Source organism: Metabacillus sp. Hm71, assembly GCF_051842955.2.
In the GTDB taxonomy this organism is placed as follows: domain Bacteria; phylum Bacillota; class Bacilli; order Bacillales; family Bacillaceae; genus Metabacillus.
The window spans coordinates 400,001-457,671 of sequence record NZ_CM200278.1 but is presented as its reverse complement, the minus strand read 5'-3'; the positions used below and the strand labels follow the sequence as shown (position 1 = coordinate 457,671).

The 57,671-nt window shown below is 38.4% G+C and carries 44 protein-coding genes, 24 tRNA genes and 2 rRNA genes (2 of these 70 running past the window's edge); 13 read left to right on the top strand and 57 right to left on the bottom strand.

The genetic code is table 11. The features are described 5' to 3' along the window. The 7 genes from ACSVDH_RS02390 to ACSVDH_RS02360 form a co-directional block, all read right to left on the bottom strand. Positions 1–105: the start of a sensor histidine kinase gene (locus ACSVDH_RS02390; RefSeq protein ID WP_439253188.1), read on the bottom strand. The gene continues 1,695 nt to the left of window position 1, outside the view; the window shows 105 of its 1,800 coding nt (coding positions 1–105); it begins with the start codon at positions 103–105; the stop codon falls past the left edge of the window. A gap of 18 nt (positions 106–123) precedes the next feature. Continuing rightward, positions 124–1,131 carry a BMP family ABC transporter substrate-binding protein gene (locus ACSVDH_RS02385; RefSeq protein ID WP_439253021.1) on the bottom strand — a complete coding sequence of 336 codons (1,008 nt, stop codon included), beginning with the start codon at positions 1,129–1,131 and terminating at the stop codon, positions 124–126. A 206-nt stretch (positions 1,132–1,337) separates the two neighbouring features. Then, positions 1,338–2,306 carry an alpha/beta hydrolase gene (locus ACSVDH_RS02380; protein WP_439253020.1) on the bottom strand — a complete coding sequence of 323 codons (969 nt, stop codon included), beginning with the start codon at positions 2,304–2,306 and terminating at the stop codon, positions 1,338–1,340. A 151-nt stretch (positions 2,307–2,457) separates the two neighbouring features. Continuing rightward, positions 2,458–2,688 carry an excisionase family DNA-binding protein gene (locus ACSVDH_RS02375; protein ID WP_299088856.1) on the bottom strand — a complete coding sequence of 77 codons (231 nt, stop codon included), beginning with the start codon at positions 2,686–2,688 and terminating at the stop codon, positions 2,458–2,460. Positions 2,689–2,761: 73 nt separating this feature from the next. After that, positions 2,762–4,708: a fructose-specific PTS transporter subunit EIIC gene (locus tag ACSVDH_RS02370; RefSeq protein WP_439253019.1), complete on the bottom strand. Its 1,947-nt coding sequence runs from the start codon at positions 4,706–4,708 to the stop codon at positions 2,762–2,764. 362 nt (positions 4,709–5,070) lie between these two features. Then, positions 5,071–5,913 (bottom strand): glyoxal/methylglyoxal reductase, encoded by an 843-nt coding sequence (gene pgoN, locus ACSVDH_RS02365; protein WP_439253018.1) that lies wholly within the window; start codon positions 5,911–5,913, stop codon positions 5,071–5,073. 151 nt (positions 5,914–6,064) lie between these two features. Continuing rightward, a complete protein-coding gene (locus ACSVDH_RS02360; protein ID WP_439253017.1) occupies positions 6,065–7,258 on the bottom strand; it encodes an MFS transporter in 1,194 nt (397 codons plus the stop codon). A 223-nt stretch (positions 7,259–7,481) separates the two neighbouring features. Here ACSVDH_RS02360 and ACSVDH_RS02355 point away from each other — a divergent pair, with 223 nt between their 5' ends. After that, the gene (locus ACSVDH_RS02355; protein ID WP_046589677.1) at positions 7,482–7,847 is read left to right on the top strand and encodes a winged helix-turn-helix transcriptional regulator; all 366 of its coding nucleotides are present in this window, start codon (positions 7,482–7,484) and stop codon (positions 7,845–7,847) included. A 247-nt stretch (positions 7,848–8,094) separates the two neighbouring features. On the opposite strand, the gene ACSVDH_RS02350 is transcribed toward ACSVDH_RS02355, so the two are convergent. After that, positions 8,095–10,029 (bottom strand): BglG family transcription antiterminator, encoded by a 1,935-nt coding sequence (locus ACSVDH_RS02350; RefSeq protein WP_439253016.1) that lies wholly within the window; start codon positions 10,027–10,029, stop codon positions 8,095–8,097. 186 nt (positions 10,030–10,215) lie between these two features. Between ACSVDH_RS02350 and ACSVDH_RS02345 the strand changes: the two genes are divergently transcribed. Beyond that, positions 10,216–10,974, top strand: a complete 759-nt coding sequence (locus ACSVDH_RS02345) for a DeoR/GlpR family DNA-binding transcription regulator (protein ID WP_299088849.1) — start codon at positions 10,216–10,218, stop codon at positions 10,972–10,974. Between the two features lie 28 nt (positions 10,975–11,002). Further along, positions 11,003–11,881, top strand: coding sequence for a Cof-type HAD-IIB family hydrolase (locus ACSVDH_RS02340; protein ID WP_439253015.1), 879 nt, complete (start codon positions 11,003–11,005; stop codon positions 11,879–11,881). A gap of 67 nt (positions 11,882–11,948) precedes the next feature. Here the strand turns inward: ACSVDH_RS02340 and ACSVDH_RS02335 are convergent, their stop codons facing one another. Genes ACSVDH_RS02335 through ACSVDH_RS02325 form a run of 3 tightly spaced genes read right to left on the bottom strand, consistent with a single transcriptional unit; the run spans position 11,949 to position 14,889 of the window. Next, positions 11,949–12,113, bottom strand: coding sequence for a hypothetical protein (locus ACSVDH_RS02335; RefSeq protein ID WP_299088847.1), 165 nt, complete (start codon positions 12,111–12,113; stop codon positions 11,949–11,951). A 31-nt stretch (positions 12,114–12,144) separates the two neighbouring features. Continuing rightward, positions 12,145–13,296 carry a Ger(x)C family spore germination protein gene (locus tag ACSVDH_RS02330; protein ID WP_439253014.1) on the bottom strand — a complete coding sequence of 384 codons (1,152 nt, stop codon included), beginning with the start codon at positions 13,294–13,296 and terminating at the stop codon, positions 12,145–12,147. Between the two features lie 33 nt (positions 13,297–13,329). Next, on the bottom strand, positions 13,330–14,889 hold the full coding sequence (locus tag ACSVDH_RS02325; RefSeq protein WP_439253012.1) for a spore germination protein: 1,560 nt from the start codon (positions 14,887–14,889) through the stop codon (positions 13,330–13,332). A 403-nt stretch (positions 14,890–15,292) separates the two neighbouring features. On the opposite strand from ACSVDH_RS02325, the gene ACSVDH_RS02320 reads away from it, so the two are divergent. The 6 genes from ACSVDH_RS02320 (at position 15,293) to ACSVDH_RS02295 (ending at position 19,631) form a co-directional block, all read left to right on the top strand. Continuing rightward, positions 15,293–15,511: an aspartyl-phosphate phosphatase Spo0E family protein gene (locus tag ACSVDH_RS02320; protein WP_439253011.1), complete on the top strand. Its 219-nt coding sequence runs from the start codon at positions 15,293–15,295 to the stop codon at positions 15,509–15,511. Positions 15,512–15,636: 125 nt separating this feature from the next. After that, positions 15,637–16,527, top strand: a complete 891-nt coding sequence (cidR, locus tag ACSVDH_RS02315; RefSeq protein WP_439253187.1) for a cidABC operon transcriptional activator CidR — start codon at positions 15,637–15,639, stop codon at positions 16,525–16,527. 273 nt (positions 16,528–16,800) lie between these two features. Then, positions 16,801–17,319, top strand: a complete 519-nt coding sequence (locus ACSVDH_RS02310; protein ID WP_439253010.1) for an acyl-CoA thioesterase — start codon at positions 16,801–16,803, stop codon at positions 17,317–17,319. 13 nt (positions 17,320–17,332) lie between these two features. Continuing rightward, a complete protein-coding gene (locus ACSVDH_RS02305; RefSeq protein ID WP_439253009.1) occupies positions 17,333–17,704 on the top strand; it encodes a hypothetical protein in 372 nt (123 codons plus the stop codon). A 179-nt stretch (positions 17,705–17,883) separates the two neighbouring features. Beyond that, positions 17,884–18,189 (top strand): DUF5634 family protein, encoded by a 306-nt coding sequence (locus tag ACSVDH_RS02300; RefSeq protein ID WP_439253008.1) that lies wholly within the window; start codon positions 17,884–17,886, stop codon positions 18,187–18,189. An 87-nt stretch (positions 18,190–18,276) separates the two neighbouring features. Then, a protein-coding gene (locus tag ACSVDH_RS02295; protein WP_518617456.1) for an IS3 family transposase occupies positions 18,277–19,631 on the top strand; the annotation gives its coding sequence in 2 pieces (ribosomal slippage) (positions 18,277–18,730 and positions 18,730–19,631; 1,356 coding nt in all). Between the two features lie 90 nt (positions 19,632–19,721). On the opposite strand, the gene ACSVDH_RS02290 is transcribed toward ACSVDH_RS02295, so the two are convergent. The 6 genes from ACSVDH_RS02290 to ACSVDH_RS02265 all read right to left on the bottom strand — a co-directional run bounded on the left by ACSVDH_RS02290 (position 19,722) and on the right by ACSVDH_RS02265 (position 26,781). Continuing rightward, positions 19,722–21,140, bottom strand: coding sequence for an alanine/glycine:cation symporter family protein (locus ACSVDH_RS02290; RefSeq protein WP_299094078.1), 1,419 nt, complete (start codon positions 21,138–21,140; stop codon positions 19,722–19,724). 256 nt (positions 21,141–21,396) lie between these two features. Further along, positions 21,397–22,584 (bottom strand): methionine gamma-lyase, encoded by a 1,188-nt coding sequence (gene megL, locus ACSVDH_RS02285; protein WP_439253687.1) that lies wholly within the window; start codon positions 22,582–22,584, stop codon positions 21,397–21,399. Between the two features lie 113 nt (positions 22,585–22,697). Continuing rightward, positions 22,698–23,075 carry a DUF5367 domain-containing protein gene (locus ACSVDH_RS02280; RefSeq protein WP_439253689.1) on the bottom strand — a complete coding sequence of 126 codons (378 nt, stop codon included), beginning with the start codon at positions 23,073–23,075 and terminating at the stop codon, positions 22,698–22,700. Positions 23,076–23,319: 244 nt separating this feature from the next. Continuing rightward, on the bottom strand, positions 23,320–24,705 hold the full coding sequence (gene hemG / locus ACSVDH_RS02275; protein ID WP_439253690.1) for a protoporphyrinogen oxidase: 1,386 nt from the start codon (positions 24,703–24,705) through the stop codon (positions 23,320–23,322). A gap of 95 nt (positions 24,706–24,800) precedes the next feature. Continuing rightward, complete coding sequence (locus tag ACSVDH_RS02270; protein ID WP_439253692.1) at positions 24,801–26,144, bottom strand: sodium-dependent transporter; 1,344 nt, start codon at positions 26,142–26,144, stop codon at positions 24,801–24,803. A 28-nt stretch (positions 26,145–26,172) separates the two neighbouring features. Then, complete coding sequence (locus tag ACSVDH_RS02265) at positions 26,173–26,781, bottom strand: methyltransferase domain-containing protein (protein ID WP_439253693.1); 609 nt, start codon at positions 26,779–26,781, stop codon at positions 26,173–26,175. 119 nt (positions 26,782–26,900) lie between these two features. On the opposite strand from ACSVDH_RS02265, the gene ACSVDH_RS02260 reads away from it, so the two are divergent. From ACSVDH_RS02260 to ACSVDH_RS02250, 3 genes are all read left to right on the top strand, one after another. Continuing rightward, a complete protein-coding gene (locus ACSVDH_RS02260) occupies positions 26,901–27,425 on the top strand; it encodes a YpiB family protein (protein ID WP_299094069.1) in 525 nt (174 codons plus the stop codon). A gap of 211 nt (positions 27,426–27,636) precedes the next feature. Beyond that, positions 27,637–30,423, top strand: a complete 2,787-nt coding sequence (locus ACSVDH_RS02255; RefSeq protein WP_439253694.1) for a hypothetical protein — start codon at positions 27,637–27,639, stop codon at positions 30,421–30,423. A gap of 69 nt (positions 30,424–30,492) precedes the next feature. Then, positions 30,493–31,131, top strand: a complete 639-nt coding sequence (locus tag ACSVDH_RS02250; RefSeq protein WP_439253695.1) for a hypothetical protein — start codon at positions 30,493–30,495, stop codon at positions 31,129–31,131. Positions 31,132–31,202: 71 nt separating this feature from the next. On the opposite strand, the gene levB is transcribed toward ACSVDH_RS02250, so the two are convergent. The 7 genes from levB to sstT all read right to left on the bottom strand — a co-directional run bounded on the left by levB (position 31,203) and on the right by sstT (position 42,037). Next, positions 31,203–32,684, bottom strand: a complete 1,482-nt coding sequence (gene levB / locus ACSVDH_RS02245; RefSeq protein WP_439253709.1) for a 2,6-beta-fructan 6-levanbiohydrolase — start codon at positions 32,682–32,684, stop codon at positions 31,203–31,205. Between the two features lie 233 nt (positions 32,685–32,917). Then, positions 32,918–34,384: a levansucrase gene (gene sacB, locus ACSVDH_RS02240; protein ID WP_299094060.1), complete on the bottom strand. Its 1,467-nt coding sequence runs from the start codon at positions 34,382–34,384 to the stop codon at positions 32,918–32,920. Between the two features lie 233 nt (positions 34,385–34,617). Next, positions 34,618–35,898 (bottom strand): ABC transporter substrate-binding protein, encoded by a 1,281-nt coding sequence (locus ACSVDH_RS02235; protein WP_439253697.1) that lies wholly within the window; start codon positions 35,896–35,898, stop codon positions 34,618–34,620. A gap of 36 nt (positions 35,899–35,934) precedes the next feature. Next, a complete protein-coding gene (locus ACSVDH_RS02230) occupies positions 35,935–37,107 on the bottom strand; it encodes a response regulator (RefSeq protein ID WP_439253698.1) in 1,173 nt (390 codons plus the stop codon). After that, complete coding sequence (locus tag ACSVDH_RS02225) at positions 37,088–38,896, bottom strand: cache domain-containing sensor histidine kinase (RefSeq protein WP_439253700.1); 1,809 nt, start codon at positions 38,894–38,896, stop codon at positions 37,088–37,090. Before ACSVDH_RS02225 ends, ACSVDH_RS02230 begins: the two co-directional genes overlap by 20 nt. A gap of 720 nt (positions 38,897–39,616) precedes the next feature. Next, on the bottom strand, positions 39,617–40,489 hold the full coding sequence (locus tag ACSVDH_RS02220) for a YitT family protein (RefSeq protein ID WP_439253701.1): 873 nt from the start codon (positions 40,487–40,489) through the stop codon (positions 39,617–39,619). Positions 40,490–40,813: 324 nt separating this feature from the next. Beyond that, positions 40,814–42,037, bottom strand: coding sequence for a serine/threonine transporter SstT (sstT, locus tag ACSVDH_RS02215; RefSeq protein WP_439253702.1), 1,224 nt, complete (start codon positions 42,035–42,037; stop codon positions 40,814–40,816). Between the two features lie 431 nt (positions 42,038–42,468). Here sstT and ACSVDH_RS02210 point away from each other — a divergent pair, with 431 nt between their 5' ends. Next, complete coding sequence (locus ACSVDH_RS02210) at positions 42,469–43,671, top strand: CynX/NimT family MFS transporter (protein ID WP_439253703.1); 1,203 nt, start codon at positions 42,469–42,471, stop codon at positions 43,669–43,671. A 244-nt stretch (positions 43,672–43,915) separates the two neighbouring features. Here the strand turns inward: ACSVDH_RS02210 and ACSVDH_RS02205 are convergent, their stop codons facing one another. The 33 genes from ACSVDH_RS02205 to ACSVDH_RS02045 form a co-directional block, all read right to left on the bottom strand. Beyond that, positions 43,916–44,317, bottom strand: a complete 402-nt coding sequence (locus tag ACSVDH_RS02205; protein ID WP_439253704.1) for a DUF6157 family protein — start codon at positions 44,315–44,317, stop codon at positions 43,916–43,918. An 807-nt stretch (positions 44,318–45,124) separates the two neighbouring features. Continuing rightward, the gene (locus tag ACSVDH_RS02200; protein WP_439253705.1) at positions 45,125–46,087 is read right to left on the bottom strand and encodes a tRNA dihydrouridine synthase; all 963 of its coding nucleotides are present in this window, start codon (positions 46,085–46,087) and stop codon (positions 45,125–45,127) included. A gap of 378 nt (positions 46,088–46,465) precedes the next feature. Then, complete coding sequence (gene rlmD / locus ACSVDH_RS02195) at positions 46,466–47,845, bottom strand: 23S rRNA (uracil(1939)-C(5))-methyltransferase RlmD (RefSeq protein ID WP_439253706.1); 1,380 nt, start codon at positions 47,843–47,845, stop codon at positions 46,466–46,468. Between the two features lie 91 nt (positions 47,846–47,936). Then, positions 47,937–48,848, bottom strand: a complete 912-nt coding sequence (locus ACSVDH_RS02190) for a diacylglycerol kinase (RefSeq protein ID WP_439253707.1) — start codon at positions 48,846–48,848, stop codon at positions 47,937–47,939. 295 nt (positions 48,849–49,143) lie between these two features. Next, positions 49,144–50,142 carry an inorganic phosphate transporter gene (locus ACSVDH_RS02185; protein WP_299095044.1) on the bottom strand — a complete coding sequence of 333 codons (999 nt, stop codon included), beginning with the start codon at positions 50,140–50,142 and terminating at the stop codon, positions 49,144–49,146. 18 nt (positions 50,143–50,160) lie between these two features. After that, positions 50,161–50,781, bottom strand: a complete 621-nt coding sequence (locus tag ACSVDH_RS02180; protein ID WP_299095041.1) for a DUF47 domain-containing protein — start codon at positions 50,779–50,781, stop codon at positions 50,161–50,163. Positions 50,782–50,970: 189 nt separating this feature from the next. After that, positions 50,971–52,107, bottom strand: coding sequence for an AI-2E family transporter (locus ACSVDH_RS02175; protein ID WP_299095039.1), 1,137 nt, complete (start codon positions 52,105–52,107; stop codon positions 50,971–50,973). 379 nt (positions 52,108–52,486) lie between these two features. Next, positions 52,487–52,563: transfer RNA gene (locus ACSVDH_RS02170), tRNA-Arg, on the bottom strand. Positions 52,564–52,730: 167 nt separating this feature from the next. Further along, positions 52,731–52,805, bottom strand: a tRNA-Asn gene (locus ACSVDH_RS02165). Between the two features lie 21 nt (positions 52,806–52,826). After that, a tRNA-Ile gene (locus ACSVDH_RS02160) sits at positions 52,827–52,900 on the bottom strand. A gap of 5 nt (positions 52,901–52,905) precedes the next feature. Continuing rightward, positions 52,906–52,979: transfer RNA gene (locus tag ACSVDH_RS02155), tRNA-Gly, on the bottom strand. A 14-nt stretch (positions 52,980–52,993) separates the two neighbouring features. Then, positions 52,994–53,067 (bottom strand) — tRNA-Cys (locus ACSVDH_RS02150). Positions 53,068–53,075: 8 nt separating this feature from the next. Next, positions 53,076–53,150, bottom strand: a tRNA-Gln gene (locus ACSVDH_RS02145). Positions 53,151–53,395: 245 nt separating this feature from the next. Next, positions 53,396–53,471, bottom strand: a tRNA-His gene (locus tag ACSVDH_RS02140). A gap of 11 nt (positions 53,472–53,482) precedes the next feature. Then, positions 53,483–53,556, bottom strand: a tRNA-Trp gene (locus tag ACSVDH_RS02135). A gap of 6 nt (positions 53,557–53,562) precedes the next feature. Beyond that, positions 53,563–53,646: transfer RNA gene (locus ACSVDH_RS02130), tRNA-Tyr, on the bottom strand. 31 nt (positions 53,647–53,677) lie between these two features. Further along, positions 53,678–53,753: transfer RNA gene (locus tag ACSVDH_RS02125), tRNA-Phe, on the bottom strand. 362 nt (positions 53,754–54,115) lie between these two features. Further along, a tRNA-Asp gene (locus ACSVDH_RS02120) sits at positions 54,116–54,192 on the bottom strand. A gap of 4 nt (positions 54,193–54,196) precedes the next feature. After that, positions 54,197–54,273 (bottom strand) — tRNA-Met (locus tag ACSVDH_RS02115). 163 nt (positions 54,274–54,436) lie between these two features. Continuing rightward, positions 54,437–54,529 (bottom strand) — tRNA-Ser (locus tag ACSVDH_RS02110). A gap of 9 nt (positions 54,530–54,538) precedes the next feature. Further along, positions 54,539–54,612 (bottom strand) — tRNA-Ile (locus ACSVDH_RS02105). A 59-nt stretch (positions 54,613–54,671) separates the two neighbouring features. Continuing rightward, a tRNA-Met gene (locus tag ACSVDH_RS02100) sits at positions 54,672–54,745 on the bottom strand. Between the two features lie 16 nt (positions 54,746–54,761). Further along, a tRNA-Ala gene (locus ACSVDH_RS02095) sits at positions 54,762–54,834 on the bottom strand. A gap of 17 nt (positions 54,835–54,851) precedes the next feature. After that, a tRNA-Pro gene (locus tag ACSVDH_RS02090) sits at positions 54,852–54,928 on the bottom strand. 106 nt (positions 54,929–55,034) lie between these two features. Next, positions 55,035–55,111, bottom strand: a tRNA-Arg gene (locus tag ACSVDH_RS02085). A 22-nt stretch (positions 55,112–55,133) separates the two neighbouring features. Continuing rightward, positions 55,134–55,222 (bottom strand) — tRNA-Leu (locus ACSVDH_RS02080). A 10-nt stretch (positions 55,223–55,232) separates the two neighbouring features. Further along, a tRNA-Gly gene (locus ACSVDH_RS02075) sits at positions 55,233–55,304 on the bottom strand. A gap of 10 nt (positions 55,305–55,314) precedes the next feature. Further along, positions 55,315–55,400: transfer RNA gene (locus ACSVDH_RS02070), tRNA-Leu, on the bottom strand. Positions 55,401–55,413: 13 nt separating this feature from the next. Next, a tRNA-Lys gene (locus ACSVDH_RS02065) sits at positions 55,414–55,489 on the bottom strand. Positions 55,490–55,699: 210 nt separating this feature from the next. Beyond that, positions 55,700–55,775 (bottom strand) — tRNA-Val (locus tag ACSVDH_RS02060). 9 nt (positions 55,776–55,784) lie between these two features. Continuing rightward, positions 55,785–55,859 (bottom strand) — tRNA-Glu (locus tag ACSVDH_RS02055). A gap of 53 nt (positions 55,860–55,912) precedes the next feature. Beyond that, a 5S ribosomal RNA gene (rrf, locus tag ACSVDH_RS02050) occupies positions 55,913–56,028 on the bottom strand. Between the two features lie 279 nt (positions 56,029–56,307). Continuing rightward, positions 56,308–57,671 (bottom strand): 23S ribosomal RNA (locus tag ACSVDH_RS02045); it runs 1,568 nt beyond the window's last position.

Below are 57,671 nucleotides of genomic sequence, written 5' to 3'. Positions count from 1 at the left end.
CGATTGGACTAAGACTAGCGAAAAACCGCTTAATACAACGGTTAGTAAAAGGAGAATTGTGAGAATCTTCGTTCGAAAAGACATATTTCTACTTAATTTCTTCATCACAATTCCTTTCCTCCCCTAAGGAAACGTCAATTCCCCTTGTTCATACTTCTTCATCTCATTTTTCATAAATTGAATCTCTTTTTCCGTAAACATTGGTCCAAATGGAGCTAAACTGTAGACTCCATGACTTGCATTTAATATAACTTTACCAGAATTCAAACCCTTTTCGCTAAAAAAATCATTCATAATTGCAACATATGTTTGTGAAACATCATTCATCACACTTGTTAAAACGTGTTCCTTCCCCATATAAGATTGATCATCAAGATAACCGATTACATATACATCCTCTTTTTTTGCCAAATCAATCACATCGCGATTATAGGAATTGCCTTTGCTATAAATAACATCAACACCTTCAGAAAGTAACTCCTTCATAAGCTGAATAGCCTTTTTGCCATTATCTCTGCTTCCTACAACCTTCGTATAAATACTGGCTTCTGGTTTATAATAGGCCAAGCCTGCTTCAAATTCAGGATACTCATCACCAGATTCAGTTGGGTTAAGAACACCGATCTTATTTGTCTTCGTTTTAAGCGCTGCAGCTAACCCGGCAAAATATTCAATTTCACCTTGATCAAACGTATACACCGTTTGGTTAGGATGTTTTGCTGTCCCATGAATGGTCACAAATCGCACATCCGGATTAATGAGGGCAGCTTTTGTAAAGACATCTGAAAACTCCCGACCATGGCCAATAATCAGTTTTGATCCATCTTGAATAGCTGTATTAACCGTTTGTACCATTAATTTATCCGTATTAATTTCACTATAAAGTGTAACATCTACTGGAAACTGCTCTTCTATTTTAAGCTGACCTTTATAGGCAAGGCTTCCCCAGCTTTGATCAGCTACTACGTCTGAGGTAATAATCGTCACCTTTGTTTTTTCTAATGTTCCGCTAGAGCTAGTCTCGGCTTCTAGCATAATCCCTTTCGTTTTCAACACAATTGTTCCTACTAGAGCAATAGCAACAATCAGCGTGATAAACCCTATTATTCTAAGTTGTTTCGATTGCTGCAACTTTTTTCTCCCCTTATCATAGTACCTTTCTCCTTAAACATTATAACGAACATAACTTTATCAATCTACAAATATCTAAAAATATCTACACAATTCGACAAAATCTTCATAATTGAAACATTCTAATCAAAACAAAAGGCTCTGATCCTCCAAAATAAGAGATCATCTCTTTATTTGGATTGATCAGAGCTTTCAAGTCAACAGTCTTATTTTTCTAAATAGTGTTTTGTTAACCAGTCCCTCAGTTCATCCTTTAATAGATTGTGAATTGGAGCAGTTGCTTCTTTTTTATATTGCTTCAATAAATTAAGAACCGTTTTTTCTCTTTTAAATTCTTTCAGCATATGGTCCATGTTTTTAATGACGACTGTCTTCGCATTGGATTTTTCCATGACGTCAATTCGTTTTAAATCCTCGTAGTTTGCCTGAACATCCTTATCACCTGTTATGGCAAGGATCGGACAGTTTGCCTGTTTCAAAGCATTAAGAACATCCTCAGAACGATAGCGAAGATGCTCCCTAAACCACTTTGCCGGCATCTTTTTCATCTTGATCCTAATTGTATCACCAGTCGAGCTTTCCATTTTGCTAAAAAGCTCTTCAGTCTGCTTTGCGATCTTATGTTCTTTAACAAGCAGCCTTAACAACGTTCCTTTTATCCCTTTAAGTTTTTTTATTTCTTCGATTGTTTGCCGATTTTGATAAATAATTGGCTCTTTTAAATTTGTGCCCGCTCCCGCAAGCAAAATTAAACCAGCTACAGGAAGAGTTTCATTTACTTTTGTTGCCAAAACACACCCTTCACTATGTCCAAGTAAAATGATTTGATCGTTATTAACTTTAGGATGATTTTTCAAAAAAATGATAGCACTTTTTATGTCATTTACTAAGTCAAGCATTCCGCTTGTTATTGGATTCCCTTCACTTTCACCGACTGCTCGCTTATCATATCGCAATGTGACAAAGCCTAAATCTGTTAAAAAGTGAGCAAGCTCTTTATACAAATTTGTTACAAGAGCGGGCTTCTTCATATTACCGTCCCGATCTGCCCCACCTGAACCGTTTATCATGATAATCGCTGGGTACTGATCATTGTCAGTGTTAGGACATGCAAGTGTACCTTTTAGTGTGACATCACTTTTGAAACTGACCAATTCTTCTACGATAGAGTTCATCCATGACTCTCCTCTTTTATTATTATTATTATTATTATTATTATCAATAATGATAACATTAATCATAAAAAAAGAACAGTACATTTTATGGTTTACTTAGGAAAAGAAAAACTGGGCAATAGCACTACAACACCCAGTTCTCCTTGCTTCATTAATCCTCATCCTTGACATCTATATCCTCTGGAATCGGTTCTTTCATATATTCATCATATAATGTCTTATATTTTTCTAACTGCTCAAAGTGAGTTTGAAATTGATCCTTGTAAATTAGATACTGCTCACCATCGTATAAAGCCCTAATTTTCTTTTGCAGCACTAAGCTAGTTACAACTTCCTCTGACAGTGATAAAAATTCAGCTGTTTCAGAAATGGTTAAATACATATTTTTTCACCCTTTAAAAATAGCCTTCCCTAATTAGACTATTAGGAAAGGCTGAAAATGTAAAGATGAAATCTTACTCAATTTCATTTAACAGGGCAAAAGCTTCTTCTTTAGATTTGGCTGCTAATAATTGATCTCTAAAAGCATCATCCATTAATTTTCGAGATAACATTTGCAGGATTTTCAAATGTGCATCACCTTGGCCCGTTTTTGGTACGGCAATCATAAAGATCAATTTTGCTTCCGTTCCATCAAGACTTTTCCAGTCAACACCATCCTGCTTAATGCCAAATACCACTCTCGGCTTTGTGACTGCATCTGATTTACCATGAGGAATCGCAATGTTCATGCCAATTCCGGTTGAGCTTTCATTTTCACGGTTTATAATGGCTTGTTTAAACTCTTCTTTTGAGGTTAATACGCCTTCAGCGTCTAGCTTTGCAATCATTTCGTCGATGATATCTTCTCGAGTTTGCCCGTTTAGATTTGGATCAATTAACGCCATACTTGTAAGATCTGTTAATTTCTTAACCTCTTCATTTTCTGCTTGTACATCTTTTTCCGGCTGTTCCTCTTTGGCAGGAACCTCAATATGATCTGGCTGCTCCTCGTCTAAATCGTCGATTACCTCAACATCTCTTTTTAAAATGTTTACTAGTATCGCAGTAACAAATGCACCAGCTATAATGGCGACAAAGAACATAATCACATTATCTACCGCACCAAGCACGGCAACAATTGGACCGCCATGGGCAACGCGATCGCCGACATTGCCAATCATTGCAATAACAGAGGCTGCCATAGAACCTGCCATGATACTTGGAATAACACGGAATGGATCTTGGGCTGCAAATGGGATAGCCCCTTCAGTTATTCCGAATAGCCCCATTGTAAACGAAGCTTTTCCTGCTTCTCTTTCTGATGGCTGATATTTCTTTTTGTTTAAAAATGTTGCAATACCCATTCCGATTGGAGGGATACAGATTGCAGCTGCGATCGGACCCATAATTTCATAGTTCCCCTCACCTATCATTGCCGATCCGAATAAAAAGGCAACCTTATTGACTGGACCACCCATATCAAACGAAATCATTGCGCCAAGAATAAGCGCTAATAAAATGGAGCTTGAGCCTTGCATTCCCGCTAACCAAGCTGTTAATGATTCAAATACTTGGGCTACCGGAGCACCGATTACATAAATGAATGCCAGTCCAATAATTAATGATGCCAGCACAGGAATGATAATAATTGGCATAATCGGTTGAATCGCTCTTGGTACCTTCATTTTCTTAATGGCCAATGCTACATAACCAGCTAAAAATCCAGCGATAATTCCTCCAATAAAGCCTGCACCTGCTTCACTTCCATAAAACGAACCATTTGCTGCAATATAGCCGCCAACCATACCAGGAGCCAATCCCGGTCTGTCAGCAATACTATATGCGATAAATCCTGATAAAATCGGCACCATGAATGTAAACGAGGCAGCACCAAGCTTTTCAATTGATTTCCAGAAAGAGTCCTCTGGGATCACCAATCCGCCAGGAGTTTTTTCTCCTCCAAGTGTTAAAGCAACCGCAATTAATAAACCGCCAATAACAATGAATGGAATCATATAGGAAACACCATTCATTAAGTGACGATAGATCGGATTTTGTTTATCCTTCTTCGCCCCTTTGTCATCACCGGTTTTTTTGGCTTCCCCTTTAAAAACCGGCACTTCACCCTTCAAATGTTTTTGGATCAGTTCTTCAGGTTTGCGAATCCCCTCTTGAACACCAACAACTAATACCTTTTTTCCTGCAAAACGATCCTTACTTACTGTTTTATCAGCAGCGATAATAATGCCATCAGCTTCCATGATATCCTTTTCAGTAAATTCGTTTTCTACTCCAATGGAGCCTTGGGTTTCAACCTTCATTGAAACACCCAATTTATCAGCTGCTTTTTGTAGATTTTCCGCAGCCATATACGTATGTGCAATCCCATTTGGGCATGATGTAATCGCTAATAGCTTCATGTTGTAACCTCCTATTGTGCAATCTCTAATCGCTTACATTTACTATACGGCAAGAATTCGACAAAAAAAGATCATTTTTTTACCGTTGCTGCGGAAAAAAGGAAAGAAATGAATTTACTTATGGTAGTTTATATCACAAAAACATAATTATTCTTTTTAATGAAGGCTCTATTTTAAGATAATGTCGTATTTAACTAGGTTCTTGATGAAATCTGTATATGTTGATTCTTGGTAAATAGCAACAAAGTTTGCGAAAATGCATTAGAATATTGAAACACTAAAACTAAAAAAACTGCCTCAGGCAGGGTCAATGCGACCTTTTCTTGAGACAGTTTCTTCTTTATATTTAACTTATCTTTTCATTAAAAATCAATATTATCAGGATCTGGTCCAACTCTCTTGTCCTGATTTAAGCTATCGATTCTTTCCATTTCTGCATTTGATAAAGCAAAATCAAATATTGAGGCATTTTCAATAATTCGCTGTTCTCTTATTGATTTTGGTATTGTCACAACACCATGTTGCAGATCCCACCGTAAAATAATCTGGGCAATGAATTTATTATGCTTTTCGGCAATTTCCTTTAGTACTTCGTTATCTAACAAGTGACCTTGCATAAGTGGTGACCATGCCCCCATTTGAATACCATGTTTTTGACAAAACGCTTGAAGCTCTTTTTGTGTCAAACGCGGATGGTATTCTACCTGATTTACCATCGGTTTTATTTCTGATTCCTTCATCAGGTCCTCTAGGTGGTGAATTTGGAAATTACTTACGCCAATTGCCTTAACCTTCCCGTCTTTATATAGAGTCTCTAATGCTTTCCATGACGGTTTATATTTTCCTTCAACCGGCCAATGAATGAGATATAAGTCTAAGTAGTCCAGGCCAAGCTTCTTTAAACTTTCCTCAAATGCAGCAATGGTAGATTCATATCCTAAATCTGAATTCCAAACCTTTGACGTTATAAATAATTCTTCTCTAGCTATGCCTGTTTCTTCCATAACTTCACGAATCGCTTGTCCAACACCTGCTTCATTCTCATAAATAGCTGCTGTATCAATGCTGCGATAGCCATACTTTATCGCAGATTTTACCGCATTGATTAGTTCGGGTCCTTCCTCTACTTTAAATACCCCAAGACCAAACCAAGGCATTTTTACTCCATTATGCAAAGTTGTAGTATCTTGTAAATTTTTAAGCATTTTATATAACCTCCGTAATGTTTAATCGCTTTATACTTTTCAAGACCTGTTACTTGCCTGTTGATTGGATTTTCCAGCGCTATCTGCCTTCTGCTCCAATCAACATAGGGCAAACTCAGCTACGAGCTTTACGTTGCTATTAATAATATATTTAAGCTTTTACAACCTGATCCTTCCGTTCAAGCGCCCGGCTCAATCCTGTTAAAATGACAGCTGCTACAACCATTAACGAGCCGATCCATGAGGTATGGATAAGCCCAATGGAATCTGTAATCATACCGCCTAAATAAGAACCAATTGCAATACCAGCGTTAAATGCGGCAATATTGATTGCTGACGCAACATCTACCGCTTTTGGAACAAAGCGCTCTGCTAGAATGACGACATATACTTGCAGTCCCGGCACGTTCATGAATGCTAGTAAACCCATTAAAATAATCGTAATGAGACCTGCGATTTTAAATGGTGCAGTAAACATGAGAACTAAAAGGACAATTGCTTGGACAATAAACATATAAAACAGTGAACCAAGTGGATTTTGATTGGATAACTTCCCGCCAATCATATTCCCAATCGCAATTGAAACTCCGTAAACAAGTAATATAACCGCAACTGTACTTTCCTCAAAGCCAGTTATATCCTGAAGCAATGGAGATAAATACGTAAATACAACAAATGTTCCTCCATAGCCTAAAGCCGTAATAATGAATAATAGTAATAACCGGCCATTTGTTATCAGCTTGAACTGGTCACGAAAAGTTGTTCGGTTTCCTTTACGCAAATTTGGTGGGACAAGCATGCTATTGGCAACCAAAGCAATGACACCAATAATAAGAATCGCTATAAAGGCCAGTCTCCAGCCGAATTGCTGACCTATAAACGTTCCAAATGGTACACCTGTTACAGTAGCAACCGTCAATCCTGTAAACATAATTGAAATCGCGCTTGCTCTGCGATTCTCCGGCACAAGATCAGCTGCTATCGTAGACCCAATGGACATAAAGACACCGTGTGAAAATGCAGAAATAATCCGGGCAACTAGTAAAACGCCAATACTAGTAGCACTTGCCGCAAGACCGTTACCTATAATAAAAATAACCATAATCCAAAGTAACAACGTTTTTTTTGACATATTTGATGTTAAAGAGGTAAGGATAGGTGCTCCAAAGGTTACTCCTAATGCATATAAGGAAACCGTTAACCCCGCTGTTGTGATAGGAATATTTAAATCCTCTGCAATTAACGGAAGCAATCCTACACTGATAAATTCTGTTGTTCCTATAGCAAATGCACTGACTGCTAATGCGAGCAGTGCGAATGTACTTTGTCTTTTATCTAAAGCCATCATTTCTCCTCCTTCTTACGTGTAAATGTTTATCCTAGAGCAAAATATATAGTGAGACTTGGTTTTATTGCTCGGATAAAATAATGAAAGTATGGTAAAGATCGGCCGGCAAATGCTATTATGAGTTATGAGGAGCATAAAGAAAAGTACGCACTTTTTTGTGATATAGATACTAAAAAGTCATATAGGTACTTTTTGGTGCCTGTTAAATAGGAGGATTTTAATGAAGCAAAAGAAATACAATATTTCAGTTGAAGCAACCTTAGAGGTAATAGGAGGTAAATGGAAATGCGTCATCCTCTGCCATTTAACACATGGGAAAAAACGAACCAGTGAGTTAAAGCGTCTCATGCCATCGATTACACAGAAAATGTTAACTCAACAGCTGCGAGAGTTAGAGGAAGATGGAGTTATTAATCGAATCGTATATAATCAAATCCCTCCAAAGGTAGAGTACGAGCTTAGCGAATATGGCTGGAGTTTAAAAGAAATTTTGGATTCCCTTTGTGCTTGGGGGGAAAGACATATCATAAAGGTGTACGGAGATAAGTTTTCAGTCTTAGAGGAAAGTATTTTAAATAATGATTAAACATAAGAGACTGTCTCTAAATATAAGGGCAAGACCCTGTTGAGACAGCTCTTATGTCTTCTTTTATCTCCCCCTATACCCAATCTTAACGGGCAGTAATCACCACTAGAAAATGGGGAATATCTGCCCGTAAAGAATCAACGAAGCTTGGTCGCCAATTAAGCCGAAACATAAGGTCTTGGTGGTTTATGGTAATAGCCTCGGCTATCCATCAGTGCGACTGAAGAACTTCCCGCTGATGGAAGTCTCATTTTAGCAATGATAAAAATTGATCAATTGACCTGGCATCAGTCAATTTCTTCAGCAGTGCTGGCTGCTCACTAATTGACGATAGCTCACGAAAAAGCTGCTTTGTTGTTTGCTGATCTTGATTTGGGACGGCCAGCATAAATACCAATGAAACATTTTCTCCTGACCAATCGATTGGTTGCTTGAGTGCTGCTACAGCAATAGCAGGCTTTTTAATTAGCTTTGGGCTTCCATGTGGAATCGCTATTCCCGAGCCAATCGTTGTAGCTGACATTCTTTCCCTCAAGATAGCACTATGACCATATTCCTTATCAACAAAGCCTCCATCATATAATGCAATAGCAAGCTCTTCAATTATTTTAAAGCGATGCTCACTGCTATGCTGTAAGAACAATGCTGATGTTTCAACATACTGAACCAATGCAGAATTTATTTGGTTGTCACCAGCTGTTTGTTGGGCTATAAATTCTTTCAGTCTCTTTTCATCTGCGCCTTCTAATAAAGGAGAAATGACAATATGAGGAATTTTTAAGCCAACTAAATCAATGGTTGAAATAATTAGGTCTACCTTATGATGCTCTAAATAATCTCGTAAATCAGCTTTTGCGATGCTATCAATAATGTGAAGAGATTGATATTTTTTTTCAAGCTTTACATTCAGTAGTTGTGACATCCCAATGCCCATATGACAAACAATGATGGCATTCAATTTGTTCCTTTGATTTTGGCGAAGCCGCTCAATCGAAGCTTGAAAATGAATGGTTAAATAGGCAGCCTCTTCCTCAGGAATGGAAATAGAAAACTTATTGTTGAGTTCTTCTATGACATGAATAACAGAATCAAAGATATATGGATACATTCTTTTTATTTCATTTAGCATCGGGTTTGAGACAGTAAGGCCAAATTTTATTCGATTTAATGCTGAATATAAATGGATGGATAGTCCTTCTCTTAATGATTCATCATTCGTAAAATCCTGCTTTGTTAGTTCTGTCATTTGCAGTAGCAGATCCTCAATAATCGCCTCATGCTGGTCCAAATCATCAACCTTTTCATCTGTTCCTTGGTGCTTTGGAAAGCGATGCCTTCCGCCTAATAAATGAAGCGTGAAATACGCAATTTCTTCCTCTGAAAAATGGACAACAAAAATGATTTCTAGTTTTCTCAAAAATGTGGAAGCCCATTTAAATTCCTGTTTCTCTGAAAGATACTCAAGATCTTGCTTAGCTAGTGAAATTGGATGTCCCAGCTTTGTTCTTCTGATCATCATGAGAAGATGAATAACTAATCTTTCAGTTGTTTCATCTGTAAAAAATAGCAAGTATTGTCGCTGGAAATCATTTAGTTCTCTTTGAATAATCGTCATTTCATGTGGAGTAAACTGCTTTAAGATAAAGTCAGCACCCTCTGCTGCATCCTTCTTCAGCTCTGGTAAATGGGCAAGTGCCCTTCTTTTATTTCCTTCTGTTCCTTCGATGCTTACCCCGACCTTTTGCTTTGATACTAAGTTTAAGCCTTTTTGATCCAACCACTTTTCAATCATATCTAAATCTTTTTTGATAACGGATTTATTCACATAATGTTTATCAGCAAGCTCCTGAGCTGAAACAGGCGATTTGCTCATTAATAGCTGATAGGTAATTTGCATCACCCGATAGGACTCCTCATCGTCCTTCTGCATCGAGTTTGTTTCCTGAAGCATTTGAAAAAGCTGAGTCTTTTCCACTTCATCAATTTCTATGTAAACACCTAAGCCAGGTTTGCGCACCAATTTAGCAGCTGAATGTTCGTTTAAGAAGGTTTCAATCATTTTAAAATCATTGCGGACTGTTTTTTCTGAACACCCAATACGTTCCGCAATCGTTTGAACAAACAGCGGCTTTCCGAATTCGGTTAATAAAATCTTTATTATTTCTTTTTGTCTTTCATTCATGCTTTCACCTATTTCAACGTTGTAACCCCTGCAATATTCCTATCCCATTTATACCATATGGAACAATTTAAAACCAAAAGCAGAAACAATAACTTATGTTTACCTTGCGATATGGCAGGAAACAACTTATAATAAATTACAAATACTTATATATACTTATAAACACTTAAAAAGCAGGCTGATACTATGTTCCAAGAAGAAAGATTACGTCTGATTATCGATTATTTAAAAAAGGAAAAACGAATATCTGTTGATGAAATTTGCCGGATCTTTAAGGTTTCAAGGGATACAGCTAGAAGGGATTTAGTCAGACTTGAGGAAGAAAAAGCGATAATAAGAACACGCGGCGGAGCTATTCTCCCTTCTTCTAAGCATATCATTAAGGACTATTCTAATCGTCTAAGTCTCGTTTCAGCAGAAAAGAAACGGATCGGTAAAAAGGCTGCAGAACTAATAAATAGCGGTGATACAATTATTCTCGATACATCCACAACCGTGCAGGCTTGTGCAGAACATTTAATGGATCTTGAATGTACCATTGTTACCAATTCCATTAACCAAGCGGATCTCTTATCAAAAAATCCCCATGCCCATATTCAATTGCTTGGCGGTGAATTTCATAAGGAGCATCGCTATTTATTCGGAACATCTGTCATTGAAAAGCTTTCCCAATACCATGTAGACAAAACATTTATAGGCTGTTACGGCCTTTCCGAAAAAGGCATAACCGTTGCCCATGAAGAAGATGGAATGGTTATGCGCAAAATGATGCAGCAGGCAGACCAGGTCATCCTTTTAGCCGACCACACGAAAATCGGTGTAACCGGTTATTTTCGCTGTTCAACCTTACAAGATATTGATTTATTTATCACAGATCAAGAACCTGATGAAAGTTTTCAAGAGCTACTTAAAAAGCATGGGGTGGAATTACTGATAGCTCTTTAATCTATTTATTGCAGGAGGGTTTTTAACCATGACAAAATTAATTGCGATTGACCTAGATGGCACGCTTTTAACGAGTAAGAGCCAAATAAGCCCTGAAAATCTTGAAGCCATACATTCAGCCAGGCAAGCGGGAATCGAAATTGTGATTGCAACAGGCCGTGCCCATTTTGATGTGAAAGCCTTGTTTGAAAATACGGGTGTTAAAACTTGGGTGATCGGGGCAAACGGTGCTACGATCCATGACCCTGAAGGCAATCTTTATCATTCACAGCCAATTGAACCTGCCTTAGCTTACGACATTTTACGTTCTTTAGAAGAAGACGGCTATTATTACGAAGTGTTTAGTAATGAATGCATCTTTACTCCTCAAAATGGGAGAGAGCTTTTGGAAATTGAGATTGATCGCATCAAAAGCGCAAACCCGGAAGTTCGCATATCAGAGTTAAAGGAAGCCTTAGTCAAACAATTCAGTCAAACAGGCTTTTTCTTCATTAACTCCTATAAGGAAATTGAAAAAACGGGTGCTGATCTTTATAACATCCTTGCCTTTTCATTTTTTGAAGAAAAGCTTGATGCAGGTTGGAAGAAGTTTGGTCAAATCGAAGGGCTGACCATCGTCTCCTCTGCCCATCATAATTTTGAATTAGAGCACAAAGACGCCTCAAAAGGAATTGCATTAAGAAAGCTTTCGGAAAAATTAGGCATTCCCCTCACAAGCACTGTAGCGATCGGGGACAGCATGAATGATGTTTCGATGTTAAACCTAGCTGGTAAAAGTGTTGCAATGGGAAATGCAAGACAAGAGGTTAAAGAAATTTGTGATGAAGTCACCTTAACAAATGATGAACATGGCGTTGCAAAGGTAATTCGTGCAGCAATGGAAAAAACCTTAACAAATTTAGCATAAATTAAAGGCGCAAATATAGCCAACCACAGATTTTATGTTAATCTGTGGTTGGCCTTTCTATTTCTCCTTAAATAAACGACCGTACGACCACTAAAATACTCAAAATAAACCCGATTAGCCCAAGAAAGGAAAAGACGAAAAGTTCTTTTATCTCTTTTTTCTTTATTAACTTCGGGACTTCACTAGCAAAAATAACAATAAAGATGATTACAATAAGTAAGATCTTAAACATAGACCAATCCTTCTTTTAATTGATATGAATCCTATTTTGTTAAGCCGATTCTTCTTACATAAACCGTTGGATGAACCGAAACGTCCAGTTTTTTAAACCTCTCATTCCAATCCTTTTTATATTTTTCATTCCACTGTTTTGGGTATTTTTTATACACAGCTTCCCCAAAGCCAAAAATATCTGAGCCTAATTCATCTTTTGCTTTTACTAATACTTCATGAATTCTTGTATGAATTTCCTTTTCAAGTTCAGTCTGTAATTTCTCAATATTCTTAGGATCATTTAAATCTAATTCAGAGGCGTTCTCCATTACATTCATCTCTGAAGTCGTATTCACGGTTATTTTGACTTCGCCTTTTTTTATTTCAGGAACGATTTTTGTTTCAGATCGAATAATATTGGCACTAATATTGCCGCCACCTTTCTCCTCTTCTACCTTGACTGTTATCACACCAAGATTCATTTGATCCCTTATCCATAAAATCCCTCTTGTTTCAGAATCATTCATCCATCCTTCCAATTTATCCCCTTTAAATACGGCCGCACCTATAATCGCTTGGGTCTCTTCTGATTTCTCTTTAACCTTTACTTCCAATGGCTCTGTAGCAAATTGGGGAGCTACTGGCTCAAGCCCTTCCGTAAGATACATATCCAAAAATTCTTTAATATTAACTGACAATCCCACACTTAATTTTGTCAATTCTCTTGTTTCCTCTGCAGTTACACTTTCTAAACTAGGTTTGTTTTTAAGGACTTCAAAGGCATTTCCCTTTGTAAACATGATATAACTGTTCATCCTTGGCTCATGGTACCTTGAATAGAAATCGAGAATCGGAGAAACTCCCTTCCTTGCGAGCTCTTCTCCGATTAATAACACCCTGCTATGTGAAAAAAAGATTCGTCTTGACAGTTTACCTTGGAGATGTCGATAGGCTTCAGAAAATGTCTTGCCAGTATCAGAGATCATAAATGTACTATTATCCCCGCTGCCTGTCGGTCCCGTAGTTGGTCCAAGCTTTGACGGAATCGCTACTTGAAGAGTTAAACGAATTTCTTCGTCCTCCAAAAGATCTAATCCAACAGCAGTAACAATCGCAATATCATTGATCTCAATCCGATTCCAGCACCCAGTCAGCAAGAAGATTGAGATGAGCAAAACAAATGAGAATTTAGCGGTTTTCATCTTAGCACCATCCTGCCTATTCTAAGAGAACATCTATTTTTTTCGATTCTGTGTACCCAGCCTTTTCAAATTCCTTTTTCCCACTTGTTCAGGTCGTTCGTCCATCTTCCACCAAGGTGCACGTATAAAGAGGTCCTTAAGGTTATTAAAATTGAATGGAGCAATAGGAGCTAAGTAAGGGACTCCAAAAGATCTTAGTTGAACAAGGTGAACAAGGATAAAAAATACCCCTAGAAGGATTCCGTAAAATCCAAGCAAAGCTGCAAGAAACATCATTAAAAAGCGAAGCAGGCGAATGGCTCCTGTCATGCTGTAGCTAGGAAACATGAACGAAGCAATCCCTGTAATCGATACAACAATAACAAGAGGAGCGGACACAATGCCTGCTTCAACTGCAGCTTGACCAATAACTAAGGCACCAACAATACTAACTGTCGACCCAACCGGCCTTGGCAGCCTTAACCCCGCTTCCCTTAAAGCCTCAAAGGTAATCTCCATTAATAAGGCTTCAACAACCGCTGGGAAAGGAACTTTTTCCCTTGAAGCAGCAACACTAAACAAAAGGTTTGTTGGCAATAGTTCCTGATGGAATGTTGTAACGGCTATATAAATAGAGGGAAACAATAAGGCAATCAATAAAAATAAATAACGGATACCCCGAATAAAAGAAGCCATCATAAACCTTCCATAATAATCCTCAGGAGAATCCATCATTTGGAAAAATGTTACAGGCACAACTAGACCAAATGGGCTATTTTCAACAATAATCCCAACCCTTCCTTCAAGGATGTTACCGACAACCCGATCAGGTCGTTCTGTTTGTAAGACTTGCGGAAAAACAGAATAGGGCTTCTCTTCAATAAATTCAATAATATATCCGCTGTCTTCAATCGCATCTATATCAATTTGCTGTAATCTTTTTCGCACTTCCTCAACTAATGATTCCTCTGCTATTCCTTCTACATAGGTAATAATCACTTCTGTTTTAGAAAGTTTTCCAATTTTCATGCTTTCTAATTTAAGCTTAGGTGTACGGATTCTCCTGCGTATCATGCTTGTATTGGTCCGAATATTTTCTGTAAAGCCCTCTCTTGGTCCTAAAACAACAGCCTCTGAAGGTGGTTCATCTACTGATCGCTGCTGCCAGGATTGCTCACTAATAAATAGGGCTTGTTTAAACCCATTAATGATTAACACGGTTCCGCCAATAAAGAGATGATCAGAGATTTGTTGAATCGTTTCCCCTTTTTTTACTTGGCTTGAGCTGATCTCATCTTCAATATCCTTTAGGGTTAACTGACTCTTTTTTAGAAAATCTTCTTTTTGATTTAATAACGGCTCTAATATACTATCTTCCATTCGTTTCATATCTACTAGACCCTCAAGATACAAAACAATAGCTGTATACGCATTATTTATTTCAAATTTTCGGAACATAAAATCAAAAGAACCTTCAAACATTCGTTTAATTTTATAAAAATCTTCCTCTATAATTCCTGTTAAATAATCTGTTTCATTTTGCTGTTTTTTAGGTTCTTTATTCATAACCTTTTGCGTTGACCTAAAGAGCTTTATCCACCTATTCATACTCATAATCACACCTCCTAAACGAAACTTACTTCCCGCCTAAATATAGACCATTGAAATATTTTCCATTGAAAAAAGGATATATTTTCCACAATTTTAACTTTTTAATTCTATTCTAGTTGAATTTATCTTTTCCGAATTTATCCATGTTATGCGAACTTTAACATTTAAAATTAGGCTCTTTTGAACCTATCTCTTAATCCGCTGCTGACACTTAAAATAAGTTAAAAAACAGCGAAGATTTTTTGGTTCTTTTTGGATCTATTTGATTCTTTTTGTCAATCTACAAGGAAAGATAGAGAAAAAAATGTCTTTTTCATAGAAGAATTGTCGAAAGCATTTCAAAATCTAGCAAAATCATTAATAATAAAGGATATAATTAATATAAATGTTGTGGGAGCCATAGATGATGAATATAGATGATTACACTGAATTGACCAATAAAATAAATTTAGTTAGAAAACTGATGATTGTTACTGCACAAACAAAAGGAATCAATAATCCGGAAACAATTAAATATAGCGAAGAATTAGACCGTTTAATTCTTGAAACGCAATTATTGCTAAAAACAAAAGTGAATAAACCGTTTAATCCACCTGTTAATTCCTATCACCTTTCAACTACTTGAAATTCCCGACATTCATGTTAAAGTGATACTTATTGGATTTTTTCGGGAAGTAATTACCTGCCTTACTCTCTTACCTTCTTCAATTTGGCGGGTGGCTGAACCGTTTGAAAAAGTTAGGTGAATCTATGGATATTAAACAATTACAATATTTTATTGAAGTAGCTGATTTGGGCAGCTTTTCACGTGCAGCTGAGTCATTGTTTATTACTCAGCCTACGATCAGTAAAATGATTAAAAATCTTGAAGAAGAATTAGGTGTACCATTATTTGATCGTTCACGAAAGAAACTTCTATTAACAGATGCGGGACAAACCATTTTAAAACAAGCAAAATTGATCGATAAAGCGTTTACTAATTTAGAAATTGAAGTAGATAATCTCTTAGGCTTGAAAAAAGGACATATTAGAATCGGTTTGCCTCCAATCTTCGATGCCCATGCTTTTCTTAAGATCATCGGCTGTTTTCATGAAAAATACCCTGGGATTACCTTCCAGTTTGTTGAAGATGGATCGAAAAGAATCGAAGATGATGTCGATAAACATATTCTTGATGCCGGTGTTGTTGTTCTTCCAACAAAGGATGACATCTTTGAACATTTTGCTTTTATGGAGGAAGACTTGAAGCTAATTCTCCACCCTAGACATCCTTTAGCTGAAAAAACAGAAGTACATTTAACGGAATTAGCAAATGAATCCTTTATATTATTTAACAAAGACTTTGTATTAAATGATCATATAATCTCTGCTTGCAATAAGAGTGGATTTCATCCGCATATTATCTCTGAAAGCTCACAATGGTCATTTATTGAAGAAATGGTTGCCTCAAAGCTTGGCGTCTCTTTGCTTCCGGAAAGCATTTGCCGCCATCTCAAAAGGAATGTCCGAGCAGTAAAAGTAATCGAGCCATCCATTAGCTGGAATCTTGCCCTTATTTGGAGAAAAAATGCATACATTTCCAATGCAGCTAAAGCATGGTTGCAGTTTACGAAGGAAAAGTTAAAATCGCCATTAGAGTAGCTACAGCAACGATTCAACTGCATATTTATAGTAAGAGGATTCAGGAGATGAATCCTCTTTTTATATTTGAAACCATTTACATAGATAAAAGCTATACTTCCAATAAAAATTAACCATTTTACTAACTTAAATCACAGGCGTACACTTGTAACAGGTTAACAAACCTTTCTATAGAAATGATTCTTTTGTTGGTACCAGCCATTTTTAGCCTTTACGGCAGCAGAAAAAGCCGTACATCTTAATGTAAGTCAACGATGAAAGGAAGTTATAAAAATGGAAGCAAAAAAAACGAAGGAAAGCCGTATTGTTAGTACTGACCAAGTATTATCATGCGATTTAAATAATTATAATACCCTCTTTGGCGGAGTATTGATGAAAAAGCTTGATAATGTTGCAACCTTATCTGCTCGAAGACATTCAAGAGTAAAGGAATGTGTCACAGCATCAACGGATTCAATTGATTTCTTATGCCCTATTCACCAAACTGATTCCGTTTGTATTGAATCCTTTGTGACCTACACCGGAAAAACATCTATGGAAATTTTTTGTAAAGTGATTGCTGAGGATATGATGACAGGCGAACGCAGAATGGCAGCAACAGCCTTCTTAACATTTGTAGCGTTAAATGAAAACAAACAACCTGTTGAAGTGCCGGGGATTATCCCAGAAACGGAAGAAGAAAAGTTTCTCTACAATACTGGTAAAGAAAGAGCGGAAATGCGCAGACTAAGAAGACAAAAAAGTAAGGAATTAGCTGAATATATTACCGTTAGAAAACCATGGGACAAATAAGGAGGAGAGAAGAATGATGCTGGTAACGAGTCAGGCTGAATTAACATCGACCAACGATGCTCTTCAGACATTAAAGAAAGACTTTCCTACACTCTTTCAAAAACTAATGCATGTTGTAAACTTAACACGGGCATTGCAATTCAACTATCAATATATGGGTTGCCTAATAATGGATGAAGATGCTGAACATTACACTCCTAGCTTTGTTTATGGCTCTGTACTACGCTTGTATAAGAAAGAAGTTCAAAAGCTAAGGGATGATGAAAATTTCGACCGAATTAATAAGTTTCTTTCCCATCATAAAAAGATTGGATATGCAAAGATCTCCTTATTAATTCTTGGTCATTCCCCAGAAACGTTAGTTGGTCCTTCTTCTATCAAATAAATTGATGAGGCTGTCTTAATTGAGACAGCCTTATTAAACCGCTCATAATCAAATCCACTATTCCATCATCTTCAATACTAACAACTATGTAAAACATACATTTTTTTCAGTAATAGAATGACTAGCAACAAAAAATGAACACATATTAAAAGAAGGAACATTTGAAAGGAGATACTAATATGGATTTTTTACCGAGAGAGCAAATTATTAATGAGTTACAAGATTCTTTCCAACCACTTATTACCAAATATGGTATAGAAGATATCGGTATTTTTGAAGAAGAGGGTCAGGATCAACATTACTTCTTAGGTTATACAGTTCGAAAAGACGGAAAAACCTATCATGTCCATTCTCCTTTTATTAAAAATCAAGCTGGAGGGTTGGCCCCTGAAAAACGAGAATGGACGATAGAAACTGATGATCCAATGAATAAGGATCTAAAAGGCTATAAACAATTAGAAGATGCTTTTCGCGACATAAAATAATCAATAAAAAAACCTTAGCCATTCGACCTGGAGTGAACTGCACCCCAATTGTTAGACACCATCTAACAGTTGGAGGTGCAGTTTTTTATGGCTAAATTTTCTGCAGAAGATAAATTACAAGCAGTTCAACGTTATTTAAATGGAAATGAGAGTTCATATGAATTAGCTAAATCTTTGGGAACTGATAATAAAGCAATTCTTAAATGGGTCAAACAATATGAATACAATGGTGTAGAAGTATTCGTAAAATTATATACAAATTACACCCAACAGTTTAAACTAGACGTACTAAATTATATGATTGAACACGGTACGTCCATAATGGAAACAGTCGCTATCTTTAATATAGCTGCTCCATCCACAATACTTGTTTGGAAAAAGCAATTTGAAACACAAGGATTAGATGCCCTTCAATCAAAGATAAAGGGGCGTCCATCCATGAAAAAAGATACGAAAAAACAAACTAAATCCACACCACTTGAAGGGTCTGTCGAGGCACTGGAATCACGTATTAAACAACTTGAAATGGAAAACGAGTATTTAAAAAAGTTGAATGCCTTAGTTCAAAACAAGAAAAAATCACCAAACAAGACAAAGCGCAAGTAGTCTATGAATTAAGGCATAAATATCCGGTGAAAGCACTCGTAAAACTCGCTGGCATTCCACGTAGCACTTACTATGATTTAGTGGAACGTATGAATCGTCTAGATCCAGATGCTGATCTAAAAGTGGAAATAAAGGCAATTTATGAAGAACATGAAGGGCGTTATGGCTATCGCCGTATTCGTGATGAACTTGCGAATCGTGGGCAAAAAGTGAATCACAAGAAGGTTCAACGGATTATGAAAGAACTAGGGTTAAAGTGTATCGTACGAATGAAAAAATACAAATCTTATAAAGGTTCGGTCGGTAAAATAGCGCCAAATATTTTAGACCGCCATTTTACGGCAAATACCCCAAATGAAAAGTGGGTAACAGACATTACAGAATTTAAGATATTCGGTGAGAAACTTTATTTTTCGCCTGTCTTAGATTTATTTAATGGGGAGATAATCACGTACACAATTGGTTCTAGACCAACCTATTCTCTTGTTTCAAATATGTTGGAGAAGGCTTTCGAACGTTTACCTGATATCCACCAGCTACTTCTGCATTCCGATCAAGGCTGGCATTATCAAATGAAGAAATATCGTCACGCACTTGAATCCAGAGGGATAGTCCAAAGTATGTCTCGTAAAGGAAACTGTTACGACAACTCTGTTATGGAGAACTTCTTTGGAATTATGAAATCTGAGTTCCTCTACATAAGAGAATTTGAGAGTGTAGAGCATTTTAAAATAGAATTAGAAAAATACATCGATTACTACAATACAAAGCGAATAAAGGCAAAATTAAAAATGAGTCCGGTGCAATACCGAACTCATTTTACCCAAGTTGCCTAATGAAATAACCGTGTCTAACTTTTAGGGGTCACTTCAGAGTAGCTAAGGTTTTTTAATATTAATTCATTTCAATCTGTCATTTGCCAGGCTTTATTCCCTGCTCTTCCCTTGTTTAGAAGAACCGCCCCATGCTTCAACATTTTTTAGTCCTTTAATATTTGAGACATGGAAGACTGGGTTTTTCCCGTTCGCTTTTTGCTTCATATAGTCATTGAGAGCTGCAATCGCAATTTTCCCTAGCAGTACAATCGCAATCAAGTTGATGATCGCCATTAGCGCCATTAGTAAATCCGCAAGACTCCATACAAAGCTTAATGATGCAAGTGATCCAAATGCAACCATCGCCACAACAGCTATACGGTAAATGTTTAGCCAGATTTTATTTGTGTTGATAAATTCAATGTTTGTTTCACCGTAGTAATAGTTCCCGACAACTGAACTAAAGCAAAATAGGAACACAATTAGGGCTAAGAATATACTGGCCCATGAACCCATTGAGGTTTCAAGTGCATTCTGTGTCAGGACAATACCGTCAGATTCTGTTGACGTATAAAGACCAGACAATAAAATAATAAATGCTGTTGAGCTACAGATTAAAAGTGTATCAACGAATACACCAAGAGATTGAATAAGTCCTTGTTTGACAGGATGGCTGACATCAGCTGTTGCTGCCGCATTTGGCGCACTACCCATTCCGGCCTCATTCGAGAACAAACCGCGTTTTATTCCATTCATCATCGCAGCGCCCAGCGCCCCGCCTGCTACTTCATTAGCACCAAAAGCACTCGTAAAAATTAAACCGATTACACTTGGCAGTTCAGAAAAATTCACAACCACGACATAAAGAGCCATCAAGATATATGCTCCTGCCATAACAGGAACAATAATTTCTGATACTGTTGCTACCCTTTTAAGCCCGCCAAAAATGATGACTGCCGTAATGACTGTCAAAACAACCGCTATTAAAACTTTGTTTATACCAAATGATTCATTAAGGGCACTTGTAATCGTATTTGCTTGAACAGAATTAAATGCCAAACCAAATGTTAAAGAAATAATAATTGCAAATGTAACACCCATCCAGCGGGCATTTAATGCTCTTTCCATATAGTAGGCTGGACCGCCACGGAATGTATTCCCATCTTTCACCTTATAAATTTGCGCAAGTGTACTCTCAATAAACGCAGATGCAGAACCAATTAATGCGATTAGCCACATCCAGAATACTGCCCCCGGACCACCTAATGTAATAGCAATGGCAACCCCAGCAAGGTTCCCGGTTCCTACACGTGAAGCTGTGCTTATACAAAAAGCCTGGAAAGAGGACACTCCTTTTTTATCAGCCATAGCTCCTTCGCCTAATAATCTAAACATTTCTCCAATTAACCGGAACTGTACAAACTTTGTGCGAAATGTAAAATAAAGACCTGCACCTATCAGCAAAATAATCAGAACATATGACCAAAGCAAAGTATTGGCTCCATTAATAAAAGTTTCAATTATTTTCATTCTTAACACCCCTATCTAAAAATCTTTTAGCATTACTATCATATACATTTCCTGTAATGGATACGCTTTTACTATATTAGCATATTAAATAGAGTCTTTAAAAACGTTGTTATTTTCTGAATTTTATATAATTAGTAAATAAGCTGTTTTCACAAAGTATGGTTAAGCTATTGATTTTATTACAAATTATTAAAAAGGGTCAGTCCCCCAACTGTTTGAGGGGACCGACCCTTGTGTAAAAAGCTCTGTTTACTTTTTATAGAGAATCCAGCGCTTGCTTTAAATCTTCCCAAATATCCTCCCATGCTTCAAGGCCAACTGATAAGCGCAACAATTGATTTGAAATGCCCATTTTTAGCCTGGCTTCTTCTGGAACGCTCGAATGTGTCATGGAAGCAGGGTGTTGAATCAACGTTTCCGCATCTCCAAGGCTTACTGCAATTGGAATAAGTTTGAGAGCGTTAACAAATTTTACGGCATCTTCATATGTTCCATCAATTTCAAAGGATAGCACGCCTCCCCCTTTTTTCATTTGTCTGGTCATCATTTTAAAATCTGGATGTCCTTTGTCACCAGGGTAATAGACAGCCTTAATTTTAGGATGGTTTTTCAAAAGGGCATGAAGTTTTTCTGCATTTTCGCAATGGCGATCCATCCTCACCGCAAGCGTTTTGATTCCCCGAAGCAATAGCCACGCATCAAAGGGTGAAATGATTCCGCCAATATCCTTCTGCGTCGTTCGTTTTAAATAGTCGATGATCTCCTGACTTCCGACAATGATTCCTGCGATCACATCACCATGCCCGCCAATATATTTCGTCCCGCTATGGATGACAAGATCACAACCTAATGTTAATGGCTTTTGTAAGTAAGGTGTTAAAAATGTATTATCGACAACCACCTTAATCCCCTTTTCTTTGGCAATCCTTGCGACTAATGCTAAATCGATTACTTTCATAGTTGGATTTATCGGTGTTTCAATATAAATACATGTTGTGTTTTCTTGAATATTTGATAAGATCTCATCCGCTGCAGATAATTCTGAAAAAGAGTAATTGATCTGATATTTTTCTTTTAGCAATTGCAATAAACCATACGTACAACCGTACAAACCTTTTGAACATAAAATATGGTCATTTTTCTTTGTTAATCCGATTAAGGTAGCTGAAACAGCTGCCATACCTGATCCAAAAGCAAGTGCAGCCTCCCCTTCTTCTAAAATAGCCATACGTTCCTCTAAAACTTCAACAGTTGGATTTGAAAGCCGAGAATAAATATAGCCATCCTCCATACCAGCAAACCTTCTGGCTCCTTGTTCCATTGTCGAGAATGTAAAGGTGGATGTTTGATAGATAGGCGGGGTTAAACTGTCATGATGATTTTTTGGAGAATAACCGGCATGAATGGCCATTGTTTCAAACTGAGGCTTACGATCTTTTTTCATTGAAATCCCCCTCGTCCGGTATGATAAAGCCGAAATGATTCTATCTGTAAATAGGCGCTTTTGTTATATCATATTTGTTCCAGCACAATTTCGTCACATTTTCCTTTCAAGGATTATTCACCAATCTCAACTTGTTTCCCGATAAAGCCGGATAATAGGATGAGAGAATAAGCCCACAATAACCATGAAGCAAAATATTTATCCGTATTAGGGTCAAGATTTGGAAATAGCTTTTGGAAATAAATTAAAACAACAGCATCGATTAACATGCCAGGCAAAGCGATAAAGAGTGCCGCTTTGATTTTTTGGCTCGAATTAACTTTTTTCCACTTATAAATGGGTACGGTTAAAACGGCGATTAACGGAACAACCAACATATAGGACATAATCATAAGCATGGGCTGGTCATACAGGAAAAAGAATTGCCCCCCGAATCGAAAAATCAATGTCGCTCCAAGCCAAACGAAAAATCCCCAAAATAGAAAAAACATGATAAACACTCCTCCAAATAAAATGATTGTAAATTATTACCTACACTTCCAATCACGTACCATTTTACTTAGATTAAAGGGGAATGTATTGTGCGAATTGTCCTATTTTTCACTTTCAGAAGGTATAAATTGGCAACTAAGAAGGAAATTCGACGTAGTAGCCAATTAAAATGCGAAAAAAGACGCCTACCACCAGCAAATCTTTCCTGACAATCATCAAAGGTGGTTAGAGCGCCTTATCTTCTTATAGTAATGAGATAATCTTTTCTGCTGTGCTTTGCCCGTTTTCAATACAATCCGGAATTCCAACACCATAATAGGAACAGCCTGCAACGATCATTCCTGGATATTTTTCGGCGAGCTTGCCTTCAATCGCATCTACAGTATGGGGATGCGTCTTCCTGTAATTAGGCATACTCTCCATCCAAGTGGTTACTTCGCTGGCAACCGGTTCAGCCGAAATTCCAAGACTTTTTTGAATATCAGTCCGTGCCGCTTGAAGGAGCTCTTGTTTGCTCATGTTTTGTAAACTCGGGAAAAGCGGATGACTGCTTTTATAAAATAGCCTTACTAACAAATTTCCGTTGGATGACGTATGTTCCCATTTTCTGCTTGTCCATGTACAGGCATTGCATGAAAGGTCATGATTGCTTGCGTTAATAAACCCGGTTCCCTCTTCTGGAAGAAGGTGATCTGGAACATCAAAACCAACATACACACTGATAAGTGAGCTGTTTTTCAAATTAGCAAAATCATTCTTTAAATCCGTGTCATTTATCAATTTTTCTGCAGCTGTGTGTGGAATGCTTAACACTATAAAATCAGCTTCTATTGATTCATGATTCATAAAGGAGACGCGATATCGCTCTTCAACTTTTTCTATCACTGTTGCCTTTATATTTTTTACTATTTCAACATCATCCAGTGCTTTTTCATACGCATCAATCAACGTCCCTAAACCATTATTAAAAGAAATGAACTTTCTCTCTCCATTGCTTTGAAATTTCTCCTTATTTACTTCAAAGCCTTTTATGATGCTGCCATACATTTCTTTATAGTCAAACACATATGGCAATGTTGACGCAATGGTTAAGTCCATTAAATCTCCAGAATACACGCCAGAAAGGACAGGGGCAATTTGTTTCTTCACTAGTTCCTTTCCTAGAAAAAATTCAAGAAATTCCCCAATGGAATCGTTTTTCGTAAACCTTTCATTCCTTGTATAAAAATCTTTTAATGCCGCTACTTTTCCTTCAGCTGAAATAAGTGTTGACTTCGCTAATGACTCAATACTTGCCGGAATTCCGAATACTGAATCAGGAGGAATCGGCTTTAACTGACCGTCAGCGTAGATAAACGAGCGCCCTGTCGCATTATACACAACCTCTGATTGCAAACCTAGATCTTCAATAAAGGACATCTTATTCGCCTTGCGTAAAACAATGGAATCGGCACCTGTTTCCATAACAAATTCATGATTATTTACTGTGCGAATCTTCCCCCCCAGTTCGGAAGACGCCTCTGCAAGGATAAGCTTTACATCCGATTGCGTGCTTTTTTTCCACTTATTCAATTCATACATAACAGATAACCCGGTAATGCCGCCACCAATAACTAGAACGGTTTTCACTTTTTCACACCTCTATTTAAGGTCAATATCACTTATTAATAGTGTTCAATACTTTCATGATGGGATTAAACAAACGTTTAATTAACTTTTTAATATTAAATCACACCTAAAGAATGCAGATATACTATAGCAATTGTCAGGGGAACCACCCATCTCATTAAGAACCGCCATACTGCAAACAATTGCGGCGGATACGAGTTTGCCAGCATAAATTCTTGTTTAATTAATGCTTTGTTCATTTTAAACGAAATAAATACGGCAATCAGTAAATTACCGAGCGGCAGCAAAATATTACTAACCAGATAATCAGTTGCATCAAAAATCGTTTTCTCAAAAATAAGCAAGTCACTTAGCGGTCCCATCGATAATGCAGCCGGGATCCCTGCCAAAAAGACAGCTGCTCCAGCCACCCATGAAACGCCCTTTCTTGATCGTTTTCCCCCCTCCGTAAAAGCAGAGACAATGATTTCTAATAGGCTGAAGGAGGAGGTTAAGGTTGCAAATAAGAATAGCAATAGGAAAAGACATAAAAAGAACTCGCCAAATGGAATCTGGGAAAATACAGTCGGGAGAACAATAAATAATAATCCCGGCCCTTCTGTCGGCTCAAGTCCAAGCGCAAAAACGGCTGGAAAAATAGCCAGTCCGGCAAGCAAGGAAACGAAAATATTCATTACCACAACAGAGGTTGCAGACGCCGGAATACTTACTGATTTATCTAAATATGAACTATATGTTACCATACAGGAAAACCCGACAGCCAACGCAAAAAACGATTGGCCTAGTGCATACAATATGCCGTCACCCGTGACACTTGTGAAATCAGGCTTTAGAAAAAATTCCACCCCTGCCATTGCCCCATCCAAGGTTAATGATCTGGCGACAAGAACGATAAAAAAGAGAAATAATAAGGGCATCATATACTTGCTTGCTCGTTCAATGCCATTTTTTATGCCAAACGTAATGACAATAATATTAATAAGTAAATAAAGAGCTAAGCCAAAAAGTGTAATACTTGGCGAGCTTGTTACCTTTCCAAAAAGCTCCGGATAATTAGCTCCAGCATGAATTACTTGGCCAACGATCGAAAGCAGGCTGTAAATTAACACCCATCCCCCAACCACACAATAAAAGGACAGCAATAAAAAGCAGCCGATGACCCCAAGCTTTCCAATGTTATCCCAAAGGCTGTCCGGGGCAAGTTTTTTATACGCGGAGATGGCTTCCTGCTTTGCTCCTCTTCCAATAATAAATTCAGATATTAGCATAGGAAGTCCGATAAGAACCGTAAAAGCGAGAAAAACTAAGAAAAAAGCAGCCCCGCCGTTCATCCCAGCTACATACGGAAACTTCCAAATGGCTCCAAGACCAATGGCAGCTCCAGCAGAGGAAAGAATGAAGCCAAGCTTCGAAGACCATTGTTCACGTTTATTTTGCATAATTTCCTCCTATAATGTTTTTGTAAAACTACCTTATCAATCGATAGATTAAAAATCGTTCGTTAGGATTATGTTCATATAATCCAGGGAGCTTGACCTCCTGCTTCAATTCAAAAGCGCGATGATTTTCTAAATAATAAATATAATCAGCTGCTACATAATATAATATCAGTTCGATGTCCCGCTCTGAATCTTCCACAGAAAGCAAAATATTATTTATGACCTTCATAAAAATCTGAATCGAAAACGGATTAAAAAAATAAAATCGATTATCAAGAGGATGGATTTGGTACTCTTCAGCAAGACAACAGTAAAAATGAATGTTCTCATTGCTTTTTTTTGTCTTTTTTATATACTGATAGTGATTTTTAAGTGCCTCTTGATAGAAAATCTCGTTCATCTCAATTCCTATAACCGTAGCATTTAATAGATAATGGATAAAAAAGTTTAACCTTCCCTTACCGCACCCGAAATCAATTATACGATCACTGCTCTTCATTTCATAGTGATCAACTAAATATTCTAAAGCATCATATGGTGTCGGCTCATATCGGTGATAATGATAGGATTGGTTAAAGCTCAATTGTTCTCCCCTTGTTTTAATGCCAAGTAACTTATCAAAAAACAGTTCTTTCATTCCATGTGCTCCCTATAGTTGTTTTTATTTCAGCCCCAGCAATGTTCATTCCTTACAACAGCTTAGCGAACATGGTATGATAGATAGTAAGATTGAAAGCTGAGATAAGGTGGGATTTAATGAACTGGGTATCCTCCGCAAAAAAAAGTGATTTTCTCAAATGGTTTTTAACTCATCATCAACTAAAAAATACGGAAGCTCGCAGGCTGCTAGAATATATCGTAAAAAATCACCACATCCTTGGAAATCTTTCCTTTACAGATGCCATTCATCCAAAAGAAAGAACGATGATTATTTCAAGCATTCACTCAGATGAACCAGGCTTTCTTTTTTATCATAACAGCTTGAAAACCGAAGATGTTTCAAAAGCGATTGGTTCTCTGATGAATTATCCTTCAGACAAAGTCTATCTTATCCTTCATTTCTTTGGAAAACAATCTAATTACAAGTATACACAGTTAATTGAAACATCTAGATTACAATCGATCAAACAATATGAACAATCTGAGAAAGATGCAAAGACGGTTGATCTTTTCGTTGAAATTTCTTTGCTTAAGAGCCAAATCAATAAGGCATTGGATGATCGGAATGAAGAGCTTTTTAAAGAATTGGCCAGTCGCTTAAAAGAGCTTCAAAATGCGTAAATAATAGAGGCTTTCTCAAAGTGGGTTTATCCCTATTGAGAAAGCCTTTTCTATTCTATTGTCCTATTAAAAAGCATTTCAATATGTCTAATCTCACTGGTAATTTAATGGTAAAAATAGTGAAAAATTCCCTTTGGCTGAAAATTGATTTTAGGTAACATGGTAGTTGTGTTTAATTACTTATAAATCATTCGAAAGCGAGGGAAGAACAATGAAACGAAACAACAAATTTCTCATGCATTGGCTGCTAGTGCTGGTGTTAATTGCTTCTGCGATCTCACCGAGTTTTGCAAATGCAAAAAACACCAAACAGCAAAGCTTGCAAATACAATCAGAAGAATCTGACCAAACCGTTAAGCAACTGATGCAAAAAGCGATGGAACAAATCGAAGCGATCCCGGAAACTCAGTCTCCACAAAAAAATCATAAACGGGTGGAATACGCACTTTTTGAATTACAGGCTGCTGTTGACGGGAATTTCGAAACAAACAATGCGATTAAGTCCTCAAGATTTTTTGACCACAGTTCAACTGCACTAAACATCATTGAAGCATCTCCACAACTTACTTCTGAGATACAAGACCCAATCATAGACAATGTGATAGCAGCAAACAGGCTCGTGACGAAAGAATTACTATCCCTGTTAGAAAAAAATCAAGACATGTTTTCGAAAAAAGAACAAAAGCTTCTAGAGAAAGCGCAAAAAGATTATGAAAAAGGCTTAGACTTTGAAAACAAAAACAACCGCGGGCAATCGATTCATTTCTATCAAAAATCATGGTCAAATGCTCAAGTACTGAAAGATAGAGCGAAACAACTTCTTGATTCTGACGGCGATGGAGCGATGGATCAAATTGAGGAGAAATTAGGGACAGACAAGAATGCAATCGATACAGATCAAGATGGCTTATTAGATGGTTACGAAATTTTAAAGCTCTATACCTCACCTCTTACAAAAGATACTGATAAAAACGGGACACAGGATAGTGAAGAGGACCTTGATCAAGACCGCTTATCAAATCTTGAGGAGCAGAAGCAAGGGACAGATCCTGTTTTAAAGGATTCGGATGCTGATGGCTTAGATGACCATCTAGAATTAAAGGAATTTGGCACCTCACCTTTACTGAAAGATAGCGATCACGACGGCTTGGACGATGCTGGCGAATATCGTGTCGGCACAGACCCGCAGGAGCCAGATTCGGATCGTGACCGACTTTATGATGGACTGGAAAGCTATCCACAAACTTTTACTGATAAAAAATCAGGGGCTGTTCTTGAAGTCACTGGAGAAGGTGACCTCTCATCTGCGGTTTCCATGCAAAATGTATCTGAATATACCTTATTTCAAGACATCCCGGGTGCTGTTTCAGACTTTGTTGATGTTTCGGTAGAACAGAAAGTCGAACATGCAACCATTAAGTTCCCAATCAATAAAGACGCCATCCCCAATGGTGATCTTGAAAAGGTAAAACTAGTTGTATACGATAAAGAAAAACATCAATTCACACAGGTAGAAAACCAGAAAATTGATACGAAAAACGGGGTTATTACAGCCGAGATTGATCGTTTTTCAGTATTTACATTAGTTTATACGCCAGAGTGGGAAAAAAGTCAGCATGCAAAAAGCGCAAGCACTGCATCAAGTTTATCTTATACGATCTTAAATGATCAGGATGACGTCGATACTGACGGAGATAAGCTAACCGATCTTGAAGAAGAATCATTAGGAACCTTTGTCTATTACCCTGATACAGATGGAGACGGATTAGATGACGGAATTGAAGCCGATATTGGATCAGATCCGTTTAACGAAAACATTGACGAAGATTCTTTTAACGACCTTGAGGAGTATGAGGAAGGAAAAGATCCACATCTATATGACAAGGTTTGGACAGATTATGTACAGGAGGTCCTGCTTGGCGCATCTGTCAATGAATTTGGCGAAACCCTTGTTGATTGGGGCTGGATGGAGGAAGATACCTTCAATTCCATTCCATACTTAATCGGACAGCTTGTTTCCGGTTACCTTGTCTATGGGGATATCGTTGACTTCATTGCTAATCTCACCCAAGCAGATATTGGAGACGGCTTGTTAGCAGCTGTCGGGGTGATTCCGGTTGTTGGTGATGGGGCAAAAACGATTGCTAAAATAGTCGAATTCGTTAAACGAGCAAAGGAAAATCTCCCGAAAGCCTTACGAATCGCCATCGATGAGTTCGGAGACAACCCGAAAATCCTTTCCGCTTTATTGGATGAAATCACCGAAGGGGCTGCGAAAACATTAAGGCAAATGGGTGCTTCAGATAGAATGATTGCCCAGCTAGGGAAGCATGGTAACGACCTCCTCAAAATCAGCAAGCTAAAAGGATTAAAACTAGGTGATACTACCCTTACTGCTGCTCAACGGAATCAAATTAACCGGCAAATTCGTCAACGTTGGGGAACAAATTTGGACGCCTCAAAAAGAGCAGAGGCTTTTGCGATGGAAGCAGCCATCTGGTACTATGAGCAGCTCGGGTATAAACTTTTATATTCACAGCGCGATATAAACCAAACGATTCGCACCTCCCAAGGACCAGACATTATCATGAAAACACCAGATGGTGAACCGTTCATTATTGAAGCGAAAGGGTCCTATTCAGAAAAAGGAAAACTAAACGATGGCCGCAGAAAAGGCGCAAGACTGGCTTCCAATGTAGGCGGTGAATATCGTTTATATCTAGCAAGAGATTGGCTGACAGTCAATAGTCAAAGCCGATATATGGATGCCTTTGAGAAAGCCATTCAAAACAACACGATTAGCAAAGAAGAGAAAGAAGCCTATGATATGTTAAAAGATATTATCAATAATGGTTCACCATACAAAAGCTCTGTCGTGTATGGTGGAATTAGAAGTGCAAAATCGGCCATTGAGCCCGGACAAAACCTTGATGAATACATGGAAAACCTATTAAAGGACACAGACTCTTTAGACTTTATTATTATCCGCAATATTTAAGCAAATAAGGCAGGAAAGAAGGAGGCTCTCCTCTCTTTCCTGCCATTCATTTCAGGAGGCCTTAATACCATGAGCAAGCAAATAAAAATAAACGAAAAAAAACTTCTTCAAAAAAAGCAATTTCTTGATTCAATCGGTCCTCAATCATGGTCTGATTATGAAGCCTATGCCAGATGCTTATTCTATCTAGGAGAAAAAGAAAAAGCGAAAGCATATTTTTTAGAAGCAGCCGGTCGGATTGCAAACTTGCTTTCCGTATTTGAAAAAAGAAATCAAACAGAGTTTGCTAGGATAAAAATGGTACAAGCTAATTTTTACCGTCTTGCAGGTGATAATACTGAAAGCCTAAAACAATATGAAGAAATTCAAGGTCTTCTTCTCCATTTATTTAAAACTGAATATGACGAAAATGTCGATAAAGGAAGCAGTCTATTAAGCAAGCTCAGCACCTGCTATTTCTTTCTCGAAGACTATGAAAAATCCGTCCACTATGGAAGCATGGTAAAAGAATGGCAGCCCATCGCACAAGGTTACTCTGAGGGCATTCTTCATGAAAATAACAAACAAATTCAATCCACATTAGACCATGTCATAAAAGAGATTAACCACGAAAAAAGCGTCCCTTATGATACTGGAGCTGAAGTAAGCTTGTGGGATTGGTATGAGATTGGGAAAGAGTTAGCTTTAAAGTTTTCAGCAGTGGAATAAGACCTTGTATCTCCACTGCTTTTTAATGAAAAAAAGTGCATGATTTCCCAAGTTCATGCACCAGCTCTATTTCAACGAATCGAACCGAGTTGTTTGATTTTAATATTTTTAAACACCGCTCGGCCGCCCTCTGTATAAAGGGTAATTCCTTTATCTTCTTTTTCGGGGAATATTAAATTTGAATGTGTGACCTTTCCATCATTAACAAAAACCTCAACACTCATTTTATCAACTAGAATCGTTAAGTGAGCTTGCCGCTTGCTGCTATCAAATGGCGCTGTGCTTTTAGTCGATTGATTCCTATTATCAGGGTGGTTTGTAAATGCCCGGTTCACATATGAGTTTTGTTCTGCTGCGAAAATACCGACGTCAACATGCCGCTGACGATTTTTTGATTCTCTAAGTCTTAACCCTACATTTTTAAGATCTTTCCAAAAAATATCTGTTTCTAATTGATAGACCTCACCTGTATCGTCAAGCGTTACCTCTCCATCTACTTCTATCTGATCATAGGAATAAATCGAAGTGATTAAGTTAGTTAATTCATGAATTGGTTGTGAGCGTAAATAATACTCATTTCCACCAGCATGCATCAATTCAATTTGCCGAACAACTGAATCCATGCCGTTAAAGCCTTCTTTTAAGGTTGGTGTATGATGGGCATAATCCCAATTATTCATCCATGCCAAGGCATAGCGTTGATTGTATGGATCCTTGGCTTTTCCATCCTCAAACGTAACACCGCCATACCAATCAAAGCCATAATCCAGCCATTTCGGTTCTTTTTGATCAGGGAAAAATTCCTTTCCATCGAACATTCCGGTCCAATAGGCATACGTGTTTGGCTTCCCTTGCGATTTTCCATTCGCACTAACCCCAAGCACCCATTTTAATGTCCCGTTGTTCGCGCGCATTAAAAACAGATCCGGGCACTCCACAAGCCCAATATCTTTTGTCATAAGTCCACTCAGATAATGCCACTCTTTTAAGTTATGAGACTCATAAAACCCTATTTTAGTGCCTTCCGCCATAATCAAGATCCATTTTTGATGTCTTTCATCCCATATGATTTTCGGATCTCTAAAATCCTTCGAACCTGGATTTTCCATAATCGGCTCATCGCGATAGGAAGTAAATGTTTTTCCAAAGTCCTTACTATACCATAAAAATTGCTCCTGTTTTCCCCCATCCTTGGAGGGCTGTGTAACAATGGCAATGAGTGTGTTTTTACCAAAGCCTGCCGTATTATCTTTATCAAGTACGACTGACCCTGACCAAGGATCCCCGTTATCATTTGTATATTTCGGAATAGCGATCCCCTCATCCTTCCAATGCACCAAATCCTCTGAAGTTGCGTGCCGCCATTCTGTACCATTGCCATTTGGGTAATCACGATTATAAAGATAATAGTAATGATACTTTCCATTTAAATAAATGGGCCGCTGAGGGTCATTCTTCCACTTATCAGGTGTCGTGAAATGGTAATTGGCTCGATATGATGACTCAACTTGCTCTTTAGGATTATTGATAGGATGGTCAACAGTTGGTTCCATCAAATGAAGAGCTGGATATGTCATTACCCCCGTTAGAATGATGAAGAAGCCAATGATGACATAACACAGATCGTATCCCTTCTTTTTCATTCTTTTTTTATCCAAGGTAACTCACCACGCTTTTCAAAAATTCTTTCTAATATAAAAGAAAAAATGTCAATTAAATAACCGACATTTTTTCTTTTGCATGATCGAAGGGTCACAGACCCCTTTTTGGGATATAAAGTAGGAAATTATTTATTTATCGTGATTTGCCCTTGCTCAAGGATGCCATCTTTTACTACAGATGTTTTTGATCCTTTAATGTTAAGTAAGAAGCTTGGAGCAAATGTAGATTTATGATCCTCGAAGTAACCTCTGTTTGTCATATAGCTTGTGACAACCACATTATCGCTATTCTTTTGCGGAATCGCAAAGTGTGCATATGTCCAAGTAACATCATAAGGATCAAGATCGTGATGTAAGACAATTCCTGTATCATTTAATGGCTTATATGGTCCAGTTAATGAATCTGAAACATAACCTAACAAGTAAATATCGCGATCATCAATGCCGTCAATTGTCATCTTTGATCCTCTTGAACTTGTGAATAAATACCATTTTCCATCCTTTTTAAAGATGTTAGGACGCTCGATTTCATCTGTTACCGTGTTCGATGCAATCAATGGTTTCATTACTTTTTTCACTGTATAATCATCATTTATTTCAATAATACCCATAGCACCATTTGCTAGAGTAGCTAATTCCTTTTTAGGACTTTGTAAAAGCTTTTCCTTTTCAGATTGGAAGAATGGTGTGCTTCCGCCATAATAAGCTTTATTGTAAAGGGATTTTTCACCTTCATATCCGTATTCTGTTCCGGTGTTGGCCTCAAATACAAGATACTTACGGCCTTTTTCTTCAATGTAGTGTGGATCTCTCAACGTATGATTATTAAGGAAATTACCATCTTTGAATGCTTGGTTCACATTTTGATAAACCTTCCCGTCTCCACCCTCAAAGATTGATTTGAAGTCCTCAACACCATCGACTTTAAGTGTATTTGCATCCACTTCAGATACATTCACTTGTGCTGTTGTTAAGGTTTGTTTACCGTATTTCTCTTGCTCAGCATCAAAACCTCCGCGATTTGTATAAAATAATCGAACTTCTCCATCAGATGTTAAGGTTGCTGAACCTGACCATTCTTCTGTTTGATCTTTTAAATATGGATCATTTGGAGCATATTTATCACTGTCTTTAAACACTCTTCCGGCGTTTTTCCAGCTATCAAGCGATGTTTCTCCTACCTTTTTATAGAACATATAAATAAACGTGTCACTTCCGTTTTTCGGGTCACCAGCTAATCCAAAAACAATATGGTATCCATTATATTCTGCTACTGTTCCATCAGCATTTTGCAATGGCCATGTATCCCACACATCTAAATCGATCAATTGCCCGAATTCATTGTATTTTTTTGCTGAAGGGATATTTTGAATGGTTGAGGCATCGAATTGCGGCACCGTATATTTTGGATCTCCATGTTGTTCAATCATTTTATACATGTCTGAACGTGTGATATGAGAGATTCCATAATCTTCTTTGTGATCCAGCGTTTCACTTTGCTTTGCGAAAGCTAATGGACCGCCGCCTCCTACTAAAATAGCTGTACTAAGCGTTACAACTGTTGCTTGTTTGACAAGATTCTTGAGTTTCATCTTCTTCCTCCTTTAATATTTGTTGGCGGGATAAAGAAATAAGTGCGGTATGAGGTTTTAATGTTTAAATCCCGCCTTACATTTATCATTATAGGTTTGTCTTTAGGCTATGAATATGGCGTATATTGATTGGATTTTAGTCTTAAATTGATCTTGTTTCTTTTTAAAATGAACAATAAAAAAAGCCCCGGCAAGGAGGCAATTAATTGTTGATATAAATATTGACATTCGTCTTATTGGCTTGCAGCATTCTCCCATGATTTCTGGAACTCTTGGAGCAATTGATCTCGATTTAACTGTTTTCCTACATATAACTGCATCGCAGAGCTGAATTCAGCTCTTACTCCAACAGGAAAGTGAAACCAGTTAATTGAAAATGTCTTCCCCGCTTTAGAGTAGCGAATGATTTCATCAGCTAACGGTCCTAAGTTGTCAGCCTCCATATTTTCAAATGCGGGGATAAATTTAAAATGGTCTGTTAAATACGTTTTACCTTGTGTTGATGTAACCATCCATGTTAAAAATTTCTTGGCTTCTTTTTTCTTTATTGGCGTGGTTTGTTTGTTAATCACCCAATAATTTGGTACACCGACAACCAAGGAGTCATTATTTCGTTCATCATTGATTGGGATTGGCATCATCCCGATGTTCATATTTGGTGTTAACTGATCAATCAACGGCTGAATCCAGTTGCCTTGTTGAATGATCGCCGCCTGTCCATTGGCAAATAAATTCAACTCCATGTTGTAATCCGTTGTTAGCGGATTTTTGTTTCCATATTTTAACGTGACATCCAATACATTTATCATGTCTTTAAACCTTTGATTGGTTTCAATCCTTTCTGTCCCATGATTTAAAGCATTTATAAAAGCAACTGGATCTTCTTGTTGTGCAAAAGCAATACTTACTAATTGGTCACCTAATTTCCACTCTTCATAATATCCATTTGCAAAAGGCATAATCCCAGCCTGCTGCAGTTTTTCAGCGGCTGCGATTAATTCAGTAAGTGTTTTTGGTAATTCATCAATGCCTGCTTGTTTAAATAAATCCTTATTATAAATAAATCCGTATCCTTCAAGGTTAAATGGCATTCCAAAAATTTTACCGTTTATTTCCATTGGTGTTAATGTATCCTTATATGCTTTGTCAACCCAAGGCTGATCAGAAAGATCCTCCAAATATTTACTCCATAATTTCGCATTTCCGTATCCATTGTTTGTGAAAATGTCGGGACCGGTTCCGGAAGCCATTTGCGCCTTCAAATCGGAAAGATCATCCGCTGCCCCGCCAACGGTGTGAATCTTAATATCGATATGTGGATTTTCCTTTTCATAAGCATTTGCCATTTGTTCAAACTGTGTGGAAATTTCGACTTTTGGATTCCTGACATTTAAGATGATTTTTTCCTTGGTCTGTTTCGCTTCTTTCGTTTCCGTCTCTGTCTTTGTTTGACATGCCGTAAGAAATAAGATCATCATGACAGCCATATACAAGAGTACAAATTGTTTTTTCATTGCTTCACCTCAGTACTTCAGGATATTATGAGTTCATTATCTGCTTCCAATTTGCAGCTTCTTCTCGCTGTTTCGGTACTCGAAAGGTGTCATGCCAACGACTTTTTTAAATAGCTTTGAAAAATATTTCTCATCCTGATAACCGAGCATGGTAGAAATGGAGAAAATACTTTCTTCTGTTTCGATTAACCAGCATTTTGCTTGATTAATTCTTAAGTTCATCATGTATTTAGAGAGCGGCATACCTGTTTCTTGTTTAAACTTTCTTGAGATATGCTCTCGACTCAAAAAGAACCGATTTGACAGTTTTTCCAAACTTAATTCATCCATGTAGTACTTTTCAACATAGGAAACAATATCCTTTATCCGACGGGCTTCATCCAAGTCGTTTAAGCGGTTGATCGATCTGAAAGTTTGTTCTTCTAAAGCCTTTTGCAGAGACTGAAAGGCTATTGGAAGTTCTGTTAATGATGAGATCGGATCACCGTTAACAAGACGTACAGGTATATCAAATTGCTGACTAATCCATTCCTCAATTTCTAACCATTTGCCATGTTTCGTAATCACTAGACAAAGACTATGATCAGTTTGCAGGGCAAATGCGTTTCCTAACTTCTGAATAATAAGCTCATCATCGAGTAACTGAATATATGGATAAGCATGATGCATTTGATAAAAGGAAATAAGGGTAAGATCGTATTTTTCAGATGGTGGAAGATATGAAACCAATTCATTCGAATTGAAAAGCTCTCCAACGCAAGCTGCCGTGACGACCTGATTCATACGCAGTCTTTTAACATCTTCATAGGATTCTTTGTAGTGACGATCCTCTTCTTCCTTTTCCCAGGATCGAACAGCATCCGCTAATGTATGATTAAATGCATCTGCCTCAATGGGTTTCAATAAATAATCAAAGCTGCCGCACTGAATAGCCTTCCGCATATACGAATAGTCGTCAAACCCTGTGATTAAAATGACTTTTCCATTATAAGAAATGCTATCCAACCATTCGATTAATTCTAAACCACTTATTCCAGGCATCTTCACATCTGTAAGGATCATCTCCGGGTTTTCCTTCATGATGATTCTTTTTGCCTCTTCACCATTACATGCCTCGAAGAGATCAGTAATCCCGTACTTCTCCCATTGTCCTAACTGGCGTATGACATCACGTACATTGAATTCATCATCAACAATTAGAACCTTCATAGTCTTTCTCCCTCCCTGCCATTTCATCCCTAGCAAACTTTGAATCTAGAGGAATTGACATACGAACTGAAAAGCCTTTGCCATCCATTGTGTCTAGTTCCAGACCGGCTCCTTGACCATAATTTAATACTAATCGGTCATGAATATTTTTCAGTCCGATATGCTCGCTTGCTACAGGTGCCGTATAAATATTTTCTCTTAAGGTTTCAAGCTCAGAGAGTTTCATGCTAGCTCCGTCATTTTCAACTCCGAGGTGCAAAGTTTGTCCTTTTATTTCTCCATAAATAAGTAAACGAGCATCATAGAAACCTTCTTCATAACAGTGTTTAAAGAAGTTTTCTACAAGCGGCTGAAGAGTCATACTTGGAATTTCCCTTTCCAGAATAGACTCATTTATATGAATAGAAACATTAATAGAGTCTCCAAACCGCTCCTTTTGCAGAGATAAATATGCGTTTATATAATCTACTTCATCTCTTATCAATACCCATTGATCCGCTCGAATGGAGTACCGCATCATTTTGGATAAGGACGTTACTAATTCGTAAACCTTCGGAGAATGAGATCGTAGTGCTACTGCACCGATAGATTGTAAGGCATTAAATAAAAAGTGTGGATTAACCTGAGACTTTAGTGCTCTAAATTGATTTTTTCGATTCTCAATTTCCAATTTATATTCACGATCAATGTGAAGGTTAATTCGATCCATCATATCCTTCATATGTTTTTCTAAATGGCCGATTTCATCTTCTCTGCTGTCATCAAAAGGAACGTCCATATTTCCGCCTTCAATTGATAATACTTTCTGGCTAAGAAGTTTAATAGGGCGAGTAATTCTGTAGGTAATAATACTAATCATGATTAACCCTAATAATCCTACTCCTATTCCAACAAGTATGTTTGTATAAGCAGTCTTTCTGACTTCTTTAAATAAAGATTGGCTAGGGGTAATCTTCACTAATTTCCATTGATTTAGTGGTTCTGATAAGGTTTTTGAAAAGATAATATCTTCACCATTATTAGTTCCCTCCGCTTCAATACGCGGTTGTAATTCAGAAGGAATCTGCTTTCCAATAAGTGTTTGATCACTTGCATACATCACACGATCTTTTGCATCTAATAGTAAAACAGAACCTCCATGCTCTTTTATAAGACTGTTACAAATACGAGCATATCCAGCTATATCAAAATCTATTGTCATAAAACCTAAAAATTTGTTCGTAAGCACATCTTCTATTTTGTGGTGGATACTCATAACCACTGTTTTATCAGATTGGGGAATGGTCGCAGCGTGATTATAATTTTTAATTCGATGCGGGGGTTCAATTATAAACGGTTCGTTTGCGTGATAAAGCTTTTTAATCAAGGGCTGCTCTAAAAAGTCAGGTTGATATTTTCTAGCACTGACCATGGCATTATAAACAGTAAACGATCCTTTATCTTTATCAATATAAAAACGTACTTGGCGAATTTCGTTCCGCATCAAATAGATAGACTCAATACTTTTTTCCACCGCAATCGGATTTAAATAGATGGAATCCTCAAACCCGTTAGTAAAAATTCGGATTAAATCAGGGTTCCGATAGATAATATAAGGAAGATTGCTTAGATCATAAAAGTATTGTTCCAGTTCTTCTGACAATTCCTCCATTTGATCCTCACTGATTTCGAGTTCATGCTGTTCAACACTATGTTTTGTATATTTATAAATGATTAAAACAGATAAAAAGTATGGCAGGATGATAAAAATAAGAAGCATGATTAATAAGCGATGTTGAATACTTTTCACATGGAGATGCTCCTTTCCCACATTAAGATCAAGTAAGCATGCATTTTTTAAGTTATAAAGCTAAATGAATCTCCATCTAAGCAAGAGTTCTGATTAGATAAAAGTGCTTATGAACAACCATTTGTAATATTAAGCCCCAGATCACTTTTTAATTAAAATTCATTTAAAAAGGTATGTCAACATGGCTAAAATCATCTAAAAATAAAGAAGAGAACAGCTAAATACCTATTAAAATATGGATTCGGAAACGTTTACTACAACAGATGAAAACGCTGCAACTGAAAGGATAAATGAATCTTACCTACTAGAATGTGATCAATCTTTAAGTTACATAGGAAAATGTGATTATTTTTTGTGATAATATTTACAATGGGGGAAAATCAAGGAAAAACTTTACAACCTAATATAGGCTTAGAAATGCGCAAGCGCCTTGATCAGCCTAGGGCAAATAAGACGCTCATGAATAGAAGGCGTTCTTTGCCTTTAATTCATGAGTGGCTAGACTCTAGAGGGGCTAGGCGCTGGAGCTAGACACTAAAACTAAGTACAAAATTTTACACTTTCTTAAAACTTTAAAAAAGGATACCATATCATTTCTGATACGATATCCTTCTTTTATAGCAATAGTGTATGTAATAAAAAGATTTAGGGAAAGAGTCTCCCATAAAGTGTGGCAGTTAACCGCTGCAAAACGAAAAAGGCTGGTTTTTTGTAACTTTTCTAATGAATATTTCTCTTTCTGAAATTACCTCCCTTAACTTCTGCTACGTCATATACTGTAACAAAGGCAGCTTCGTCAATTTCATGAATGATTTCTTTTATTTTACTTTCTTCTAAGCGGTTAATCACACATGTGATTTCCATAAATTTTTCATGAGAATAACCGCCGTAAGCTTCTTTATACGTTGCACTACGACCTAAACGATCGCGTATGGTCTCTACCATTAATTGGGGTTGATTTGTAATAATTTTAAATGTTTTAGAACCGCTTAACCCTTCTTCAACGATATGGATCACTTTAGACGCAATAAAGTAAGCAATTGCCGAAAGAATGGCCCCTTGTAGACCAAATACAGTTGAAACGAAAATAAAGACAAACAAGTTTAAGAAAAGGATGAGATCACTTGTCCCAAATGGTAATTTTCGAGAAAGGAGAACGGCCAGCATATCAATTCCATCTAATGCTCCGCCATTACGCAATGCTAACCCCATCCCAAAACCAAGGATAATTCCGCCAACAACGGTAATTAACAACGTATCCCCTTCAATAATCGCTGGGATATGGTGCATGAGGCTTGTCCCAACAGCTAGTGAAGCGATTCCGATAATCGAATTAATGGCGAAGCTTTTCCCAATTTGTTGATAGCCTAACCAGATAAACGGGATATTCAAAACGGCAATAAGAATTCCTAATGGTAATCCAACTAGTTGTGAGCCAACGATACTAAGACCTGTCACACCCCCATCAGATACGTTGTTTGGGATTAATACGGCTTCTAGCCCATAAGCTGCTATAAATCCTCCTAAAATGACGATTAATCCTCTTAACGTTATTTTTAGTTTATTGGGCTTGTGCTTTTTACTTTTACTCATCTAATACCTCACTTCGAACAAAATCTTATCTAATTTTACCATAAAATTTCTTTTTTAAGTATTTTGCACGTTTCGTCCAAGTAAAAAGAATCGCTATTTCACTTAAACTCCTACTCAAAAGTTAAACCTGACAAATCGTTCCGATTCTCGATGTCTTTGTTGTTGGTCTACTCAGCGGCAGCTATTTTTCTTTAAAATGATGAGTTTTATAAACCTAAAAAAGCAACTCTTTAACAAAAGAGTTGCCTATGCTGTCGACAAAGTCAGCAGCAGTTTTTTATGATTTACTTTTCAAATATGAGAAGTATTTCTTAATCTTGAAGTTTAAAAAACAATCTTTTTCCCTTCCTTACGCCACTCTTTATATTCAGCTGCTGCTGTAAAAAGAACATCCGTAGAAGAGTTAAGCGCCGTTTCAAATGAATCTTGTAAAACACCGATGATGAACCCTACTCCAACGACCTGCATGGCCACATCATTCGGGATGCCAAATAAGCTGCATGCCAAAGGAATCAGCAATAACGACCCGCCAGCAACACCTGAGGCACCACATGCACAAACAGCTGCCAGTACGCTTAGAATGATAGCCGTAGGAAGATCCACATGAATGCCAAGTGTATGAACTGCTGCAAGTGTTAATACAGAAATCGTAACAGCAGCACCAGCCATATTGATGGTGGCTCCTAATGGAATGGATACAGAATAACTATCCTTATCCAAACCGAGATCTTCACACAATCTCATATTTACAGGAATATTTGAAGCTGAGCTGCGCGTGAAGAATGCAGTAATGCCGCTCTCCTTTAAACATTTAAACACAAGCGGATATGGATTTCGTCTGATCGCCACAAAGACAATAACCGGATTGACAACCAGCGCTACAAACACCATACAACCAAGCAAAACAGCAAGTAGCTTTCCATAGCTTACTAATGATTCCAATCCATTGGTCGTAATCGATTCAAATACTAACCCCATAATTCCTAATGGTGCAAATTTAATAACCCATGTAACCATCTTTGAGACAGCATCTGAAAAATTAGAAATCAACGTCTTTGTCGTATCAGTGGCATTTTTTAAAGCCAAACCAAGGACAATCGCCCAGGCTAAAATACCAATATAATTTGCATTAACAATAGCATTAACCGGGTTATCTACTACGTTCAGCAATAATGTATTAAGAACCTCTGCAACACCGCCAGGAGGCGTAACACCTTCAGCACCCTTCGCAAGGGTTAACGATACAGGGAAAATAAAACTTACAATAACTGCAATTAATCCAGCTAAAAAGGTCCCTAACAAGTAGAGGACAATAATAGATTTCATATTTGTTCGGTGACCGCTCTTATGCTGAGCGATGGCCGACATGACCAAGAAAAGAACCAGGACAGGTGCAATGGCTTTTAACGCACCGACAAATAATGTTCCTAAAAGAACAACAGCCTTTGCTTGCGGAACCGTTAAAGCCAGGATAATCCCAATAATTAAACCGATTATAATTTGTTTGACCAGACTTAACTGATTCCACTTATTAAGTATTCCTTTCATACATACTCCCCCCTCAAATGTTGATAATGCTTATTTCGAGCCAATCCATTCTGATAAAATAGAATCTACAACCATTCCACTCCACAGATACAACTGTCTATCATTTAATTGAATTATAGTGAGTTTTTTGATATATTACAATATTATTTTTTATATTTGTAATTATCTAAATATTCAAAATCACAATAGGATAAACCATACCTGAAAACAATCTCGCGGGAGACTATAGATATCGTACTAAAATTTCCTCCTAGAAATCGATCCATCCATGTACACCCATGCAGGACACAACCTGTGCATAGAACAGGATTCTTACCTTTGCAAAACCCCTACCTATTTGTTAGGGGCTTCGAATAGTAGTAAGTACATTACATCCGAATTTTTGTTTATGCTATACTTGATAAAGTTTGTGTTAATGGAGGTTTTGATTTATGATGTTAGCGAAAGTCAAGGCACATATTCATTCAATTTATATACATCTGTTTATTGCGGGAATTATTCTTGTTGCCTTCAATCTACGCCCAGCGATTACTTCTCTGGGACCTTTACTCGGAATGATTCAGAATGATGTTAAACTAGCACACTGGAGTGCTGGACTATTGATGAGCTTACCATTAATCGTATTTGCCATCATGTCCCCACTTGTTCCTAAAATAGCAGCTCAGCTAACAAATGAGAAGACCTTACTTATAGGTTTAGCAGTTCTATTAATCGGTATTACGATTCGCACAATTCCAATGGTTTTTACCCTTTTTACCGGGACTCTGCTAGTCGGTTTCGGTATCGCGATCGGAAATGTCCTTTTACCCGCAATTGTAAAGGATAAATTCCCCAAAAGGTTCGGTCTGATGACAAGTGTTTATTCAACATCCATGGGATTGATTGCGTCCTTAGCGTCAGGGATTAGCGTTCCTTTAGCAGCTGACTTGAACCTTGGATGGCAGGGAGCCCAAATTGTATGGGGGTTACCTGTTATCATTGCGCTCATCGTGTGGGCTTTTCTTTTTAAATATAATCAAAGCGATCCTAGTATCTTCCGACAAAGACAAGCCACTAATTCCAAGCAAATGTGGCGTACACTACTTGCCTGGCAAATTGCCATATTCATGGGGTTTCAGTCTCTTTTATTCTATGTAACGATATCGTGGTTACCTGAAATCTTACATAGTCACGGGGTAAGCTTAGCTACTGCAGGATGGTTGCTTTCCTTCACTCAATTGGTAGGATTGCCTGCCAGCTTTTTTATACCAGTCCTTGCAGGGCGCCTCGAATCACAAGTATGGATTGCATTTATACTAAGCATGTGCTCTGTGCTTGGCTATAGTGGTTTACTATTCGGCTCAACCTATCCAATTTTAATTGTAAGTATCATCTTAATTGGGATTGCATTGGGAGGAAGCTTTCCCTTAGCTCTCAGCTATATAGGTCTACGTGCTCGGAACGGTCAGCAGGCTGCAGAGTTATCTGGTATGACACAATCAACAGGTTATGTACTCGCTGCAGTTGGCCCTTTGATCATCGGATATTTGTACGATCTAACGCATATGTGGACAGTTCCCATTCTCATGCTAATCGTCGTCTCAGTCGTTGTGATGATCTTTGGAATCTTATCTGGTCGTAATCGATATGTATAAGGAAAAGAGCGGGACACTTGTTACCGGGCTGAGCATTTTCCTTTCTAATTTGAAAAGGAGCCTGCGGGCTCCTTTTTATATTTTAATTATATGATTTCAGTGAATGACATGTAAGCATCAGGAAACTTTATTCATGGTGGCGGACTCTTTTAATAGGCTTTTGCAAATGCGCTGCCCTGCCCAGGCACAATGCTCTTCTTAGTTTGATTAACTCTTGATTTAAGGAGAAAGAAGAGGCCACTGCCTATTTTCTTTTCGAACGCATACCTTTTAGTAGAGTAATGTTATCCAAATTGAGAAATTGATTATACGTTTCACTATTAACATCAAATAATGCAATTTTTCCATGATCATCATAGTGTATTCCCCACCCATATTTTTTTACTAATGGAGAAGCTCTAAAACAGGCTTTAGGTTTTGTGAAATACTGCTCACGTAATTCATTTAAATTATTTGACTCTATTTGCTCTTTGATCAAATAAGTTTTAAATTGTACATCTTCTTGAGTATATTTGTAAGGATTATTCTTGATTAAATCATATTGAATAGAAGCAATCGTAGGCTTGTTATTTCTTGGGACAGGAACAATAGCAGAAGTAACAGTTGAATCTTCAGAAACTGTAATAAAAGTATTCTTGTAACTCATAAAATGCCCTCCTTATTAAACCTTCTAAAACTTTCATAAATGAGTATATTATTTTTCCCTGCTCAAATTAACCTGCTTCAATAGTACAATCCTTCACAATTCCAATCATATTTTAACATAAATATCCAATTTAAGTGCCAAGTGTTATTCAATCTAATTCCCTTATAAAGCAAAATAGGCGCAATCAATCCTTAGCGCCATAGTTGAGGAATAGGGTTACAAATTATTTAAATACATTTTTATACTATAAAATATATTCTCTTTTTCAGTTACGACCTTAAAGCCATTTTTAACCACATTCTTCGTACCTTCATCAAGTGGCTCTTTAACCCACTGGTCCGTTACAACCCCGTATTCAACCTCTAATCCATTACCATAGAAGATTCTTAGAGAGGTTAAAATCCCCTATTCTTCAAGTGCACTACTCTCAATATTACTGAATATAAAATATTAGAAAAGCTCGTCCATATTTTGACGAGCACAGCACTCCACATGGGTATTCAATACTGTTTTGTTATTCCAATACACGAAAGAAAAGGGCAACACCCAAATATGGGATAGTTGCCTTCTTTTAAAATGAGTTGCGAGACGCACTCCACATGCGCCAAGTGTATGTGGCAACACAAGGGTGCTGGTGGGTTTATTACATTCTAAAGACCTTTTTCTTTTAGAAACAGACTTTATCGAAACAAAAGTTGCCGGCTGCAAAGGAACTTGAAACTGAATAAAATAAGTACACATGAGTTGCTGTGATTCATTTTTTCTCTAACTTTTTGAGAGTTACATCATTTCACTGTCCCCGTCCCATTAACATTCTTTTTCAAAGTTATCAAGTAATGCACGCACTTCATCTGTTGATTTCGTGTTCATCAATTGATTTCTTAATTCGCCAGCTCCACGGAATCCTTTGACATAAATTTTGAAAAAGCGATGAAGCCCTGTGATTGAACGTGGCAGTGCTTCCGCATATTGATCTTGAAGATCAATATGCAGTCTTAAAAGATCAAGATATTCTTTACTGCTATGCTCTTTTGGCTCTTTTTCAAAAGCAAAAGGATTTTTAAAAATACCTCGTCCGATCATAACTCCATCAATATCATATTGTTCAGCAAGCTGCAGCCCAGTTTGGCGGTCAGGAATGTCTCCATTGATTGTTAGCATCGTATCTGGTGCGATACGGTCACGTAATTTTTTGATTTCCGGAATTAGCTCCCAATGCGCATCTACTTGGCTCATTTCCTTTCTTGTACGTAAATGAATAGAAAGGTTCGCAATATCCTGTTTTAAAATATGCGTTAGCCACTCCTCCCACTCCTGAACCTCCTTATAGCCAAGTCGTGTTTTCACGCTGACAGGCAGTCCGCCCGTTTTTGCTGCTTGAATAAGTTCTGCCGCAACGTCTGGACGCAGAATAAGACCACTACCTTTCCCTCTCGATGCCACATTCGGTACAGGGCAGCCCATATTAATATCGATGCCTTTAAATCCTAGCTCTGCCATGCCAATACTCATTTGACGGAAATATTTGGGATTATCCCCCCAAATATGTGCCACCATTGGCTGTTCATCTTCTGTAAAAATCAAACGGCCACGCACACTTTTCATGCCCTCTGGATGACAATAGCTATCCGAGTTTGTAAACTCTGTGAAAAATACATCCGGTCGACCAGCTTCACTTACTACATGACGAAAAACAACATCTGTCACATCTTCCATTGGTGCAAGTACAAAAAATGGTCGCGGTAAATCACGCCAAAAATTATCTATCATTTCAAACTCAAATCCTCTCACTATGGATACAACTTCAAACTCTCGGTCACAAAATTTAAAGTAGACTTCCATCAGTTGGGTTTTTCCCTCATCCCCCACTGATGGTTAGTCGCCCTTATCGGACCTTTACGGGCAGTTGATCCCCCACCTAGCTACTTTGTATACTCATCATCTTGACATGGGGGTCTTACTGCCCGTTAAGAGTGGGATAAAGCCAAATGATCCACTCTTTTACACTTATATCATGCTTAATAACTTATTAACAAATACAAGTACATTTGGACATTTATAATTTGTGCAAAACTATCGGTACGAATGGTATTTTTATAAACCAAAAAGCAGATGGTATAGATTTTTTCTATATCAACTGCTTTTCTATTATACCAACTCCAACCACGCGACCGCTTCACAATGCATCGTATGCGGAAACATATCAACAGGCTGCACCTCAACCGTCTCATAACCGCCCTGCTCAAGCACTTGCAGGTCCCTTGCCAGCGTCCCAGGGTTACAGGACACATAAACCACCCGCTTCGGCTTCATATCCAAGATCGTCTTAAGCAGCGCTTCATCACAGCCTTTACGTGGCGGATCCACTACAATAACATCTGCTTTGTTTCCTTGCTTGTACCACTCTGGGATCACTACCTCTGCCTCGCCAACGGCAAATTCGGCGTTTGTAAATCCGTTAAGCTCTGCATTCCGCTTTGCATCCTCAATTGCTTCAGGCACAATTTCAACGCCAAATACGTTTTTCGCTTTTTGAGCAAGAAATAAAGAAATGGTTCCGATTCCACAATAGGCATCAATGACAGATTCAGCACCTGTTAATCCGGCATACTTCAACGCCTTCTCATACAGCACCTTTGTTTGCTCAGGGTTCACCTGATAAAAGGACCGTGCTGAAATCGCAAATTTTATCTCTCCAATTTTGTCATAAATATATTCGTCGCCCCAAAGAATCTTTGTCTCATCACCGAAAATGACATTCGTACGTTTATTATTAATATTTTGCACGATTGACTTTACATGGGGAAATTGCTTCGTTATTTTATTGATAATGTCATTCTTATGAGGAAAGTCCGCTGTTTTCGTAACAAACACGACCATCATTTCTTGCGTAACCAATCCATAACGTACCATAATATGACGAAGCCAGCCTTTATGCTTTTCCTCATTGTATGCACGGATACCGTACTGCTCGCAGATTTTCTTTACAGCTTTAACAACCTCGTCATTTTCTGCTTGCTGAATGAGACAGCGCTCCATATCAATAATATCGTGGCTTCGTTTTTGGTAGAAGCCTGCGACAAGTCCGCCTTCCCGTTCACCTATTGGCACCTGTGCCTTGTTGCGATAATTCCATGGATCGTTCATGCCAAGTGTCGGATGAACCTTTACTTTGTTCAGATCCAGTTTTCCAATCCGTGCAAGCACTTGCTCTACTTGCTTTTTCTTAAAGTCAAGCTGCCCTTCGTAGCTTACGTGCTGAAGCTGGCATCCTCCGCATTGAGAATAGATAGGGCATGGTGCTTCCACGCGATTTTTACTTTTTTCATACAGCTCAATTAAACGACCGTAGGCAAAACCCTTTTTTACCTTAATCACTTTTATTTTTCCACGCTCGTCTGGAAGCGCATTTTCTACAAAAACAGGGAAACCCTCGATTTTTGCGACACCTGCACCCTCATGTGTGAGATCCTCAAAGGTCACATCATAGTATTCATTTTTCATCACTGGTGCTTGTAATTTAGACATATTGTTCTTCCTTTACATTCAAACTACTTTCGTTCATTTTAACATAATGGACTTCACGAAAAAAACTTGGCCCCTACTCTGCCAAGTTTTCTTATTCCTCCATTTGTCTTGCTTTTTCCTGTGACATTCTTACTTCAATATGCTGATACAAGTTTTCGAATTCCCCAGGAAGCAAGCCGCCGTATTCGCCATCTAAATTAAGCTGCATTTTATCATGTGTTGTGACCTTAACACGATTGGCTTTCGTATAAAGAATATGTTCATCATTAATATGCTCACCTCTTATTGCAAGGCTTGCCACTCGAATAAATTCCGCTAAATTTGCTTTTTTCAAAATTAATAAATCAAACATGCCATCGTTTAGCTTCGAATCTGGTGCGAGCTTTTCAAATCCGCCTACTGAATTTGTAAGCGAAACAAGGAATAACATGATTTCACCTTGAAACAGCTTTCCATCATATTCAATTTCCACTTCAGTAGGACGAATTGATGGCAACATTTCCATCCCTTTTAAATAGTAAGCGAGTTGCCCTACCATTGTTTTAAGCTTGCTAGGAACTTCATACGTAAGCTCTGTCAATCGGCCGCCGCCAGCAATATTGATAAAATATTGCTCATTTACCCGGCCTATATCTATTTTTTGCGGTTCTCCTTCTAAGATCATCTCAACAGCTTGAATGACATTATTTAATGGGATCCCTATTGCCCTTGCAAAGTCATTTGTTGTTCCAACAGGTATGACAGCAAGCTGCGGCCTTACTTCAAGCTCTGCAATACCATTTACAACTTCATTAATTGTCCCATCTCCACCAGCTGCAACAATCAGATCAAAGCCTCGTTCACCTGCTGACCGTGCAGCCTGAATCGCATCACCTTCACAAGTTGTTGCATGACATGAAGTTTCATATCCAGCCTGTTCAAATTTTTGCAATACTTCAGGTAAATACTTTTTAAAAAGCTCACGCCCTGAAGTTGGATTATAGATTATTCTAGCTTTTTTCATCCCCATCATCCTACTAGTATGTATTTATGAACCAACGATTCTTAAAGTTCACTGTTTTCGCTCTCTATATAATGTTCCCAATTTCTTCAATTACCAATCTGCTTTTCCGATTTATGCCCAACTATTATTATCACCATGTTTTTTAGAAAAAGTAAAGTTTTTATTCTTTTCGTTTTATGTATTTTTTATGGCACTAAAACAAAGGGTCAGACCCGCTAACACAATTTATAGGACTTTCAACAATCAGAAGTCATATTATGCATACGGAATCAGACCCTTTTGAATTTCGTTTTTATTAAAAGAATATATTTAATATTTGGTAGGTAATTCCCGCTAAAAGTGCTGAAATTGGCAGCGTAATTACCCATGTTATGATAATTTTTCGTGCTACTCCCCATTTTACTCCTTTAACGCGCTGGGCTGAACCAACCCCCATAATCGCTGAAGAGATAACATGGGTTGTACTAACTGGAAGATGAATGGTTGTTGCACCAAAAATAATTAATGCTGAAGATAAATCAGCCGCCGCACCATTTACTGGACGGATTTTCATGATTTTGCCGCCAACCGTTTTAATGATTTTCCAGCCGCCAATTGATGTTCCGATCCCCATAGCTAAAGCTGCAGAAATTCGGACCCACAAAGGTATGTCTTCAGAGGTATGATAATTTGCTGCAATAAGTGCCATTGTTATAATTCCCATTGCCTTTTGGGCATCGTTTGTTCCGTGGGTAAATGATTGTAAAGCCGCTGTTACAATTTGAAACACTCGAAAACGTTTATTCGATTTATATAAATTTGTCTTTCTGAAAAGGACTGCAAAAAGGCTCATCATGATAAATCCTACACCCAACGCTAAGAAAGGTGAAATGACCAAGGCCTGAAGAATTTTCATAAAGCCGTTCCAATTAAGGATCCCAACGCCAGCAGCTGAAATCGCTGCACCGGCAATCGATCCAATTAATGCATGGGATGAACTGCTCGGGATCCCGTAGTACCATGTAATAAGATTCCAGGCAATTGCGGCAATTAAAGCGGCCAATATGATAACAGAACCGTTTTCCAATGCAAAAGGATCGACAATATCCTTTGTAATTGTTTTTGCTACACCTGTAAAGGTTAGCGCACCAATAAAGTTCATGACCGCCGCTAAAATTATCGCTTTTCTAGGTGATAATGCCCGGGTAGATACTGATGTTGCAATCGCATTTGCAGTATCATGGAACCCATTGATAAAATCAAATGCCAACGCACAAATTACAACTAATATTGTTAGTATTAAAATAGTATCCATATGATTCTTAAAGCTCCCTTATGCGTTACGCATGATAATGGTTTCAATTGTATTTGCTACATCCTGGCAGCTATCCGTAACCTTTTCAAGCATTTCATAAATTTCCTTGCGCTGAATAATTTTAATTGCATCCTTTTCAGTAGAAAATAACTGTTTAATTGACACTCTCAATAATTCATCACATTTTGATTCGATATCTTTAATCTCAATTGAATGCACGCGCATATCAAGTAACTTTTTATTAGACAATAACTCCATTGCTTTCGTAACTTCTATTGAACTGTTGTGAATATACAATACAAATTTATCGATATATTCATCAAATTGTGTAAAGGAGAACATCTCATAATAAGCTACACATTGCTCTAAGCCATCTAATATATCATCCATTTTCATAGCCAATTGAAGAATGTCCTCACGTTCAATCGGAGTTATGAATGTTTTATTTAAATCTACAATTAACTCATGTATATAAGTATCTCCCTTACTTTCATACCCCTTCATGACCGAAGCGATTTCTTTTAGGTCACTAACACTTTTTACTTTAAGATCTACTAAGTACTTTGCAGACTCCTCTAAATTTTTGGCAATCAATAATAATTTCTCAAAAAACATATCTTTTTTCGAACCAAACACCATTAGGAAACCCTCCAAAAAATTCTTCTATTTTTTCTTCACCCAAAGTCTTATTTTAGTGAATTTTGTCGAATTTACAATAAATTTAAATAAAATTTACAAAATCTTAACATTAGGCATGATTATACTCTAAATTATTCTGTTCAAAAACAAAAAAAAAACACAGAGTTTCTGTGTTTCTTATATACTTGCTTAATCATTATATAATTCACTTCTAGCTTTTAACCACTCAAAGAGATGGGTAATAATAACCTTTAATACCGCATATCCAGGGACAGCTAAAATAATCCCGAGAATACCAAATAAATTACCTGCCGTTAAAATAACAAAGATGATTGTAATAGGATGAATATGAAGATTTCTTCCCATTATTTGCGGTGAAATAAACTTTCCCTCAACAAGCTGAACAATTGTCCAAACAATAATTAGTTTAAGCAGCATGATTGGCGAGGTCACAATCGCGATGATTAATGCTGGTGTAATCGCAATAGCCGGTCCCAAATAAGGAACAATGCTTGTAAAGGCAGCAATTAAAGCCAATAATGACGCATAATCAAGCCCTATGATTAAAAATCCTACAAATAATAGAAGCCCGATACAAAAACTAACAATAATCTGACCTCTAATGTAAAGACTAATACTTGTATTAATTTCCTTCATTACATCAAAAGTCTGACTTCGTAATGGCACTGGAAGCAAACTTAAAATGTAAGAAGGCAGTCTCTTTCCATCCTTTAATAAATAAAATAGGATAAAAGGCATAATAATTAATGCCAATAAAAAATCCTTTACGGCTCCTACAAAAACCCCAATTCCACTCCATGTATTATTGAGTAATTTTGATACCTGATTTGAAATATTGTTAGCAAAGTCTGGTACATTTATATTCAGCGTTTTTTGAGCCTCATTCACAAACTGGCTTCCAACTACCGTTTTAATTAACTCCTCTACGTCTCTTGTATATTCCGGAAAGCTTTGGACCAAACTCATAATTTGCTCTCTTAAAAAAGGTATAACAGAGACGATCAGGATGCTGATCAACCCAATAATAAGCAAATATAGCAAGAGAATGGAAAATACCCTTTTTACTTTTAATTTTTCAAGATAGTTCACCACTGGATTTAACAAATAGTAAAGCACTGTTGCCATCATGATGGGTAATAACACCGTTTTGAACAATACCTCTAATGGTGTAAAGATAAATGAAACCTCTCGAAAAATTAATATATTTATCCCAATTAATAATAGTATCATTAAGAACAATACAAATCGATTATTTAAAATAAGCTTTTTAAATGTTCCACTCTTTGATTGACTTGATTTTTCCATCAATTTTCCCCTCTCAAATACTTCAAAGCAAAAAGAGCACTATATGGTTAAAGGCTTGATTACATATAGCTTATCTATCTTAATAGTACCTTTATTTCCTAAAAATTTAAATCACTTTAACATCTTGTTCAAAAAATTTCTTTTCTAACGACCTAAGCGCATATTGTTGAAGACCAACCACATTGTTTTTATGTGAAATTCGTATTATATGACATAAAGGATCGGTTCTGTAATAGAAAAAGGGCTGATCAATAAGTCATTATGACCTATGAACAGCCCTTTCTATATGTTCAACAAGCATGCCAACATGTATTTATTAGGTAACTGATTAAAAAGAAAACCTTTCATTCAAAATGAAAGGTGACTATGTATGATATAATGGCGTCCCAGGAGAGATTCGAACTCCCGACCGACGGCTTAGAAGGCCGTTGCTCTATCCAGCTGAGCTACTGGGACTTAATTTAAAGAACATATAAAGTTTTAAATACTAAATTTGTTATCGTCCCGATTTCAGAAAGATGATTCAAGATGCAGCTCAATCGGTACGCTGATGTCATTTCATGGAAGCGAATTCGTTCGTGCTCTATCCAGCTGAGCTACTGGGACATAATTTTGAAGCTAATTGGCTCCGCAGGTAGGATTCGAACCTACGACCGATCGGTTAACAGCCGATAGCTCTACCACTGAGCTACTGCGGAATAAGAAGTACAGGTATAGGATGGGCCTAAATGGACTTGAACCATCGACCTCACGCTTATCAGGCGTGCGCTCTAACCAGCTGAGCTATAGGCCCGTATTTGGAGCGGGTGAAGGGAATCGAACCCTCATCATCAGCTTGGAAGGCTGAGGTTTTACCACTAAACTACACCCGCTTATTATAAATTATTGGAGGCACCACCCGGATTTGAACCGGGGATAAAGGTTTTGCAGACCTCTGCCTTACCACTTGGCTATGATGCCTTAAAGAATGGCTGGGCTAGCTGGATTCGAACCAGCGCATCACGGAGTCAAAGTCCGTTGCCTTACCGCTTGGCTATAGCCCATTGAGAAGCTCATGAAATACTTCCATGAATATGCTACATGATTAATCACCGCAAGAGGATATTTTGGGATATTTCTGACAGGAAATATCACGAAATACCGTCGACGACTAAGTACACCTTAAAACTGTGTAACGGGCTTGTGTCTATATATAACGGAGTTTACTAAACTCTATGTTTATACACTATTCAGCAAGAATAAAATTATATGTCTTATAAAAAGTAATACTCATAATTCAAAACGAAAATGGGGCGGCTGATGGGAATCGAACCCACGAATGTCGGAACCACAATCCGATGCGTTAACCACTTCGCCACAACCGCCATTATGAAATTGGCAGGGGTAGTAGGAATCGAACCCACATCAAAGGTTTTGGAGACCTTCGTTTTACCATTAAACTATACCCCTATTAAATGGTGGAGGGGGGCAGATTCGAACTGCCGAACCCTAAGGAGCGGATTTACAGTCCGCCGCGTTTAGCCACTTCGCTACCCCTCCGTAATGCTTTAGAAGTTATGAAGTTTAATGGTGGTGGCTCGGGACGGAATCGAACCGCCGACACATGGATTTTCAGTCCATTGCTCTACCAACTGAGCTACCGAGCCTTAATATTGTGTAGTATTTTTAGTTAAAAATAAGTTTTTAGTTTAACGAACCAAAGTTTAATCCTTTTCATTTAAAGCATTTTCTCTTTTATAATTTGTTAATCGTCCTCATCTCAGGAAGCTATTTCAAGGAGCAGCTCGATGAGTACGCTGATGCTATTTCAAGGAAGCTTATTCAGTCGTGCTCTACCGACTGAGCTACCGAGCCAAATAGTTTTCGGCTTCCGCTAATCTTCAAATCTCTTCGTCAGCTCATTCATTCACATCCTCACGTATTGTCATACGCTCCGGTGTTCATTCAATCGCTTCCTCGACCTTCTCGCTTATTGAAACCCTTTTACTCTAGATTAGGAATTTTAAAATGGCGGTCCGGACGGGACTCGAACCCGCGACCTCCTGCGTGACAGGCAGGCATTCTAACCAACTGAACTACCGGACCATTTTGGTTGCGGAGGCAGGATTTGAACCTGCGACCTTCGGGTTATGAGCCCGACGAGCTACCAGACTGCTCCACCCCGCGACGATAATATAAATTAAAGTTTATCTATGCTCTTAGATATTGCCTAATAGAGACCGTCCCGATTTCAGGATGCTGATTCAAGAAGCAGCTCAATCGGTACGCTGATGATTATTCAGTGAAGCATATTCGTTCGTGCTCCACCCTGCGACGATAATATTAAATATGGAGGAGGAAGGGGGATTCGAACCCCCGCGGGCTTTGACACCCCTGTCGGTTTTCAAGACCGATCCCTTCAGCCGGACTTGGGTATTCCTCCTTATTACAATGGACCCTGTAGGACTCGAACCTACGACCGGACGGTTATGAGCCGTCTGCTCTAACCAACTGAGCTAAGGGTCCAATCAACAAATTAAAACTGTCAATTTCAAGTACAAATTGATAGCCTTATTATATTTCTATAGCGGCGGAGGGAATCGAACCCACGACCTCACGGGTATGAACCGTACGCTCTAGCCAGCTGAGCTACACCGCCAAAAAGTAAAACTAAGTGGAGCCTAGCGGGATCGAACCGCTGACCTCCTGCGTGCAAAGCAGGCGCTCTCCCAGCTGAGCTAAGGCCCCAAAAACATTTAAGAAAATGGTCGGGAAGACAGGATTCGAACCTGCGACCCCTTGGTCCCAAACCAAGTGCTCTACCAAGCTGAGCTACTTCCCGTTCTAGATACCAGAGGTAAGATGTGAGAGGTCAAAAATTTTTAAGTACTGCTTCGAATCAAAGCCTTTAATCTAACTTCTGACTTTCGATTTCTTACTTCTAGAAATGGCGCGCCCGAGAGGAGTCGAACCCCTAACCTTTTGATCCGTAGTCAAACGCTCTATCCAATTGAGCTACGGGCGCATTTTAATCTTTATAGTATAATTGGTGCCGAGGACCGGAATCGAACCGGTACGGTAGTCACCTACCGCAGGATTTTAAGTCCTGTGCGTCTGCCAGTTCCGCCACCCCGGCATTTCTAAAGAGCGGAAGACGGGATTCGAACCCGCGACCCCCACCTTGGCAAGGTGGTGTTCTACCACTGAACTACTTCCGCATTATTTAACTGGTGCGGGTGAAGGGACTTGAACCCCCACGTCACAAGGACACTAGATCCTAAGTCTAGCGCGTCTGCCAATTCCGCCACACCCGCACGGTGTGTAATATGGTGAGCCATGAAGGACTCGAACCTTCGACCCTCTGATTAAAAGTCAGATGCTCTACCGACTGAGCTAATGGCTCGTAGTTTCAAAACACTCTTAGTTTTCGACGCCCAAATTTCAGAAAGCTTAGTCAAGAAGCGGTTCAATTTGTGCGCTGATGTTTCGCTTCGCAGTATACTCGTTCGTGCTCTACCAACTGAGCTAATGGCTCGTAGTTTGAAACACGACTGGTTTGACGCCCAATATTCGGTATGCTAACTTATGAGAGTCTAACTTGTGTTCTAAAAAATGGTGGAGGATGACGGGATCGAACCGCCGACCCCCTGCTTGTAAGGCAGGTGCTCTCCCAGCTGAGCTAATCCTCCGATTTAATATGGTGACCCGTACGGGATTCGAACCCGTGTTACCGCCGTGAAAGGGCGGTGTCTTAACCGCTTGACCAACGGGCCAATTTTCACCAATTCAAATAAAGCAAAATAATAGCCCCAAATAAGGGGCCTTTACCTGGCAACGTCCTACTCTCACAGGGGGAAACCCCCAACTACCATCGGCGCTGAAGAGCTTAACTTCCGTGTTCGGCATGGGAACGGGTGTGACCTCTTCGCCATCATTACCAGATAAATGGTTTACGGCTTCCGATGAACTTCACATTTCTGCGTCATCTCAATTGTCAACATCCTCACTCTACATTAAGGTTCTTAGGCTAAATACTCGCACGTCCTGTGCGAAACGCCTAAGTCATCACTTCCTGTGAAAGTCCGGTGTCTCCTCAATTGATTCCTTGAACTGTTCGTTCCTCGAAACCCTCTAACTTTGTATAAAGTTATTAGGAATACTATATTCCTTCAAAACTAGATAACGATGTATAATTCAATTCACTTTGTTTAACGCATTAAATAGGTTAAGTCCTCGATCGATTAGTATCAGTCAGCTCCACACGTCACCGCGCTTCCACCTCTGACCTATCAACCTGATCATCTTTCAGGGATCTTACGTTACAAAGTAACAGGGAAATCTCATCTTGAGGGGGGCTTCATGCTTAGATGCTTTCAGCACTTATCCCTTCCGCACATAGCTACCCAGCTATGCCTTTGGCAAGACAACTGGTACACCAGCGGTGCGTCCATCCCGGTCCTCTCGTACTAAGGACAGCTCCTCTCAAATTTCCTGCGCCCACGACGGATAGGGACCGAACTGTCTCACGACGTTCTGAACCCAGCTCGCGTACCGCTTTAATGGGCGAACAGCCCAACCCTTGGGACCGACTACAGCCCCAGGATGCGATGAGCCGACATCGAGGTGCCAAACCTCCCCGTCGATGTGGACTCTTGGGGGAGATAAGCCTGTTATCCCCGGGGTAGCTTTTATCCGTTGAGCGATGGCCCTTCCATGCGGAACCACCGGATCACTAAGCCCGACTTTCGTCCCTGCTCGACTTGTAGGTCTCGCAGTCAAGCTCCCTTGTGCCTTTACACTCTGCGAATGATTTCCAACCATTCTGAGGGAACCTTTGGGCGCCTCCGTTACATTTTAGGAGGCGACCGCCCCAGTCAAACTGCCCACCTGACACTGTCTCCCGGCCCGATAAGGGCCGCGGGTTAGAATTTCAATACAGCCAGGGTAGTATCCCACCGACGCCTCCACCGAAGCTGGCGCTCCGGCTTCTCAGGCTCCTACCTATCCTGTACAAGCTGTACCAAAATTCAATATCAGGCTACAGTAAAGCTCCACGGGGTCTTTCCGTCCTGTCGCGGGTAACCTGCATCTTCACAGGTACTATAATTTCACCGAGTCTCTCGTTGAGACAGTGCCCAGATCGTTACGCCTTTCGTGCGGGTCGGAACTTACCCGACAAGGAATTTCGCTACCTTAGGACCGTTATAGTTACGGCCGCCGTTTACTGGGGCTTCAGTTCAAAGCTTCGCTTGCGCTAACCTCTCCCCTTAACCTTCCAGCACCGGGCAGGCGTCAGCCCCTATACTTCGCCTTGCGGCTTCGCAGAGACCTGTGTTTTTGCTAAACAGTCGCCTGGGCCTATTCACTGCGGCTTTTCCGGGCTATTCACCCTAAAAAGCACCCCTTCTCCCGAAGTTACGGGGTCATTTTGCCGAGTTCCTTAACGAGAGTTCTCTCGCTCACCTTAGGATTCTCTCCTCGCCTACCTGTGTCGGTTTGCGGTACGGGCACCTCACACCTCGCTAGAGGCTTTTCTTGGCAGTGTGGAATCAGGAACTTCGGTACTATAGTTCCCTCGCCATCAC

Coding starts and splice junctions, on each gene's coding strand:
- ACSVDH_RS02380 (WP_439253020.1), bottom strand. CDS start 2,306: ATGAACTCTATCGTAGAAGAATTGGTCAGTTTCAAAAGTGATGTCACA.
- ACSVDH_RS02375 (WP_299088856.1), bottom strand. CDS start 2,688: ATGTATTTAACCATTTCTGAAACAGCTGAATTTTTATCACTGTCAGAG.
- ACSVDH_RS02370 (WP_439253019.1), bottom strand. CDS start 4,708: ATGAAGCTATTAGCGATTACATCATGCCCAAATGGGATTGCACATACG.
- pgoN (WP_439253018.1), bottom strand. CDS start 5,913: ATGCTTAAAAATTTACAAGATACTACAACTTTGCATAATGGAGTAAAA.
- ACSVDH_RS02360 (WP_439253017.1), bottom strand. CDS start 7,258: ATGGCTTTAGATAAAAGACAAAGTACATTCGCACTGCTCGCATTAGCA.
- ACSVDH_RS02355 (WP_046589677.1), top strand. CDS start 7,482: ATGAAGCAAAAGAAATACAATATTTCAGTTGAAGCAACCTTAGAGGTA.
- ACSVDH_RS02350 (WP_439253016.1), bottom strand. CDS start 10,029: ATGAATGAAAGACAAAAAGAAATAATAAAGATTTTATTAACCGAATTC.
- ACSVDH_RS02345 (WP_299088849.1), top strand. CDS start 10,216: ATGTTCCAAGAAGAAAGATTACGTCTGATTATCGATTATTTAAAAAAG.
- ACSVDH_RS02340 (WP_439253015.1), top strand. CDS start 11,003: ATGACAAAATTAATTGCGATTGACCTAGATGGCACGCTTTTAACGAGT.
- ACSVDH_RS02335 (WP_299088847.1), bottom strand. CDS start 12,113: ATGTTTAAGATCTTACTTATTGTAATCATCTTTATTGTTATTTTTGCT.
- ACSVDH_RS02330 (WP_439253014.1), bottom strand. CDS start 13,296: ATGAAAACCGCTAAATTCTCATTTGTTTTGCTCATCTCAATCTTCTTG.
- ACSVDH_RS02325 (WP_439253012.1), bottom strand. CDS start 14,889: ATGAGTATGAATAGGTGGATAAAGCTCTTTAGGTCAACGCAAAAGGTT.
- ACSVDH_RS02320 (WP_439253011.1), top strand. CDS start 15,293: ATGAATATAGATGATTACACTGAATTGACCAATAAAATAAATTTAGTT.
- cidR (WP_439253187.1), top strand. CDS start 15,637: ATGGATATTAAACAATTACAATATTTTATTGAAGTAGCTGATTTGGGC.
- ACSVDH_RS02310 (WP_439253010.1), top strand. CDS start 16,801: ATGGAAGCAAAAAAAACGAAGGAAAGCCGTATTGTTAGTACTGACCAA.
- ACSVDH_RS02305 (WP_439253009.1), top strand. CDS start 17,333: ATGATGCTGGTAACGAGTCAGGCTGAATTAACATCGACCAACGATGCT.
- ACSVDH_RS02300 (WP_439253008.1), top strand. CDS start 17,884: ATGGATTTTTTACCGAGAGAGCAAATTATTAATGAGTTACAAGATTCT.
- ACSVDH_RS02290 (WP_299094078.1), bottom strand. CDS start 21,140: ATGAAAATAATTGAAACTTTTATTAATGGAGCCAATACTTTGCTTTGG.
- megL (WP_439253687.1), bottom strand. CDS start 22,584: ATGAAAAAAGATCGTAAGCCTCAGTTTGAAACAATGGCCATTCATGCC.
- ACSVDH_RS02280 (WP_439253689.1), bottom strand. CDS start 23,075: ATGTTTTTTCTATTTTGGGGATTTTTCGTTTGGCTTGGAGCGACATTG.
- ACSVDH_RS02270 (WP_439253692.1), bottom strand. CDS start 26,144: ATGCAAAATAAACGTGAACAATGGTCTTCGAAGCTTGGCTTCATTCTT.
- ACSVDH_RS02265 (WP_439253693.1), bottom strand. CDS start 26,781: ATGAAAGAACTGTTTTTTGATAAGTTACTTGGCATTAAAACAAGGGGA.
- ACSVDH_RS02260 (WP_299094069.1), top strand. CDS start 26,901: ATGAACTGGGTATCCTCCGCAAAAAAAAGTGATTTTCTCAAATGGTTT.
- ACSVDH_RS02255 (WP_439253694.1), top strand. CDS start 27,637: ATGAAACGAAACAACAAATTTCTCATGCATTGGCTGCTAGTGCTGGTG.
- ACSVDH_RS02250 (WP_439253695.1), top strand. CDS start 30,493: ATGAGCAAGCAAATAAAAATAAACGAAAAAAAACTTCTTCAAAAAAAG.
- levB (WP_439253709.1), bottom strand. CDS start 32,684: ATGGAACCAACTGTTGACCATCCTATCAATAATCCTAAAGAGCAAGTT.
- sacB (WP_299094060.1), bottom strand. CDS start 34,384: ATGAAACTCAAGAATCTTGTCAAACAAGCAACAGTTGTAACGCTTAGT.
- ACSVDH_RS02235 (WP_439253697.1), bottom strand. CDS start 35,898: ATGAAAAAACAATTTGTACTCTTGTATATGGCTGTCATGATGATCTTA.
- ACSVDH_RS02230 (WP_439253698.1), bottom strand. CDS start 37,107: ATGAAGGTTCTAATTGTTGATGATGAATTCAATGTACGTGATGTCATA.
- ACSVDH_RS02220 (WP_439253701.1), bottom strand. CDS start 40,489: ATGAGTAAAAGTAAAAAGCACAAGCCCAATAAACTAAAAATAACGTTA.
- sstT (WP_439253702.1), bottom strand. CDS start 42,037: ATGAAAGGAATACTTAATAAGTGGAATCAGTTAAGTCTGGTCAAACAA.
- ACSVDH_RS02210 (WP_439253703.1), top strand. CDS start 42,469: ATGATGTTAGCGAAAGTCAAGGCACATATTCATTCAATTTATATACAT.
- ACSVDH_RS02205 (WP_439253704.1), bottom strand. CDS start 44,317: ATGAGTTACAAGAATACTTTTATTACAGTTTCTGAAGATTCAACTGTT.
- ACSVDH_RS02200 (WP_439253705.1), bottom strand. CDS start 46,087: ATGATAGATAATTTTTGGCGTGATTTACCGCGACCATTTTTTGTACTT.
- rlmD (WP_439253706.1), bottom strand. CDS start 47,845: ATGTCTAAATTACAAGCACCAGTGATGAAAAATGAATACTATGATGTG.
- ACSVDH_RS02190 (WP_439253707.1), bottom strand. CDS start 48,848: ATGAAAAAAGCTAGAATAATCTATAATCCAACTTCAGGGCGTGAGCTT.
- ACSVDH_RS02185 (WP_299095044.1), bottom strand. CDS start 50,142: ATGGATACTATTTTAATACTAACAATATTAGTTGTAATTTGTGCGTTG.
- ACSVDH_RS02180 (WP_299095041.1), bottom strand. CDS start 50,781: ATGGTGTTTGGTTCGAAAAAAGATATGTTTTTTGAGAAATTATTATTG.
- ACSVDH_RS02175 (WP_299095039.1), bottom strand. CDS start 52,107: ATGGAAAAATCAAGTCAATCAAAGAGTGGAACATTTAAAAAGCTTATT.